Annotated in this window: 31 protein-coding genes, 6 rRNA genes and 2 riboswitches (1 of these 39 running past the window's edge); of the genes, 6 read left to right on the top strand and 31 right to left on the bottom strand. The window is 42.6% G+C overall.

Annotation, left to right across the window (positions count from 1 at the left end; all coding sequences use genetic code 11):
• Positions 1-4: 4 nt before the first annotated feature.
• The 21 genes from rrf (ABC374_RS27220) to ABC374_RS27320 form a co-directional block, all read right to left on the bottom strand.
• Positions 5-120, bottom strand: a 5S ribosomal RNA gene (gene rrf, locus ABC374_RS27220).
• A 74-nt stretch (positions 121-194) separates the two neighbouring features.
• Positions 195-3,127: ribosomal RNA gene (locus ABC374_RS27225) — 23S ribosomal RNA — on the bottom strand.
• A gap of 176 nt (positions 3,128-3,303) precedes the next feature.
• Positions 3,304-4,854 (bottom strand): 16S ribosomal RNA (locus ABC374_RS27230).
• Between the two features lie 516 nt (positions 4,855-5,370).
• Positions 5,371-5,486, bottom strand: a 5S ribosomal RNA gene (rrf, locus tag ABC374_RS27235).
• 64 nt (positions 5,487-5,550) lie between these two features.
• Positions 5,551-8,483, bottom strand: a 23S ribosomal RNA gene (locus ABC374_RS27240).
• Positions 8,484-8,658: 175 nt separating this feature from the next.
• Positions 8,659-10,209 (bottom strand): 16S ribosomal RNA (locus ABC374_RS27245).
• Together the 16S, 23S and 5S rRNA genes form the textbook arrangement of a ribosomal RNA operon.
• A 379-nt stretch (positions 10,210-10,588) precedes the next feature.
• Positions 10,589-12,658, bottom strand: a complete 2,070-nt coding sequence (gene ptsG, locus ABC374_RS27250; protein WP_413020501.1) for a glucose-specific PTS transporter subunit IIBC — start codon at positions 12,656-12,658, stop codon at positions 10,589-10,591.
• Between the two features lie 213 nt (positions 12,659-12,871).
• Positions 12,872-13,714, bottom strand: coding sequence for a glucose PTS transporter transcription antiterminator GlcT (glcT, locus tag ABC374_RS27255; RefSeq protein WP_413020502.1), 843 nt, complete (start codon positions 13,712-13,714; stop codon positions 12,872-12,874).
• Between the two features lie 152 nt (positions 13,715-13,866).
• Entirely contained in the window at positions 13,867-15,198 is a 1,332-nt protein-coding gene (locus tag ABC374_RS27260) for an NCS2 family permease (RefSeq protein WP_350301002.1), read from the bottom strand.
• 103 nt (positions 15,199-15,301) lie between these two features.
• Positions 15,302-15,403, bottom strand: a riboswitch (purine riboswitch).
• 225 nt (positions 15,404-15,628) lie between these two features.
• Positions 15,629-17,185: a glutamine-hydrolyzing GMP synthase gene (guaA, locus tag ABC374_RS27265; RefSeq protein WP_034306157.1), complete on the bottom strand. Its 1,557-nt coding sequence runs from the start codon at positions 17,183-17,185 to the stop codon at positions 15,629-15,631.
• A 142-nt stretch (positions 17,186-17,327) separates the two neighbouring features.
• Positions 17,328-17,429, bottom strand: a riboswitch (purine riboswitch).
• Between the two features lie 36 nt (positions 17,430-17,465).
• Positions 17,466-19,670 (bottom strand): DUF4129 domain-containing transglutaminase family protein, encoded by a 2,205-nt coding sequence (locus ABC374_RS27270; RefSeq protein ID WP_413020504.1) that lies wholly within the window; start codon positions 19,668-19,670, stop codon positions 17,466-17,468.
• A complete protein-coding gene (locus tag ABC374_RS27275) occupies positions 19,667-20,827 on the bottom strand; it encodes a DUF58 domain-containing protein (protein ID WP_413020505.1) in 1,161 nt (386 codons plus the stop codon). The genes ABC374_RS27270 and ABC374_RS27275 overlap by 4 nt, the downstream gene beginning before the upstream one ends.
• A 32-nt stretch (positions 20,828-20,859) precedes the next feature.
• Positions 20,860-21,816: an AAA family ATPase gene (locus ABC374_RS27280; RefSeq protein ID WP_413020506.1), complete on the bottom strand. Its 957-nt coding sequence runs from the start codon at positions 21,814-21,816 to the stop codon at positions 20,860-20,862.
• Positions 21,817-22,838: 1,022 nt separating this feature from the next.
• Positions 22,839-23,321 carry a type VII secretion protein EssA gene (gene essA / locus ABC374_RS27285; RefSeq protein ID WP_350300998.1) on the bottom strand — a complete coding sequence of 161 codons (483 nt, stop codon included), beginning with the start codon at positions 23,319-23,321 and terminating at the stop codon, positions 22,839-22,841.
• Positions 23,308-25,071 carry a hypothetical protein gene (locus ABC374_RS27290; RefSeq protein WP_413020507.1) on the bottom strand — a complete coding sequence of 588 codons (1,764 nt, stop codon included), beginning with the start codon at positions 25,069-25,071 and terminating at the stop codon, positions 23,308-23,310. Before ABC374_RS27290 ends, essA begins: the two co-directional genes overlap by 14 nt.
• An 88-nt stretch (positions 25,072-25,159) precedes the next feature.
• Positions 25,160-26,236: a type VII secretion protein EsaA gene (gene esaA, locus ABC374_RS27295; RefSeq protein WP_413020508.1), complete on the bottom strand. Its 1,077-nt coding sequence runs from the start codon at positions 26,234-26,236 to the stop codon at positions 25,160-25,162.
• Positions 26,229-30,710: a type VII secretion protein EssC gene (gene essC, locus ABC374_RS27300; protein WP_413020509.1), complete on the bottom strand. Its 4,482-nt coding sequence runs from the start codon at positions 30,708-30,710 to the stop codon at positions 26,229-26,231. The genes esaA and essC overlap by 8 nt, the downstream gene beginning before the upstream one ends.
• Positions 30,711-30,740: 30 nt before the next feature.
• The gene (gene essB, locus ABC374_RS27305) at positions 30,741-32,060 is read right to left on the bottom strand and encodes a type VII secretion protein EssB (protein WP_413020510.1); all 1,320 of its coding nucleotides are present in this window, start codon (positions 32,058-32,060) and stop codon (positions 30,741-30,743) included.
• 71 nt (positions 32,061-32,131) lie between these two features.
• Entirely contained in the window at positions 32,132-32,371 is a 240-nt protein-coding gene (gene yukD, locus ABC374_RS27310) for an ESX secretion system protein YukD (protein WP_053537134.1), read from the bottom strand.
• Positions 32,372-32,466: 95 nt separating this feature from the next.
• Positions 32,467-32,757, bottom strand: coding sequence for a WXG100 family type VII secretion target (locus ABC374_RS27315; RefSeq protein WP_034306171.1), 291 nt, complete (start codon positions 32,755-32,757; stop codon positions 32,467-32,469).
• 438 nt (positions 32,758-33,195) lie between these two features.
• Positions 33,196-34,110, bottom strand: a complete 915-nt coding sequence (locus ABC374_RS27320; protein ID WP_350302767.1) for a nucleoside hydrolase — start codon at positions 34,108-34,110, stop codon at positions 33,196-33,198.
• A gap of 366 nt (positions 34,111-34,476) precedes the next feature.
• Between ABC374_RS27320 and ABC374_RS27325 the strand changes: the two genes are divergently transcribed.
• The gene (locus tag ABC374_RS27325; RefSeq protein WP_101225656.1) at positions 34,477-34,659 is read left to right on the top strand and encodes a hypothetical protein; all 183 of its coding nucleotides are present in this window, start codon (positions 34,477-34,479) and stop codon (positions 34,657-34,659) included.
• Positions 34,660-34,718: 59 nt separating this feature from the next.
• On the opposite strand, the gene ABC374_RS27330 is transcribed toward ABC374_RS27325, so the two are convergent.
• The 4 genes from ABC374_RS27330 to ABC374_RS27345 all read right to left on the bottom strand — a co-directional run bounded on the left by ABC374_RS27330 (position 34,719) and on the right by ABC374_RS27345 (position 40,242).
• Positions 34,719-36,446, bottom strand: coding sequence for a glycine betaine ABC transporter substrate-binding protein (locus tag ABC374_RS27330; protein WP_413020511.1), 1,728 nt, complete (start codon positions 36,444-36,446; stop codon positions 34,719-34,721).
• A gap of 4 nt (positions 36,447-36,450) precedes the next feature.
• On the bottom strand, positions 36,451-37,656 hold the full coding sequence (locus ABC374_RS27335; RefSeq protein ID WP_350300988.1) for a quaternary amine ABC transporter ATP-binding protein: 1,206 nt from the start codon (positions 37,654-37,656) through the stop codon (positions 36,451-36,453).
• 1,156 nt (positions 37,657-38,812) lie between these two features.
• Positions 38,813-39,208: a sporulation protein gene (locus ABC374_RS27340; RefSeq protein WP_413020513.1), complete on the bottom strand. Its 396-nt coding sequence runs from the start codon at positions 39,206-39,208 to the stop codon at positions 38,813-38,815.
• A 62-nt stretch (positions 39,209-39,270) separates the two neighbouring features.
• Positions 39,271-40,242: a sporulation protein gene (locus ABC374_RS27345; protein WP_413020514.1), complete on the bottom strand. Its 972-nt coding sequence runs from the start codon at positions 40,240-40,242 to the stop codon at positions 39,271-39,273.
• Between the two features lie 721 nt (positions 40,243-40,963).
• Between ABC374_RS27345 and accD the strand changes: the two genes are divergently transcribed.
• Both accD and ABC374_RS27355 read left to right on the top strand, forming a co-directional pair.
• Complete coding sequence (gene accD / locus ABC374_RS27350; protein ID WP_350300985.1) at positions 40,964-41,821, top strand: acetyl-CoA carboxylase, carboxyltransferase subunit beta; 858 nt, start codon at positions 40,964-40,966, stop codon at positions 41,819-41,821.
• A complete protein-coding gene (locus ABC374_RS27355; protein ID WP_413020516.1) occupies positions 41,818-42,771 on the top strand; it encodes an acetyl-CoA carboxylase carboxyltransferase subunit alpha in 954 nt (317 codons plus the stop codon). The genes accD and ABC374_RS27355 overlap by 4 nt, the downstream gene beginning before the upstream one ends.
• A 678-nt stretch (positions 42,772-43,449) precedes the next feature.
• On the opposite strand, the gene ABC374_RS27360 is transcribed toward ABC374_RS27355, so the two are convergent.
• From ABC374_RS27360 to pbp4b, 4 genes are all read right to left on the bottom strand, one after another.
• Entirely contained in the window at positions 43,450-44,847 is a 1,398-nt protein-coding gene (locus tag ABC374_RS27360) for an amino acid permease (protein WP_413020593.1), read from the bottom strand.
• A gap of 324 nt (positions 44,848-45,171) precedes the next feature.
• Positions 45,172-46,689 carry a histidine ammonia-lyase gene (gene hutH, locus ABC374_RS27365; protein WP_350300983.1) on the bottom strand — a complete coding sequence of 506 codons (1,518 nt, stop codon included), beginning with the start codon at positions 46,687-46,689 and terminating at the stop codon, positions 45,172-45,174.
• A 114-nt stretch (positions 46,690-46,803) separates the two neighbouring features.
• The gene (gene hutP, locus ABC374_RS27370) at positions 46,804-47,253 is read right to left on the bottom strand and encodes a histidine utilization transcription antiterminator HutP (protein WP_413020518.1); all 450 of its coding nucleotides are present in this window, start codon (positions 47,251-47,253) and stop codon (positions 46,804-46,806) included.
• Positions 47,254-47,620: 367 nt separating this feature from the next.
• Positions 47,621-48,994: a penicillin binding protein PBP4B gene (gene pbp4b / locus ABC374_RS27375; RefSeq protein WP_413020595.1), complete on the bottom strand. Its 1,374-nt coding sequence runs from the start codon at positions 48,992-48,994 to the stop codon at positions 47,621-47,623.
• A 652-nt stretch (positions 48,995-49,646) separates the two neighbouring features.
• Here pbp4b and ABC374_RS27380 point away from each other — a divergent pair.
• The 3 genes from ABC374_RS27380 to ABC374_RS27390 are packed head-to-tail and all read left to right on the top strand — an operon-like array spanning position 49,647 to position 53,546.
• Positions 49,647-51,215 (top strand): spore germination protein, encoded by a 1,569-nt coding sequence (locus tag ABC374_RS27380; protein ID WP_413020597.1) that lies wholly within the window; start codon positions 49,647-49,649, stop codon positions 51,213-51,215.
• 26 nt (positions 51,216-51,241) lie between these two features.
• The gene (locus ABC374_RS27385) at positions 51,242-52,348 is read left to right on the top strand and encodes a spore germination protein (RefSeq protein WP_413020519.1); all 1,107 of its coding nucleotides are present in this window, start codon (positions 51,242-51,244) and stop codon (positions 52,346-52,348) included.
• Positions 52,332-53,546, top strand: a complete 1,215-nt coding sequence (locus ABC374_RS27390) for a Ger(x)C family spore germination protein (protein WP_413020520.1) — start codon at positions 52,332-52,334, stop codon at positions 53,544-53,546. The genes ABC374_RS27385 and ABC374_RS27390 overlap by 17 nt, the downstream gene beginning before the upstream one ends.
• A gap of 302 nt (positions 53,547-53,848) precedes the next feature.
• Here the strand turns inward: ABC374_RS27390 and ABC374_RS27395 are convergent, their stop codons facing one another.
• The gene (locus tag ABC374_RS27395; RefSeq protein ID WP_413020521.1) at positions 53,849-57,034 is read right to left on the bottom strand and encodes a biotin/lipoyl-containing protein; all 3,186 of its coding nucleotides are present in this window, start codon (positions 57,032-57,034) and stop codon (positions 53,849-53,851) included.
• Positions 57,035-57,071: 37 nt separating this feature from the next.
• Positions 57,072-57,671 carry the 3' portion of a coiled-coil domain-containing protein gene (locus tag ABC374_RS27400; RefSeq protein WP_413020522.1) on the bottom strand. Its footprint extends 93 nt past the window's final position, so the window shows 600 of its 693 coding nt (coding positions 94-693); its start codon lies off the right edge, out of view; its stop codon occupies positions 57,072-57,074.

The following is a 57,671-nucleotide window of genomic DNA, read 5'->3' on the forward strand; positions in this document are numbered from 1 at the left end:
AATGGCTTGGCGGCGTCCTACTCTCACAGGGGGAAACCCCCAACTACCATCGGCGCTGAAGAGCTTAACTGCCGTGTTCGGAATGGGAACGGGTGTGACCTCTTCGCCATCATCGCCAGACCATATACATTTATGAGGAACGTTCGTTCCTTCAAAACTAGATAATAAGAAGGTATTTCATTTTTTAAAAAGCGTTGGTTAAGTCCTCGATCTATTAGTATCAGTCAGCTCCACATGTCACCATGCTTCCACCTCTGACCTATCAACCTGATCATCTTTCAGGGATCTTACTAGCTTGCGCCATGGGAAATCTCATCTTGAGGGGGGCTTCATGCTTAGATGCTTTCAGCACTTATCCCGTCCGCACGTAGCTACCCAGCTATGCCTTTGGCAAGACAACTGGTACACCAGCGGTGCGTCCATCCCGGTCCTCTCGTACTAAGGACAGCTCCTCTCAAATTTCCTGCGCCCGCGACGGATAGGGACCGAACTGTCTCACGACGTTCTGAACCCAGCTCGCGTACCGCTTTAATGGGCGAACAGCCCAACCCTTGGGACCGACTACAGCCCCAGGATGCGATGAGCCGACATCGAGGTGCCAAACCTCCCCGTCGATGTGGACTCTTGGGGGAGATAAGCCTGTTATCCCCGGGGTAGCTTTTATCCGTTGAGCGATGGCCCTTCCATGCGGAACCACCGGATCACTAAGCCCGACTTTCGTCCCTGCTCGACTTGTAGGTCTCGCAGTCAAGCTCCCTTGTGCCTTTACACTCTACGAATGATTTCCAACCATTCTGAGGGAACCTTTGGGCGCCTCCGTTACTCTTTAGGAGGCGACCGCCCCAGTCAAACTGCCCACCTGACACTGTCTCCCACCCCGATAAGGGGCGCGGGTTAGAATTTCAATACAGCCAGGGTAGTATCCCACCAACGCCTCCACCGAAGCTGGCGCTCCGGCTTCTCAGGCTCCTACCTATCCTGTACAAGCTGTACCAAAATTCAATATCAGGCTGCAGTAAAGCTCCACGGGGTCTTTCCGTCCTGTCGCGGGTAACCTGCATCTTCACAGGTACTATAATTTCACCGAGTCTCTCGTTGAGACAGTGCCCAGATCGTTACACCTTTCGTGCGGGTCGGAACTTACCCGACAAGGAATTTCGCTACCTTAGGACCGTTATAGTTACGGCCGCCGTTTACTGGGGCTTCGGTTCAAAGCTTCGCTTGCGCTAACCTCTCCCCTTAACCTTCCAGCACCGGGCAGGTGTCAGCCCCTATACTTCGCCTTGCGGCTTCGCAGAGACCTGTGTTTTTGCTAAACAGTCGCCTGGGCCTATTCACTGCGGCTTTTCTGGGCTATTCACCCTAAAAAGCACCCCTTCTCCCGAAGTTACGGGGTCATTTTGCCGAGTTCCTTAACGAGAGTTCTCTCGCACACCTTAGGATTCTCTCCTCGCCTACCTGTGTCGGTTTGCGGTACGGGCACCTTACATCTCACTAGAGGCTTTTCTTGGCAGCGTGGAATCAGGAACTTCGGTACTATATTTCCCTCGCCATCACAGCTCCGCCTTAATGGAAACGGGATTTGCCTCGTTTCCGGCCTAACTGCTTGGACGCGCATATCCAACAGCGCGCTTACCCTATCCTTCTGCGTCCCCCCATCGTTCAAACGATGTATAGGTGGTACAGGAATATCAACCTGTTGTCCATCGCCTACGCCTTTCGGCCTCGGCTTAGGTCCCGACTAACCCTGAGCGGACGAGCCTTCCTCAGGAAACCTTAGGCATTCGGTGGAAGGGATTCTCACCCTTCTTTCGCTACTCATACCGGCATTCTCACTTCTAAGCGCTCCACCAGTCCTTCCGGTCTGACTTCAACGCCCTTAGAACGCTCTCCTACCATCGACACCATACGGTGTCAATCCACAGCTTCGGTGATACGTTTAGCCCCGGTACATTTTCGGCGCGGAGTCACTCGACCAGTGAGCTATTACGCACTCTTTAAATGGTGGCTGCTTCTAAGCCAACATCCTGGTTGTCTAAGCAACTCCACATCCTTTTCCACTTAACGTATACTTTGGGACCTTAGCTGGTGGTCTGGGCTGTTTCCCTTTCGACTACGGATCTTATCACTCGCAGTCTGACTCCCAAGAATAAGTATTTGGCATTCGGAGTTTGACTGAATTCGGTAACCCGTTGGGGGCCCCTAGTCCAATCAGTGCTCTACCTCCAATACTCTCATCTTGAGGCTAGCCCTAAAGCTATTTCGGAGAGAACCAGCTATCTCCAGGTTCGATTGGAATTTCTCCGCTACCCACACCTCATCCCCGCACTTTTCAACGTGCGTGGGTTCGGGCCTCCATTCAGTGTTACCTGAACTTCACCCTGGACATGGGTAGATCACCTGGTTTCGGGTCTACGACCTCATACTCATTCGCCCTATTCAGACTCGCTTTCGCTGCGGCTCCGTCTTATCAACTTAACCTCGCATGAAATCGTAACTCGCCGGTTCATTCTACAAAAGGCACGCCATTACCCATTAACGGGCTTTGACTACTTGTAGGCACACGGTTTCAGGATCTATTTCACTCCCCTTCCGGGGTGCTTTTCACCTTTCCCTCACGGTACTGGTTCACTATCGGTCACTAGGGAGTATTTAGCCTTGGGAGATGGTCCTCCCTGCTTCCGACGGGATTTCTCGTGTCCCGCCGTACTCAGGATCCACTCAGGAGGGAACGAAGTTTCAACTACAGGGTTTTTACCTTCTTCGACGGATCTTTCCAGATCGCTTCATTTACCCCGTTCCTTTGTAACTCCATGTTGAGTGTCCTACAACCCCAAGAGGCAAGCCTCTTGGTTTGGGCTAATTCCGTTTCGCTCGCCGCTACTCAGGAAATCGCGTTTGCTTTCTCTTCCTCCGGGTACTTAGATGTTTCAGTTCCCCGGGTCTGCCTTCAGTACCCTATGTATTCAGGTAAAGATACTGTTCCATTACGAACAGTGGGTTTCCCCATTCGGAAATCTCCGGATCAAAGCTTACTTACAGCTCCCCGAAGCATATCGGTGTTAGTCCCGTCCTTCATCGGCTCCTAGTGCCAAGGCATCCACCGTGCGCCCTTTCTAACTTAACCGTTAAAAAAGATCTTACAGATGCTTTGAAAAAAATTAATTGCCTTCTATCTATTATCTAGTTTTCAAGGAACAAAGCAGAAAGAATCCATCACATCGTGATGACTGTCTTTCCTATTTGAATGAATTACTCATTCAAAACTGAACAAAACAAAAGCGCTCTCGTAATTATCCTTAGAAAGGAGGTGATCCAGCCGCACCTTCCGATACGGCTACCTTGTTACGACTTCACCCCAATCATCTGTCCCACCTTAGGCGGCTGGCTCCATGAAGGTTACCTCACCGACTTCGGGTGTTACAAACTCTCGTGGTGTGACGGGCGGTGTGTACAAGGCCCGGGAACGTATTCACCGCGGCATGCTGATCCGCGATTACTAGCGATTCCGGCTTCATGCAGGCGAGTTGCAGCCTGCAATCCGAACTGAGAATGGCTTTATGGGATTCGCTTACCTTCGCAGGTTTGCAGCCCTTTGTACCATCCATTGTAGCACGTGTGTAGCCCAGGTCATAAGGGGCATGATGATTTGACGTCATCCCCACCTTCCTCCGGTTTGTCACCGGCAGTCACCTTAGAGTGCCCAACTGAATGCTGGCAACTAAGATCAAGGGTTGCGCTCGTTGCGGGACTTAACCCAACATCTCACGACACGAGCTGACGACAACCATGCACCACCTGTCACTCTGTCCCCCGAAGGGGAAAGCCCTATCTCTAGGGTTGTCAGAGGATGTCAAGACCTGGTAAGGTTCTTCGCGTTGCTTCGAATTAAACCACATGCTCCACCGCTTGTGCGGGCCCCCGTCAATTCCTTTGAGTTTCAGCCTTGCGGCCGTACTCCCCAGGCGGAGTGCTTAATGCGTTAGCTGCAGCACTAAAGGGCGGAAACCCTCTAACACTTAGCACTCATCGTTTACGGCGTGGACTACCAGGGTATCTAATCCTGTTTGCTCCCCACGCTTTCGCGCCTCAGTGTCAGTTACAGACCAGAAAGTCGCCTTCGCCACTGGTGTTCCTCCAAATCTCTACGCATTTCACCGCTACACTTGGAATTCCACTTTCCTCTTCTGCACTCAAGTTCCCCAGTTTCCAATGACCCTCCACGGTTGAGCCGTGGGCTTTCACATCAGACTTAAGGAACCACCTGCGCGCGCTTTACGCCCAATAATTCCGGACAACGCTTGCCACCTACGTATTACCGCGGCTGCTGGCACGTAGTTAGCCGTGGCTTTCTGGTTAGGTACCGTCAAGGCACCAGCAGTTACTCTGGTACTTGTTCTTCCCTAACAACAGAACTTTACGACCCGAAGGCCTTCTTCGTTCACGCGGCGTTGCTCCGTCAGACTTTCGTCCATTGCGGAAGATTCCCTACTGCTGCCTCCCGTAGGAGTCTGGGCCGTGTCTCAGTCCCAGTGTGGCCGATCACCCTCTCAGGTCGGCTACGCATCGTCGCCTTGGTGAGCCATTACCTCACCAACTAGCTAATGCGCCGCGGGCCCATCTATAAGTGACAGCGTAAACCGTCTTTCCATCTTCTCTCATGCGAGAAAAGAACGTATCCGGTATTAGCTCCGGTTTCCCGAAGTTATCCCAGTCTTATAGGCAGGTTGCCCACGTGTTACTCACCCGTCCGCCGCTAATCTCAGGGAGCAAGCTCCCATCGATTCGCTCGACTTGCATGTATTAGGCACGCCGCCAGCGTTCGTCCTGAGCCAGGATCAAACTCTCCGAAGAAATGTTTGACTTGCTCATTTGCTTTTTTGATAGTGTGTGCTCACTTAAAATTTAACGTTGGCGCTTTGTTTTGTTCAGTTTTCAAAGAGCAATTTCACAATCGTTCTTGCGAACGGCTGTTTATTCATCATAACATCTTATTGATTAGTTGTCAACTTCTACGAAGTTTTTAACTTATTTTATATCGCTGTGTTTTTCAGCGACCATTTCATCTTATCATTTTCATAGTAAGAAGTCAATAGTTATTATTTCTTTCAGCAATTAGCCAAAAGCGATGAAGTTTTTCGTTTGTTTTAATTGGTGCTTATTTATATTAATCCTTTCCCACCATAAAGTCAACACATTTCACAATAAATATTTCCTTTTCTCAAAATTAGATCAAGATTGGTTTCAAGGTCTGTTTTGCTAGTTGGACAGATATGAAAGTATCCTGAAAAATACTTAAAAGTATTTATCTTTTTTCATCACCTTATGAACACAAAAAAAGACCAGCCGGATGGCTGATCTTTTGAAATGGCTTGGCGGCGTCCTACTCTCACAGGGGGAAACCCCCAACTACCATCGGCGCTGAAGAGCTTAACTGCCGTGTTCGGAATGGGAACGGGTGTGACCTCTTCGCTATCGCCACCAAACATATGAGGAACGTTGTTCCTTCAAAACTAGATAATAAGAAGGTATTTCATTTTTTTAAAAGCGTTGGTTAAGTCCTCGATCTATTAGTATCAGTCAGCTCCACATGTCACCATGCTTCCACCTCTGACCTATCAACCTGATCATCTTTCAGGGATCTTACTAGCTTGCGCCATGGGAAATCTCATCTTGAGGGGGGCTTCATGCTTAGATGCTTTCAGCACTTATCCCGTCCGCACGTAGCTACCCAGCTATGCCTTTGGCAAGACAACTGGTACACCAGCGGTGCGTCCATCCCGGTCCTCTCGTACTAAGGACAGCTCCTCTCAAATTTCCTGCGCCCGCGACGGATAGGGACCGAACTGTCTCACGACGTTCTGAACCCAGCTCGCGTACCGCTTTAATGGGCGAACAGCCCAACCCTTGGGACCGACTACAGCCCCAGGATGCGATGAGCCGACATCGAGGTGCCAAACCTCCCCGTCGATGTGGACTCTTGGGGGAGATAAGCCTGTTATCCCCGGGGTAGCTTTTATCCGTTGAGCGATGGCCCTTCCATGCGGAACCACCGGATCACTAAGCCCGACTTTCGTCCCTGCTCGACTTGTAGGTCTCGCAGTCAAGCTCCCTTGTGCCTTTACACTCTACGAATGATTTCCAACCATTCTGAGGGAACCTTTGGGCGCCTCCGTTACTCTTTAGGAGGCGACCGCCCCAGTCAAACTGCCCACCTGACACTGTCTCCCACCCCGATAAGGGGCGCGGGTTAGAATTTCAATACAGCCAGGGTAGTATCCCACCAACGCCTCCACCGAAGCTGGCGCTCCGGCTTCTCAGGCTCCTACCTATCCTGTACAAGCTGTACCAAAATTCAATATCAGGCTGCAGTAAAGCTCCACGGGGTCTTTCCGTCCTGTCGCGGGTAACCTGCATCTTCACAGGTACTATAATTTCACCGAGTCTCTCGTTGAGACAGTGCCCAGATCGTTACACCTTTCGTGCGGGTCGGAACTTACCCGACAAGGAATTTCGCTACCTTAGGACCGTTATAGTTACGGCCGCCGTTTACTGGGGCTTCGGTTCAAAGCTTCGCTTGCGCTAACCTCTCCCCTTAACCTTCCAGCACCGGGCAGGTGTCAGCCCCTATACTTCGCCTTGCGGCTTCGCAGAGACCTGTGTTTTTGCTAAACAGTCGCCTGGGCCTATTCACTGCGGCTTTTCTGGGCTATTCACCCTAAAAAGCACCCCTTCTCCCGAAGTTACGGGGTCATTTTGCCGAGTTCCTTAACGAGAGTTCTCTCGCACACCTTAGGATTCTCTCCTCGCCTACCTGTGTCGGTTTGCGGTACGGGCACCTTACATCTCACTAGAGGCTTTTCTTGGCAGCGTGGAATCAGGAACTTCGGTACTATATTTCCCTCGCCATCACAGCTCCGCCTTAATGGAAACGGGATTTGCCTCGTTTCCGGCCTAACTGCTTGGACGCGCATATCCAACAGCGCGCTTACCCTATCCTTCTGCGTCCCCCCATCGTTCAAACGATGTATAGGTGGTACAGGAATATCAACCTGTTGTCCATCGCCTACGCCTTTCGGCCTCGGCTTAGGTCCCGACTAACCCTGAGCGGACGAGCCTTCCTCAGGAAACCTTAGGCATTCGGTGGAAGGGATTCTCACCCTTCTTTCGCTACTCATACCGGCATTCTCACTTCTAAGCGCTCCACCAGTCCTTCCGGTCTGACTTCAACGCCCTTAGAACGCTCTCCTACCATCGACACCATACGGTGTCAATCCACAGCTTCGGTGATACGTTTAGCCCCGGTACATTTTCGGCGCGGAGTCACTCGACCAGTGAGCTATTACGCACTCTTTAAATGGTGGCTGCTTCTAAGCCAACATCCTGGTTGTCTAAGCAACTCCACATCCTTTTCCACTTAACGTATACTTTGGGACCTTAGCTGGTGGTCTGGGCTGTTTCCCTTTCGACTACGGATCTTATCACTCGCAGTCTGACTCCCAAGAATAAGTATTTGGCATTCGGAGTTTGACTGAATTCGGTAACCCGTTGGGGGCCCCTAGTCCAATCAGTGCTCTACCTCCAATACTCTCATCTTGAGGCTAGCCCTAAAGCTATTTCGGAGAGAACCAGCTATCTCCAGGTTCGATTGGAATTTCTCCGCTACCCACACCTCATCCCCGCACTTTTCAACGTGCGTGGGTTCGGGCCTCCATTCAGTGTTACCTGAACTTCACCCTGGACATGGGTAGATCACCTGGTTTCGGGTCTACGACCTCATACTCATTCGCCCTATTCAGACTCGCTTTCGCTGCGGCTCCGTCTTATCAACTTAACCTCGCATGAAATCGTAACTCGCCGGTTCATTCTACAAAAGGCACGCCATTACCCATTAACGGGCTTTGACTACTTGTAGGCACACGGTTTCAGGATCTATTTCACTCCCCTTCCGGGGTGCTTTTCACCTTTCCCTCACGGTACTGGTTCACTATCGGTCACTAGGGAGTATTTAGCCTTGGGAGATGGTCCTCCCTGCTTCCGACGGGATTTCTCGTGTCCCGCCGTACTCAGGATCCACTCAGGAGGGAACGAAGTTTCAACTACAGGGTTTTTACCTTCTTCGACGGATCTTTCCAGATCGCTTCATTTACCCCGTTCCTTTGTAACTCCATGTTGAGTGTCCTACAACCCCAAGAGGCAAGCCTCTTGGTTTGGGCTAATTCCGTTTCGCTCGCCGCTACTCAGGAAATCGCGTTTGCTTTCTCTTCCTCCGGGTACTTAGATGTTTCAGTTCCCCGGGTCTGCCTTCAGTACCCTATGTATTCAGGTAAAGATACTGTTCCATTACGAACAGTGGGTTTCCCCATTCGGAAATCTCCGGATCAAAGCTTACTTACAGCTCCCCGAAGCATATCGGTGTTAGTCCCGTCCTTCATCGGCTCCTAGTGCCAAGGCATCCACCGTGCGCCCTTTCTAACTTAACCGTTAAAAAGATCTTACAGATGCTTTGAAAAAAATTAATTGCCTTCTATCTATTATCTAGTTTTCAAGGAACAAAGCAGAAAGAATCCATCACATCGTGATGACTGTCCTTCCTATTTGAATGAATTACTCATTCAAAACTGAACAAAACAAAAGCGCTCTCGTAATTATCCTTAGAAAGGAGGTGATCCAGCCGCACCTTCCGATACGGCTACCTTGTTACGACTTCACCCCAATCATCTGTCCCACCTTAGGCGGCTGGCTCCATGAAGGTTACCTCACCGACTTCGGGTGTTACAAACTCTCGTGGTGTGACGGGCGGTGTGTACAAGGCCCGGGAACGTATTCACCGCGGCATGCTGATCCGCGATTACTAGCGATTCCGGCTTCATGCAGGCGAGTTGCAGCCTGCAATCCGAACTGAGAATGGCTTTATGGGATTCGCTTACCTTCGCAGGTTTGCAGCCCTTTGTACCATCCATTGTAGCACGTGTGTAGCCCAGGTCATAAGGGGCATGATGATTTGACGTCATCCCCACCTTCCTCCGGTTTGTCACCGGCAGTCACCTTAGAGTGCCCAACTGAATGCTGGCAACTAAGATCAAGGGTTGCGCTCGTTGCGGGACTTAACCCAACATCTCACGACACGAGCTGACGACAACCATGCACCACCTGTCACTCTGTCCCCCGAAGGGGAAAGCCCTATCTCTAGGGTTGTCAGAGGATGTCAAGACCTGGTAAGGTTCTTCGCGTTGCTTCGAATTAAACCACATGCTCCACCGCTTGTGCGGGCCCCCGTCAATTCCTTTGAGTTTCAGCCTTGCGGCCGTACTCCCCAGGCGGAGTGCTTAATGCGTTAGCTGCAGCACTAAAGGGCGGAAACCCTCTAACACTTAGCACTCATCGTTTACGGCGTGGACTACCAGGGTATCTAATCCTGTTTGCTCCCCACGCTTTCGCGCCTCAGTGTCAGTTACAGACCAGAAAGTCGCCTTCGCCACTGGTGTTCCTCCAAATCTCTACGCATTTCACCGCTACACTTGGAATTCCACTTTCCTCTTCTGCACTCAAGTTCCCCAGTTTCCAATGACCCTCCACGGTTGAGCCGTGGGCTTTCACATCAGACTTAAGGAACCACCTGCGCGCGCTTTACGCCCAATAATTCCGGACAACGCTTGCCACCTACGTATTACCGCGGCTGCTGGCACGTAGTTAGCCGTGGCTTTCTGGTTAGGTACCGTCAAGGTACCAGCAGTTACTCTGGTACTTGTTCTTCCCTAACAACAGAACTTTACGACCCGAAGGCCTTCTTCGTTCACGCGGCGTTGCTCCGTCAGACTTTCGTCCATTGCGGAAGATTCCCTACTGCTGCCTCCCGTAGGAGTCTGGGCCGTGTCTCAGTCCCAGTGTGGCCGATCACCCTCTCAGGTCGGCTACGCATCGTCGCCTTGGTGAGCCATTACCTCACCAACTAGCTAATGCGCCGCGGGCCCATCTATAAGTGACAGCGTAAACCGTCTTTCCATCTTCTCTCATGCGAGAAAAGAACATATCCGGTATTAGCTCCGGTTTCCCGAAGTTATCCCAGTCTTATAGGCAGGTTGCCCACGTGTTACTCACCCGTCCGCCGCTAATCTCAGGGAGCAAGCTCCCATCGATTCGCTCGACTTGCATGTATTAGGCACGCCGCCAGCGTTCGTCCTGAGCCAGGATCAAACTCTCCGAAGAAATGTTTGACTTGCTCATTTGCTTTTTTAATAGTGTGTGCTCACTTAAAATTTAACGTTGGCGCTTTGTTTTGTTCAGTTTTCAAAGAGCAATATTTCTCATCGTTTTTTTAGCGACTTAATTAGTCTAACACCTTACAAACATAAAGTCAACAACAAATTATCATTTACTTGTTTTTCTTTTGTCTCAAGCGGTGTATTTAATATATTATCACTTGCATTTAGATAAGTCAATGCAATCTTTTAAATTCCCTTCATTTTTTTATAAGCCAACTTCTTCTATATAATACACACTTTCTTTCTATAAGAAGCCGAACCCTGCCATTGAATTATCAAAACAGGAGGGCAGCTGATTATAGCCACCCTCCTGTTATTAATGATTATTTATTGATGGAGATTACGTCCGCTTCTTCTCTATCTACATTTCCTGCCTTTTCGATCTTCACACTTTCACCTTCGGAAAGGTTAGTAAAGACGATTGGCGTAATGATAGAGCTGGCATTGTTTTTGACATACTCTATATCAACTTTGAGCAACGGCTGTCCGCTTGTCACTTTATCTCCTTGAGAGACTAGTGCTTCGAAACCTTTGCCCTCTAACTTAACTGTATCGATCCCGACATGTATCAAGATTTCACGACCAGCTTCGGAAACGATACCTATTGCATGTTTAGTCGGGAATAGGTTAACGATCGTACCGTCTACAGGAGAAACAACCAACCCTTCCTCAGGTACGATGGCAAATCCATCCCCCATCATTTTTTCAGCAAAAACAGCATCAGGCACTTCCGTGATCGGTTTTATTTCCCCTTTAATAGGAGAAACAAAGCGCTCGGAAACTTCATCCGTCCGTAAAGGTTTCGGGATGACATCCTCGATTTGCTTTTCTACACCCTCTTCAGGAGATGCTTCTACTTTACGAGGCCTTTTTCCATCGATGATATCTTTCATTTGCCCCTTGATCGTTTCTGAACGAGGTCCGAAGATTGCCTGGATGTTATTGCCCACTTCCAGAACTCCAGCGGCACCAAGTTTCTTAAGCCTATTTTTATCAACGTTACCGATGTCATTGACTGATACACGAAGACGGGTAATGCAAGCATCCAGGTGAGAAATATTTTCTTTTCCGCCCATGGCATCCAAGATATCCCCTGGCAGACTTCCAGCTGTATTTGCAGATCCGCCCTCTTCCTCATCCTCTTCCACTTCACGGCCAGGAGTTTTAAGGTTAAACTTCCTTATCGCAAATCGGAATCCAAAGTAATAGATAACCGCAAGGACCAAGCCAACCGGAATAACGATCCATGCATTGGTTTGCGGATTGATTAAACCAAACAGTACGTAATCGATCAAACCACCCGAGAACGTCATCCCGATTTTCACGTCCAGTAAATGCATGGTCATGAATGATAGACCTGCAAACAGACAGTGAATCCCGAAAAGTACCGGTGCAACAAATAAGAATGCAAATTCAAGTGGTTCAGTAATCCCAGTCAAGAATGATGTAAGTGCTGCAGAAGCCATCAATCCCCCAACTATTTTCTTTCTTTCCGGTCTTGCTTCATGATAAATGGCCAAAGCCGCAGCTGGTAACCCGAACATCATGAATGGATATTTACCAGTCATGAAGGTACCGGCCGTTAAATTCTGTACGCCATCTTTAATTTGTGCCATGAAGATGGCCTGGTCTCCTCTGACTGGCGTTCCCCCTCCTTGAGGGATATAGCTGCCAAATTCAAACCAGAATGGAGAATAGAAGATATGGTGCAATCCAAAAGGAATCAGCGCACGTTCTACAACCCCAAACACGAAAGCTCCAAGTGTCAGGTTAGCACCCAACATATTTTCGGAAAATGAATTTAACCCCGATTGAATCGTCGGCCAAATCAAAATCATGAGCAACCCAAGAATAACTGCGCTTGCAGCTGTTACAATGGGTACAAAACGTTTACCTGCAAAGAATCCTAAATAAGAAGGCAGTTCAATTTCATAAAACTTATTATACATGACAGCAGCCATGACACCGACAATGATACCGCCGAACACACCTGTTCCCAACGTCGGTATTCCCAGAACATTGGTATACACCGCACTATTGTTCTCAATGTCGGCAGCGTCAATGCCAAGAACAGTTCCCATCGTTACATTCATAATCAAGAACCCGATAATCGCAGCCAGTCCGGCAACACCATCTCCGCCAGCTAACCCAATTGCGACCCCCACAGCAAACAACAAGGGAAGATTCCCAAAAATAATATTCCCGGCATTCTCCATTACCGATGCGACCATTTCCACTCCGCCACTCGCAAGAAACGGGGCGATATCCAACAAAGTTTCGTTTTGCAATGCATTACCAAACGCAAGCAAAATTCCGGCCGCTGGTAAAATGGCTACAGGAAGCATCAAAGCTTTTCCGATTTTTTGCAAAACACCAAACAACTTCTTAAACATAGGTTTTCCTCCTCTTTACTGTTATTCCATGCTAATAAAACGGTTACATTTACGATGGTATTCATCTTCCCACGCATCAGAATTCAAATACAAAAAAGGCATAAGCAAAGATAGGATTGAAATGAAAATTCAGGTATATAATACCCTCTTTCATGACAATCATTCTCCTCACTTATGCCTGATCGAATCAGTAACACGTAAGTTAATGTATGTTTATTTAATTTTCTTTTGTAATCGTTGGATATGCATCGTTAGATAGACAGCTTCCGCATCACAAACCGGTCTGCCTAATTTCTGCTGCATAATCTTTATTAGCTTCCAAGAGATATTGTAACACAAAGGATATTCTTCTTTCAATAGCATTGCTATTTTTTCGGGTTCCTCTACTTTTTCGCCAGCCAACACCCTGTCTATCATGAATCTTAAATGACGGACCAAACGTGAATAATCAATGCTATCCTTATTAATTTGTGCGTTGAGCTGTTCTTCAACAACTTGGATAAGCTGATAGATTAACTGCGAATGCTGATTGACTTCCGATAAGTCTTTATTTGATATTGCGCTATGAATATGAAGCGTAATAAAACCGATTTCCCCTTGGGGCAGGCCTATGCCTGTCTTATCTTGAATTAATTCTACTACATCGACAGCAATATCATGTTCAAAAGGATAAAGGGTTATCGTTTCTTTCAAGAATGGGTTTTTAATAGTCATTCCTTGTGAAACACGCTGAAGGGCGAACAATAAATGATCAGTTAAACCGACATGTATATGTTCATTGAGTTTTCCAGTTACTCGGTCGTTAATGAGATGAATGGATTCTATAATGGCAGCTTGAAGATTTTGATCGATCTGCGGCAAAAGTTTTTTGTAACTTTCCTGTTCCTTGACATTTTTCAGGACAAACGTCTTCTCCGCAAGTTCCGGACTTAACTCTTCGCCTTTCTTTCGGTTGAAGCCTAAGCCCTTTCCAATAGAAACGACTTCTCCATACGACGGATGCGTGGCAATCACCACATTATTGTTCAAAACCTTTTCAACGATAAAACCATTCATTTTTCTCCCTCTTTTTTTCTCAAAGTCATCCCTATGCCCCATACAGGATAAAGTGCTTAGTACTTAGTCCTTTTACTATACACGATATGAGCTTTCTCTTACAACATGAAAGAAGAGCCCCGAAATCAGGACTCTCCTTACTTATTGCATTATTACTTCAAGAAAATGAAATATAGCAGGAAAACGACTCCAAGACCCCACATGATTGGGTGAACCTCTTTAGCTCTCCCTTTCATTGACATGGTGATCGGATAGAAGATGAATCCGCAAGCTATACCTGTCGCAATTGAATATGTCATAGGCATCATGATAACCGTAAAGAAGGCCGGAACCGCAATTTCGAACTTTTGCCAGTCAATATTTTTAAGTGATGATGCCATTAATACTCCGACTATAACCAATGCCGGCGCAGTCACCGCAGATGTCACCACCGATAGAAGCGGGAAGAAGAATAGGGATAGGACAAAAAGCAATCCTGTCACTACAGCCGCAAAACCACTTCGAGCACCAGCGGCAACACCTGATGTAGACTCTACATAAGATGTCGTCGTGGATGTACCAAGAATTGCACCAGAAACGATGGATAATGAATCAGCAAGTAATCCTTTTCCCACTCTAGGAAGAACATTATCCTTCATCAAACCAGCTTGTTGCGCGACAGCCACCAACGTACCGGCTGTATCAAAGAACGCTACGAACAAGAAGGTCAGTATCACGATTAACATTTGACCAGTGAAGAGATCACCGGGATTTCCAAAGGCATCGAACGCAACCCCGAATGTAGGCGCTATGCTAGGAACGGCACCGATTATTTTCTCCGGCACCGGAACTTGTCCAAAGATCATCCCTGCAATGGCTGTAATGACCATCCCTATGAACACGCCGCTTTTGACACCTCTCGTCATCAAAATGACGGTTACGACAATCCCGAACACAGCCAATAATGTATTACCTGATGTCAAGTCTCCCAGTCCAACAAGAACGCTGTCATCATTCGTGATGATTCCAGCATTCTGAAACCCTACAAAAGTAATGAATAAACCGATACCGGCACCAACTGCGTATTTCAATTCGACTGGAATTGCATTAATGATTTTCTCACGTATTCCCGATAGGGAAAGCAAAACGAAGATAATACCTGAAATCAAAACTCCTGTTAAAGCAGTCTGCCAAGGGATTCCAAAACCAAGTACAACGGTAAAAGCGAAGAAAGCATTCAAACCCATACCTGGAGCAAGCGAGATTGGATACCTGGCTATGAGTCCCATCAATATCGAGCCGATTGCGGCAGACAAGGCGGTCGCTGCAAAAACCGCTCCGTAGTCCATTCTCAATTCATCCGGATAGTCCTCGATGCTTTGTAAAGTCAGCATCACAGGGTTAACAACCAGGATATATGCCATTGAAAGGAACGTAGTCAGTCCACCAAGTATTTCACGGCGATAATTAGTTCCCAGCTCGTTAAACCGAAAATAATTTTTCATTATGAGTCTCCCCTATCATAAAATCGTGCCAACAGAAAATGCCCCATTCGCTTACGAACAGGGCTTGACTGCGGTCATGTAAAGAAGTGGCGGTTTATCCAACTCGCCAATCCTTCCACATCGTAGTCAAGCCGTTCACGGCAGCTTGGTAGAAACTTTTGGGCCATATCCCCAATATTATACGACAATTATGTTTTTTTATTATTATAGGTATAGTGTATCAGTCACTAAAATAATCGTCAATATATCAAACGAATATTTTTTATGTAATTTTAGGCAATGTTCGCTTTTCGCTATATATTCATTACTTATTATGGCTATATCTTCGCCAACATACGTGAAATGTAAGTAATCTACATATTCAAATATTATTTTGACCAAAAAAATCAGTGAAGGATATTTCCTTCACTGATTGGATGATTTTAATCTTCTATTCCCACTCGATCGTTGCAGGTGGCTTAGACGTAATATCATAAACTACGCGGTTTACATGGTTTACTTCATTAACGATTCTCGTTGAGATGATTTCAAGTACATCCCAAGGGATTCTTGCCCAATCGGAAGTCATTCCGTCAATGGATGTAACCGCACGGATCCCGATAGTATAATCATACGTACGCGCGTCGCCCATTACCCCTACGCTTCGAATGTTAGGAAGCACCGTGAAGTACTGCCAAATTTCACGTTCCAAACCATTCTTTCTAATTTCTTCACGTAAGATATGGTCAGATTCACGAACGATTTCAAGTTTTTCATCTGAAATTTCACCTAATACACGAATACCTAAACCTGGACCCGGGAATGGTTGACGCCAAACGATTTCATCCGGAATGCCCATTTCACTACCAAGTGCACGCACTTCATCCTTGAACAGGGTGTTCAAAGGCTCGATCAATTTAAATTGCATATCTTCCGGCAGACCGCCAACGTTGTGATGCGATTTAATTGTTTGTGCAGTGGCCGTACCACTTTCAATAATGTCTGTGTAAAGTGTACCCTGTGCAAGGAAATCAATTCCTTCAAGCTTCGTTGCTTCGTCATCGAATACGTAGATGAACTCGTTACCGATGATTTTCCGTTTTTGTTCCGGATCTGAAACGCCAGCAAGTTTCGATAGGAAACGTTCTTTTGCATCGACCTTGATTACGTTCATATTGAAACCTTCCCTGAATGTTTCCATTACACCTTCGGCTTCCCCTTTACGAAGTAATCCATGATCAACGAAAATACATGTCAGCTGATCGCCAATCGCTTTATGGATCAATACAGCAACAACGGATGAATCCACCCCGCCGCTCAATGCGCATAACACTTTTTTATCTCCGACCGTTTGGCGGATTTTCTCCATCTCTATTTCAATGAAGTTCTCCATTGACCAGTCACCTTTGCAGCCACAAACGCCGAATACGAAATTTTTCAAAATGTCATTACCGTATACGGAATGACGGACTTCAGGATGGAATTGCACGGCATACAATTTACGTGACTCGTCACTCATAGCAGAAATTGGGCAAGACGGGTTCGTCCCATCAATTTGGAAACCTTCAGGCGTTTCCACAACTAAATCACCATGGCTCATCCAGACGATCTGTTCTTTCGGCAGGTCACTGAATAACTTAGACTCATTTTGGATGGCAAGTGTCGCTTTTCCGTATTCCCGGTTTTTCGCTGGTTCCACCTTACCGCCAAAATGTTTAGTCATAAGCTGCATGCCATAACAAATACCGAAAATCGGAAGGCCCATTTCGAATATGCGTTCATCACAACCAAATGCATTTGCATCATAAACACTATTCGGACCCCCTGAGAAAATGATTCCCGTTGGGTTCATTTTCTCGATTTCTTCTACAGTAATTGTATGAGGATGAAGCTCACTGTACACACCAAATTCGCGGATACGACGAGTGATCAATTGATTATATTGGCTTCCGAAATCAAGTACTACGATCATTTCCTGGTTTTTTTGCAATTCTGTTTTCCCCGGCACAAACGTCACCTCTATCAATGTAATTCACTCATAAAATCGAGTGATAATTTCTTATAAAAAATATTATCATAAAAAAAGAAAAACTAAAAATCCACCCTCAAAAATACAGAAAAAGTATAGACGAAGGCAGATTTTCAGCTTTCTTGTTAAAATCCGCCTTCATAGTCAAATCATTTACGGTGATTCGGTAGAAACTTTCGATCCATATTATCGAGGATATATGAAGGATATATTAGTTTAAGTTAGTTTTTGTTATTGTATCAATATAATAAAAACCTGGTCAAGAGCTAGTTTTTCTCATTAAGCTTTCCCAACCTTTTTGAAAGTGCTTCCATTCGCCATCTTCCACGTCTCCACGATATATCATTAACTCGTATCCAGCCGTCAATTCACTCATCTCATCCGTATCGTACACTGCATCCACATAGGCGGCGTACTCCCTTAGGGTTTGCCCCTCCGGACGAACTAAACCAGCTCGTTTTAATTGTTTCAATAAAATTAAATAGGCTGTCGAGAAATGAGCACCGGTTTTCCTTCTATAACGAAGAATCTGCAGATGAGGAATCCATCTCCTTCTGAAGAAATAACCAATAGAAGCGAGAATCAATGCACCTGACAATGAGATGGCAGTCCATTTTAAGAACCCATCCATGTTCCTGATACCAGTTTTCTCGGATGATTGAGTTTCCCTATCGGGTGTATCCTGGCGTTCCCTGGTCTCTTTCTTTGTTTGCTCTTCATTATTTGGAGTTTCTTCAGGCTTCTTGATCGCTTCCTGTTTCAATTCCGAATCGTAAAATTCAACTTCCCCATTGAAACCCTTTGTCGGCTCGAAGGGAACCCAGCCTATCCCTGAAAAATATACCTCGACCCAGGAATGTGCATTATTATTGGTCACCTTATAAACGGATTCGCCATCAAGGATTGATTTTTCCCCTTCCGTGTAGCCCTTTACCCACCTGGCAGGTATATTGGCGGCACGGAGTAAAACGACCATTGCACTTGAAAAATTATCACAATACCCTATCTGTGTCTCGAATAAAAATTGATCGACATAATCTTGGTTGCTCTCAGGATACGGAATATCGTCCTTAGAATAAATGAATTCATGCCCGTCAAAATAATCCTCAATGGCTTTTGCCTTATCGTACCAATTCTTTTCATTCCTTGTAAGCTGGGATGCCAATTCATATATCCGGTTTGGCATTCCCTCTGGAAGCTGCGTGTTCTTTTCCATTAATAAATCCATTGAATCGTCAGGTTCCGTTACTTTCCTTAACTCAGCTATATCAAAACTCGGCATATCATAGACCAGCTCATACTCTTTCATGGACAGTCGTTCGCCATTATCCTTTTCAGAAATTACTTTGTCCATACCCTCATAATATTTGAAATCCATCCCGTTTTTGCCCTCAATCTTTTTTAAATACCCGGACTGCGGATGAAGGATATGGGAATATGATTCCGTCATGGACACTTTTGCCGTCATTTCTTCTGTCGTCACCACTTCAGGAACGTCGTAAATATCTAAAGATGCAATGTCCTGCCCGTTGGAAAAAGTGTGAAAGTCCGTTTCCAGTATGGAAACCCACCCTTTACCGGTATAAATATCCTTGTTCTCGACTTTCCAGTAATGTCCTGCAGGAGCATTATTATAAAAAACGATGGAACCATCCGGCTCTATCGATCCGCCAAGATCCGAATCGTCTTCATCATATCCGACACTTTTACGCTTCGAACCACCGTCTTCTTTCCCCGCTTTATCAGAATAAGAGGTAATATAAGGCACTGGGTCAGGCCACTGCGGAGAGAGCTTTGGGGCAGTGAAACCGACAAGGACACTCACCAATATCATACCGGTCAGCATTAAGATCCACTTATTGACGGAAGCCATCGAAAACTTGATCCGCTCCTGTATCGTAAGTCGCAGCAGGGACAGCAGGCCTAGCATCAAGAACCCGATGATGATGATTCTAATCATTGCCTTATCCCCCACATAGGGAGTGAATGTGTCAAGTACAGATATAAAAATCACCGTTAACATAAAAAAGAAAAAAATGCTTTGCCTTACCATCACCCAGTAATGAATCAAATACGTTACAAGCCACAGAAGGACAAAAAATAGAAACGTTCGAAATGGATTTGTGATCAACTCCCAATTACCATCATATATAAAACCAAGATTGGCCGTAAAATCCGCTAGGAATCCTTCTTTCAGCCATGATAATTGAAATAAAGCGCCCTTTGAATGGAGGAACTGTAATGAAATCATTATATAAGCACTAATGAGAATAAACCGGATTGACCAATGTATGCGGAAATAATGCAGTAGCAGGGAATAGAGCAAAAATACGATAAAAATGATGATATTACCTGTATCTGTGAGTTTATCGACAGGCCTCAACCATTCAGTAATCAACAACAGACCAAATACATACATGAGTACGTGCATGAAGCTTTCCAACTTTTCGGTGGTGACATTCATTTCGCCATCACCTCTGATCTGTCAGACTTAAGTTGGCCATGTTCAAAAAAGCTAACCTTTATCCCCCTCGAAACAGCTGCAGAGCTTGACAGCCTTTCCTCATCAGTAAGATCCGCCTGTTTCTTCATACATAACATTAATCCCTGTTTAGGCCGGAAAGCACTCAATATGTCCACCTTTTCTAAGGTTAAGTCTGAAACGATGAATATCACAACAGCATTTGCCGGAAGAATTCCCTTCCTGGCATTTTCGTTCAAATCGTTTGCCACTCTCGGCTCTTCTTTAACAAGTCGGTTAAAAATCTTTCGTTTCTGGTTATTGCCCGCTGCTGCCGGTATGATTAACCTCGATCTCCTGCTCACATACCCAATTTCCATGCCTTTCTTTAACAGGGCGTGTGCAATGGAAGCAGCCATTTCAATGGATTCTTCGAATAAATCCGACGGCTTTTCATCAAGCATGATGAATATATCCCGGTTTTTCTGCACTTCGAATTCCTTCGTCATGATTTCACTCGTTCTAGCCGTCGCCTTCCAGTTAATCCATGACAGCTGATCGCCTGGCTGATATTCCCTTACCCCTGAGACAACTGAATGTTCCCGTTGTGTTTTCTTTGTAGAAACCACTGCCCCCTGATTGAACACTCGATCAAGATCACTGTAGGCAAGCTCATGATAACGAGGAAAAACAGTTATTTTCAAAGGTGAACTATATATCGATTCTTTTTCGACTAGCCCGAAAAAATCCCCAATCCAAAAGCGGATCGATTGAAACGAATGCTCTCCGCGCTGCAAATTTCCCAAGGTATATGACATGCTGAAGGTACGCTTGAATCCCGGAAAGATAATTATTTTCCTTTGGAATCCCCTATCTTCCATCTTCTGAGGCAATTCCTCCTCTACCACCATGAATAATAGGGGCAGCCGATTTTTACGGGTAAACGTCAATGCTATCTCAACAGATTCGCCGGCCTGGCATTCCCTTTTATTGACCTTTCTCTCAACGGTAAAATCATGCAGCGGATAAAACAGCAGAATCAAAGCGTACACAGAAAACGGCAAAAATGAATAAAAAATGAACCAACTGACAAAACCGCCTTGAAACATGGCATAGCAAAAGGAAACGGTCATGAGTAATACAAGTCCGATCACACTCATATTTCCTCTTAAAATGTTGATGAATTTGCGCATTAGGTCACAGCCCGCTTCACTGGCACTTGTGTTGTCGCGACAATTTCATGTATCACCATTCCAGCATCGAAGCCCTCATAATTCGCTTCAGGTTTCAAAATAAGCCGGTGGGAAAATACGAATGGAACTAAATATTGAACATCGTCCGGCAGGACATAGTCCCTGCCCTGGATCAGCGCGTAAGCCTGGGCTGCCTTCATCAATGCTATCGATCCACGCGGGCTCACCCCTAAATAGACCCCTTCATGCGAACGTGTTTGATTCGCCAATTCAACAATGTATCGTTTTATTGTGTCATCCACTATCACCGCTTTTACCTCAGCCTGTAATTCTATCAATTCATTCAAGGTGATGGCGGATTCCAGCTCCTCAAGCGGTGCCGTGTATTGAACTCTATGAAGAACCTCTATCTCTTCTTCCACACCGGGATAGCCCATTTTCATTTTTAATAGGAATCTATCCAATTGAGCCTCCGGAAGCGGATATGTTCCCTCGTACTCGATCGGATTTTGCGTCGCCATTACGAAGAACGGCTTCTCCAATCCTCTTGTGACACCATCAATCGTCACACTTGCCTCTTCCATGGCTTCAAGCAATGCAGACTGAGTTTTCGGCGAGGTCCGGTTAATTTCATCGGCTAAAATAATATGTCCCATTATCGGACCTGGCCTAAAAATGAATTCTTGTTCCTTAGGATTGAAGATCGAAACACCGGTAACATCAGAAGGAAGTAAATCAGGTGTAAATTGAATTCGCTTAAAGCTTGCACCTATTGATTTTGCCAGTGCCCTTACCATGACTGTCTTTCCGACGCCCGGAACATCCTCCAATAAGACATGTCCGCCAGAAAGGAGTGCCACGATGCTTAGTTCCGCTATATCCCGTTTTCCGATAATCACCTTTTCGATATTCCTTAGAACCATTTCCAGTTTTTGATTGACCTGCTTATAAATCATTCTCTACCTCCCGGGATTCACATTATCACTATTTCATACCTTCTCTATATCACTTATTTTACATTAAGCTCCAATTAAACCTTACATTGTAAGTTTACTAGATAATCGGTAAACCATAAACGAATTTGTATTAAAAATATTAATGCTGCTTAATGAAATAGGAATGTTAAACTGTTGCTAAGTGAATATGAACCAACGATGACGTCCATTTGTTGAATGAAAATGTCATGTCACGCTGTTGAACTCGCAGCAAAGACTGTTTATCCTGACTTGTTCAATTAACCGATAGGATGTGCCAATAAATCGGCGCATCGCAGTTTACAGACAAAAGGGGTTCGGAATTAAAAAATTCCGAACCCCTTTTGAAATTATTTTGGCAGTTAAGAGAATTGGGCTCTACGATCGACTATGTTAAGCCATTTTTGGTCCTTGCCATATTGAAAGCGAAAATAAGTAGCGTCTTTATCGACAATATTTTAAGTCCCCTAATAGTATTCCAACGAATACCATGCTTAATCGTTTCTTTGCGTTTTGGATATTTAGGTTTTACATCTTGATGTTTACGCAGATGATGTGCTTCTGACACATATGGTCGCCAGTCCTCAGGTATATGGTTTCTATATGTTATAACAAGAGGAAGGTACGAGACTCCTGAGGGACCCGCAGGCGCAAGCCGAGGAGGCTCCCGGACCGCCCGCGGAAAGCGAGTTTCTTGAGCGGAAATCAACGTCCAAATTGTACAAGCCATAAAAAAACGGCAGGCAAACTCCAATTATCCACCTTTTCATAATTTCCCTCTCCGGTCTTTAGGGCAAGTCACGCCCCTCTGATCTGTATATTCTTTTTCTGTTTATGCTAAAATGAATGCAATCCACTCATAAGATATAAGAGGTACTGATCATGTATAAAAAATTCTTCATTTTGATCTTCGCAGCCGCCCTTCTTTTAGGGCTTATTAAAACCGTTATGGATATGTAGCAAAAAAGCCCGATTCCTGACTTATGCCAGGAATCGGGCTTTTTTCATTTTCGTTTAACCTCTCCATTCAGTTTCCCCATTTTCGGGATAAGGATAAAAAACAAACAAACGACCAAAAGTGCCAAAACGATGCCAAGCAATATCGTCAGGTCAAAATTAAGGGAAGGCTCTGTTTCTTCTTTGCTTCTCGTTCGAACGTCGACCTCCGAGAATAATCCAAGCTGATCCGCTTTTGAAGCGATGGTATTATTTTGATTCCCCGTTACCGGAGACAGAAACAATGAGTCCTCCACCGAGTCAATGACATCATATTTCCCTCTTTCAAAAGTGAGGTCCTTTTGTTCTTCAGGCAGTTTCCGCTTCTGATCCAACAATCCTTCTTCATGGAAATACTCAGTTTGAATATCAATATCGTTTTCTTGATATTCATTGGGCTCCACCATGGGTTCATCTTCCGCCCCGCCATGAGGTGCATGGCTAAAAAACAGGATGAGCAAGACAGGCATTACGTATTTATTCCACTTCATGGGCCATTGCTCTTCTTTCTGTAAGACGCTTCACTATATATGGAATGATCGTTGCAATAAGCGTCAGCACAATCAAGATGATACTAGCCGGAATGAATGCCGACTGATTTCCGAATTGAATGGACATATATACATCTGCAACCGGGTGGTCTACATTGAAATTAGGCATGATTAAATCCAATAATGGAATGGTAAAGAAACTGATCAAACCAATCACCAGGATAGCACCGACAAACGGCCCAATCGAGAAGGCAAGCCGGGTAAACGCTGAACAGAAGAATAAAAGCAGGACGGTGAAAACGGTCCATTTAATCTCCTGCATATCTCCCAGTGGATAGATCTTCAAACCATACATGCTGATGATTAAACCTACGATCAGATTCAATAAGGCAAACAAGGCCGCATGGACCATCATTGGAATGGTTTCATAATGATGCAGGAAGAAACCGATCAATAACCCAGATATGAGTATGATCACCAACATGACGATCGGCGGGATATTAACCTTTTCCTGATGCAGGACTTCCCCGCTGATTTGTACGGGATTTGCTAAATATTCGTACACATACCCGTTCTCCTGATCATCGACTAGAGTGTTATTCAAGACACTATAGACGTCCGTCTTTATTTTTACGGTCGAGTCTACATTTTGGGACCAATTATCATTAAGCTGATCGGCCCTTTCCTGTACTGACCCCACTTTCGCTTGCAGGTCTGCTGTATCCTTCGTGACAGTGTCCTGCCGTTCCGCTACAGAATTGACAAGCTCGGAAATGAAGCCGACAGTTGTTGCCGTATTGTCTTGAAGTGATACAAACATTTCTCCATCAAGGTTAACTGGCTGTTCGGCCTCCATTTCAGGAACTTCCATATGATCTGACAAATTGGCAGACACTTCTTGGGCCTTGCCGGTAATTGCCGCTAATTCAGCTAAAGTAGCTTTCTGCCCCGTTTCAACGTTAGCATCATATTCTTTCATATAACCAATAATGGAATCTGAGAACATTCCGAAGTTCTCATTGACTCCTGCTAAACTGGCTTTAACGAGTTTCGCTTCTTCATCTACGTTTCCGGAAACCCCATTTTTCAAGTTTTCCAATTCTTTTATATTGGCTGCAAATACCTTATCTACATTTGCTTCCGTGACTCTTTCAGCCAATTCACCATAAGAAGAGAGTGAACCATAATAGGCAAGGAGGGTAGTTGAATCCCGATTCGTGATAGGATTTTCAAAGGCCTTCACCAGCACCGCTCGCCTTTCTCCCCCCACCTTTTCAAGAAGTGATTGTTCGAGAGTCTTGATTTCTGCAATGGCCTCGTCGATTGTCATGCTTTGGATATCCTGTAATTTTTGAATATCTTCCTGTGACTTTTTCCATTGGTCACCTAAATCCTTATAATTCGTGCCGAGTTCATTATAATCAGCTTGTAATTGCGTAAACTGCGTCAGCAGATCATTATATGAATCTACCAGTGTATTAAACTCCGTGATCACTTGGTTATAATTTCCCGTTCTGCCGTTTACCGTTCCGCTGAGATTATTGATTTCCGCTTGGAGTTCCGCTGTAAGGATGTTGATTTGTTCAGCAGCTCCTTCACTTCCTTCTGCCGGCACCAAACTTTCAAGTGCCGTGTTAATCCCAGTGATTTGATCCAGCAATACCTGCAGTGACAGTTCATCAATCGGATCCTTCTTTTCAGGTGCGGCAACCGATTCACCTTTTCCCGTTTCCGTTTCAATATCTTCCATAGGCTTCGTTCCTTCACCAATAACCTCCCCATCACCAGAGCTGCTTGCAAGATTCCCTCTTTGCGCAAGCAAGGTAGACTGAAGGTTATCAAGAACCAGCCTCTTCCGATTGTTTCAATTGTTCAATCGAGCTTTGTTGATCTTGAGTGATTTTCGTAATTTGTTCTACTTGTTTATCCTTCATGCTTGTTGAAAATTGTTCCAATTCATTACTGCTGGAATCGAGCTTCTGCTGCATGATTCCAACATTCTCACTAATGCCTTGATCATTAAGACTGTATTTCGTATTCATCCCTTGCTGAATCTCAGGTATTGTTTGGTTGCCCTCATTCAGCACCTTGTCATATGATTGTACACTCTCCTTGACAAGCTGCTGATTTTGGGCAGAGGTTTTCTCAAAAAGGATACTTTGAGCTTTTTGATATTCCTCAAAAGAAACTACATCTTTCACAAAGGAAGCCATTTGAGTCTTCGTGTTCCCTATTTCATCCATTGTTTCATTACTTGTTTTGCCAGCATCCTTCGTCTCGGCAAAAACTCCTTCAAGCATGTCCTTATGCTGCTTGATTTCGCCGGCAAGGCTTTCCGAGCTTGGAGTATAAAACTCATACATCGTGTTTTGAAAAGCGATTTCTTTAGCAAGGACATTATCGAACTTCTTACGGATGTCCTCGACTGATTGGGAAACATAGCTCCAATACTGTGTTGAAATATGCTTATTCATTTTGCTCTTTGTCTTCTCTAATTCCTTTTGTACCTTTTCCATGTTCTCTGCATTCAAACTAGGTTGTACCTTGTACTTAATCCCCGCCTTGATAGGCTGTTCATCATCGAATGTATAAATATTCTCTGAGAAATCGGATGGAAAATATATGACTGCATCATACTTTTCATTTGCAAGTCCACTTTCCGCCGTACTCCTATTTACCACAAACCACTCATATTCAGAATCCTTGTCCAGTGTAGTAACAAGCTCTGAGCCCATATAAATGGGATTATTGTTAAATTCAGTGCCATTATCTTCATTAACAATGGCGATTTCACGAGAAGCCGTTTCTGTCTTTTTCATTGGATTTTGACCAATATAAGAAAAAAACAGGATTGGCAGCGCTAAGATCACCAGTATTTTACCGATTAACAGCATCGGTTTTATTTTTTCAGACACTCTCTTGCACTCTCCTTCTTTCTTCACTTAGTGGAATTTGGATTTTACTCTCCTGGCCATTCAACACAAAGTATCCGTAACCCGGCTGTATTTCTTCTTCTTTTCTTGAATAAGAGAGGGTATACAAGCTTTGGTCCGATTTTTTAATAAGCAAAACAGCTTGTCTGACTTGTTTCAATTCGGTTGTCAACGAATCATATCCCTTGGTGAAGTCGTTGGCATTTCCAGCGACAATCAGACTAAACCCGAGATGGCTGTATTGTTTCATCAAACCGCTGATCCTATCCTGAATCCTGCCGTCGATCGTTTGTTGGAGCCTTGAGATGCTATCTATGACAAACATGATCGTTGGGAATTCCAGTTGCTTCATCGGTTTCATTTCCAATGCCGCTAGATAACTTCGTTCACGTTCTTCAAATATTCCAGTGATATGATCGAGCCATTCGGTTATCTGATCTTTTGTCTCCAAATAGCGCACCTTTTCCTCTAAGGCATAAGAAGATAGGCCACGATCCACTCCGTCAAATAAACCAATTTCCCCTATTGTCTGTGTAAGCAACGATTCCAGCAGCACTTTAAGGACATTCGTTTTCCCTTTACGTGACTGTCCTACGACAAGCAGGAATGGATTGGAATTCAACTCCAACAAAACAGGTGTAACGCTTTCCTCTGAAAGACCGATTGGAATGGAATCCTTCTTAATGGCTTGTGAGAAGTAACTCTTGAAGCTGCTGGAATCAAGACGTGCCGGTAACATCCGAATCGCCGGCGGCTTGGCCATTTCCTTATATTTAACCTTATGATCCGCCACGGCCTGTTTCATTTCTTCCAAAACGGCTATATCATCCGCTCCATCGGCTGGAAGATAAACCTGCGTGAGATAGGTTTGGTCCTTCTTCACTAACGCCCTTCCCGGAACAGGTTCATTTTCATAAGGGGTTCTTCCCAAAACCGAATATTGTTCCGAACTGTCCATTAAGTAATGGACGACCTTCGTCTTAAGACTATTCATTAACGGCTGGCGAATCGCATTGATTCTCGTTGCCGTTAAAATCATGAATATTCCAAGTGATTGTCCATCACGTGCAAACTGAACGAATTGCGCTTCCTGGTCCTGCATCTCATCCTTCACTAAGTCAAAATTGTCTACCACGATATAAATAATCGGCATTTTATCTTCCACTAATGCATTATAAAGCTTTATGTTACTAAGCTCCTTTTCTGAAAAAAGCTGCTTACGCCTTTCCATTTCCGCCTTCATGAATAACATGAATTTTTCGATTTTCCTTAGCTCATCGAACCTAAAGTATTCCCCAGTATGAGGCAGCTGGCGCATTGGCAGTAAAGCGCTATTCCCGAAATCGAAAATATAATAATGCAATTCTTCAGGACTGAATTGATCTGCAAAACTAAAGAGAAGTGTCAATACGGTGGTTGACTTGCCGTACCCGGAAGAACCAAAAACACCAACATTCCCATCTTCAATCCAGTTATAGACATAATTTGTCTGGCTCTGCAATTCGGGCTCATCCTTCATTCCCAGGTGGATTTGATTCCTCGTCAGGCTTCTTTCAGCATTTCTCGATAAGCGATCTGAAAGAGGAGGCAGCCATGGGCTTGCCAACTTCTTAATCTCCATTTCTTCCTGTGTCGCCACAATTCGGTCCGCCACGGCTTCAATTTCACTAATCTTTTCTTTCCTCTTATTAGTGGTTTGTTCCGTTACATTTGAGATTTGAACAAGTCCAAGGTCCGTGACTAGTGCCACTTCATCCTCAGATCCAACCGTATCCTCTAAATATGGTGCACCGCTCCACGCAGACTGGAACAATTCATAAACCTCGTTATTTCCTACCTGCAAATATCCCCGTCCGGTGACAGTAATATTTGCCGCATCGCTATTTTTAAGAATTTCCTTACTATCATTGGCATCTTGCACTTTCAAGGAAATTTTAAAGCGGGCATTGCTCCAAATCTGGTTATCAATAACACCGCCCGGCTTTTGTGTAGCAAGAATTAAATGAACTCCCAAGCTCCGTCCAATTCGCGCCGTACTCACTAATTCGCGGATAAAATCAGGTTCTTCGTTTTTAAGTTCCGCAAACTCATCTGATATCAAAAATAAATGCGGTAACGGTTCATCCGCTTTGCCTTCTTTGTATAAATCCGTGTAATCGTTGATATGATTGACTTCGTATCGATCAAACATGCGCTGGCGTTTCTTCAATTCGCTATTGATGGAGGCTAGTGCCCTGGCACTGAAGTTCTTGCTCCCCTCAATATTCGTAATGACTCCCAGCAGATGCGGAATCTGCCTGAATGGCTGTGCCATTCCCCCGCCTTTATAATCAATGAGCAAAAAGGCAACTTCATGTGGATGATAATGAACGGCTAATGAAAGGATGTAGGTTTGCAGTAATTCACTTTTTCCCGATCCTGTCGTTCCAGCAACCAAACCATGGGGGCCATGCGCCTTTTCATGCAAATTCAATTCAACCCTATCCGTTTTCCCTTTCAATCCAATGGGAACAGCCAAGGATTTGGAAGACTGATTGGTCCGCCAGTTTTGGCTGATAGGCAGATCTTCCACTTCACGAGCTTTCAATAATTCCAGGAATGATACCGTTTCTGGTATGGAATTGTTCATGCCTTTTTGATGATCAAGTGAACGCAGCGTACGTGCAAAACGCTCATTCCCTTCTTTTGAATGTGCATCAAGTGTAAATGGAGTATGAACGGCCTTCGTTTGCTGGATGAGAATCTCACCCTCAAAATCATTGATATACTTCACTAGTGTATGGACATTTTCCGTCAAACTCTCTTTTGCATCCGCTGCAAAAATCGTCGAGATGCCTAAATCGTCTGTTTTACCTTCTAAATATTCCAATATGACATGCTCCGCAATTAAATTACGATCCGTGACAATAAAGACAAAGTGGGGAGTGAATCTCACCTTCCCTTTGTTCTCATCCAAATCTCTTTCCCTCAATAGCTGATAAATCGAGGTCAGCAGTTGGTCACGTGACTGCTCATTATATATAAAGCCTTTTGCATAGGCATGCGGCAATTGAAAATGAGGGAGCCATTTCATCCATTCCCATTCCTGGTAATCCTTTTCCGGAAAAATGGCCACAAAGCGAACATCATGATAACTATGAAAAAAGGCCAGTTGCCCAATCAGTTGCTGCAGCTCCCGTTTAACAATCGATTCCTTTCCGACCAGGCCCATCGATCCGCTTGATAAATCGATCGATAACGGAAGATCATCCAGGTTTTTGTATACATCCACAAGTTCCTGCGACTGCTCAAGTAAATCATCTATATCCCGATTGGACATATCACTGCTATTTACCGACACCTGATAACTTGATGGTATGGTCGCCGTTCCGATTTTAAAATGCAGAGCATCTTCACTTTCCAAAGTTCGCTCCCATATACGGTCGCTAATACTGTCAGTCAGCAGCTTCATCCTTTCAAAGGAAGGGTAATGATAGAACAGCACATTCTTTTGTTTTTCAGACAGCTCTTGCAGTTCTTCCCTCTTCTGCTCTAAATACCTTGTATATACACGTTGACGTTTTTCTTCTCTGAGTTTTTGCTTCTTTTTGTCTTTAAAGTATTGTACCGTCGAGGTAACTAAAGTCGTTGTGAACATAACAATCGATATGATGATGAAAATGCCCCGAGGCTGAATGACCGTGATGACCCCCATGACGATTAGCATCATTAAAGGCGGCATAAGGATCAGCCATAACCCTCTATTATTATCTTCCGATTCTTGGCTCGGAAAAGATATCGTCACTTTCTCATCCGGCAATTCGTAGATCATCCTTGGTGTCCGGCGAAATTGTGGATAGTTTTTTTTCATTTCAGAGATTGGCTTCTTCATTTTAGCTAAAGATGTTTCATAGCTCTCGGCACTATGAATCATCAATAAGTCGCCTTCAATCAACCTCAGCACCATATTCGGCCAGCAAATCAGATCACCATTTTGAATGGGAACAGCTTTCGTTACTCTTTCACCATTCAGGAATATCCCGCAGTTTTCCTTTGGCATGAGTAGCCACTGCCCTTTATGGAGCACAAAGGAAACCCCATTGCCGGAAACGGGTCCTTCTTTACGGATAGTCGCTCCCGCCTTGGCCGATAAAGTGATTTCTTTCAAGTTGCCTATATAATAGAGGCTTTCTTCCAATTCCCCAGCCGTATAAAAAATCTCGACCTTTTCTTCTCCTTCATGAAAGGTGAAGCTCTGGAATGGCTGTATATCACCAAGCTTCATGTCCTCTCTAAACACCTCATATCCATCAAGTCCTTCAGGTTTATTCAGCTTGATAGGACCATGTTCAAAGGGAATGGAATATATGGTGATCGTATCCTGCTTTGATGGCCCAATCGTAATTGGACCGTTATGATTATCCTTGATCGTAAAGGATTGGTAGTTTCCCTTAGAATAAATCCATAATAAACTCATTAAATCTCACCTCCGCAAAAGGCTCATTGCTCACTCTTTGCTTTTCTCTTTTTCTTCAGATGATTTATTGGAGGAATCCTTACTTTCCGCTTCCTCTTTTACAGCAGGCTTTGCTTCCGTTTCGCCTTTGTCCTCTAAAGTAGACTCTGTTGAAGGCTGGTTCTCATCTTGCTGTTCCTCCAATTGCTTTTTCAATTCCTTTAGTTCATTTTCATATTGGGATAGCTCCGTATCGACTTCTTTAATTTGCGTTTCCTTTTCTTCCCCGGAAAGGTTATCGTCCAACTTAATCTGTTCTTTCAGATTTACGAGTCCATACATAATCAATTCACGATCCTCCATGATTCTCGCCAAATCGATCGCGTCTTCACTCATGCCCCTGCCTATATAAATCCAATATAAGAGATACTGGCTATCAGTCTGCAAAGTGATTGCATTTTCTACATTCTTCTTCCTGACATCACCCAACGGTTCATAAGCGACGTAGGACTTCGCAAGTTCATATTGAACGACATAAGGCATATTTTTCGGATCGTAGTTCTCCAACCGGTCAATGACTTCACTGTATTTTTGATTTAAAAAGCTTTCACCGCTTTCTACATATGCATCCTGCTTAGGTTGGGAGAAGAATAGTGTGTAAATCGTAAACAATAGCAGCGGCACTAGAACGATCACCGTACCCCAAAGTGTATAACGGCCCGTTTTCCATTTCTTTTCAGGGATATGCACAAATGCTTTTTCTTCCTTCTCTAAAGCATCTATCCGATTTTGAATGACCGTGGAAAGCTCATCCCAAGTCCCCGCTGCCAATATGCTTTGTGATTCGCTCGATAGTTTCAGGGTTTTATGGTAAAGCAGATACTCTTCGAATGCATACTGCCCATCCACAAGCGCTGAAATCGTTGCCTTCGTTTCTTTAAACAGCTCATCCTGATTATGCTCATAAGGAGGCAAACTGTCTTTTACGCCATAATGCAGGAAATATGGGGTCAAGCTTGAATCAAAAACGATATTTTCCGGACAAACGACAAGTTGCAGGCGACTCAATTCATGATTCCTGATTTTCTTCAAGATTTGATAAGACGATAACCATCTACTCAATGGATTTTTATCTTTAGCTTTGGAAAAAACAAAAAAAGAGGCTGGTGGATTTACTCTGATCTGCACCTCGTCCTCTGTCACTTCTATATGTTTCTGGAGAGCATCATCCGCTTCATGAATAAGCTGTAATTCCAGTGGGTCTTGCATCGATAATTTTGCCCGTTGGAAAACGAACAAATGCCCATTATCATCCTTCATCATTGCAGCTTCTGTTTTTTTCTCCAGATATGAGGATTTTTTCTCATCCATTTTATGTAACTCCTTTACCCCTGCTAAAGGGCTTTAGACTTTTTTCCTATAAAGAGTCCACACTTAATCCATTAGAGGATCTCTAGGCGGTCCCCCGTCGTAATTCCGCTATCAAGCAGGGTTTCATAACCTGAACATACGAACTCTTTATTCTGGACCCGCACCCAATAGCCTTCTTTAGGTGCACTGGCAATATCCTTTACCTGCCATATGATTTCCACAACCTTTTTGATGGAGCGGTAATTCGACACTTGCAAATCAAATACTTCCCCTGTATACCTGTTTAAATCAATCGTTAGTTGAATATATATGGAAACCACCTCTTTAAAGCAAAAAAGCACCACGATCTTCATAAAGAGTCGCGGCGCTTTTTCCTAGAAATTTCTTTATCTCATTGACCTAATGATTATCCGCGAATTTGACTAGCAATCTGATTATCTGTGTCTTCAAGGATTTGAGCTGATTTATTCAATTGTTGAGAAACTTCATTCAACAAGCGAGCCATATCCATGAATGAAGGCTTTAATTCTTCGTACTGGCCTACGAAAGCCTCACTGGAAGAACCTTCCCAAATACCAGTTAAATGATCTCTCATTCTATCTAAACGACCAATCATATCCGTTACTTGTTGGCTCTCATTATCATATTGTCTGGCTACATCTTTCAGTTCTGAAGGTGTTACGCGAATTTGTGACATAGAAAAAACTCCTCCTTTTATCTTATATAGTACATTTTAATAGAACCATACATTTTCTGCCATATAAATAACCACAAAGTCGAAAAATGGTAAATTATAATTATGCAAAAAACCCTAAATATGGCATTACGAAAGTCTATGTACCTGTTTTTTTCATATTTCCAAACCCATTTTTTAAATATTTTTTAACATTTTACTTATTTATGGTAAAAAAAGTTCCTTATACCCAATATTTCAGAACCACAACCCAATAATATGGTTTTCATCATAATAATAGTGACTTTAGACTTTCCTTTTAATCAAACGTTTGATTAAAGCTTGAATGCCACTATAATAATTCGGCCTGACTCCGATCTATTTATTCAACAGAAACAGGCCATCTCTTCCCAAAGGTTTTGGGAAAAGAGACAGCCTTAATAATTAATACATAATTCAATATCATATAACCCGTTCCAAGAAATGTTTCACAAACCGAGCACCTTCCACATTCGTACAGACGCGGATTCTTGGTTCGCCATCCTTTTGACCGATTGTCCTGCCTGTTTCTTCACCCTCGGTCACCACCTTGACGTTCATCCATTCTGCACTCACAAAACTTGAATCAATCGCTACCCCGACTGCAAGCGGATCATGAAGGGCGCAACCGCCCAAACCTGGATGAGAGTTTTCATATGCTTTCATATAATAATCGGTCATTTCCGCTAAAAATTCGGCGCTTTCCTTACCAGTGGCACGCCAATCATCAAGCTTCGATTTCAGCAGATATGTTTGCAGCGTCACATCAAGCCCCACTAGGGTGATTGGCAGTCCTGAAGTCAATACCTGATGTGCTGCTTCAGGATCTGATATTATGTTCGCTTCAGCATAAGGGGTTACATTTCCTGGTACGTTTACGGCACCGCCCATAATAACGACGTCTTTTACTAAGGACATGGTCATTGGGGCTTTTTTAATCGCCAATGCGATGTTAGTCAGTGGTCCAACTGCAATAATCGTGATTTCATGCGGTCGGCTTTGCACTTGATCGATAATGAAATCTACTGCATTTCCTTGTGCTGCATTGATGGTTGGTTCAAACCGAAGGGTATTTCCTAACCCGTCTTCCCCATGTACATGCTTGGGATACCTCTTCTTCCTTCCGCGCACCAAAGTTTGGTCAGCACCTTCAAAAACCGGAATGCGCCTATTTAATTTCTCCAAAACGGCAAGCGTATTGCGGGTTGATTCAACAACGGGCACGTTACCAAAGCAAGTGGTAAATCCGAGCACTTCCAATTCAGGGGAATTTAAAGCATATGCCATCGCCATGGCATCATCAATCCCAGTATCTACATCAAATATGATCGGTTTCAATATTTCCACACCTTCCAAAACACTTTTTGAGAGCCTTTTTAACAAATTCAATGCCTCTCTTTTCTCTTTCATATGTATAAAGAATCACTGTTTCCAACTGAATTTTAACATTCAACGATAGGCACTTCCACAGAAAGTTAGGAATAATCATAATTCGCAAACAAATGACAATGCCAGCTGGTTCTTGTTTCTACCAGTAAAAATAGTTGACCGCCCATAAATATCAATGATATAAAAAGTGAAAAGAAGAAGTTGTATCTTAGTAGTGAACTAATTCCTTTTCAACTTGTTCGATGCAATTAAGTCTACTCAAAAGGCAGTTATGAATACATGCGTTACGAATATGATATCCAAGGTGGAAAAAGGATGAAAATGTTTAAATTGATTGAAGATGATCCTTCTGCGTATAAAAAAGGAACAAAATTCTTTTTAATATCACATTCAGAATTCATTGGCGTGAAAAGCTATGTATTACTGGCTGAAGATTTGAAAGGAAAGATCGAAGTAACGGAAGAGGAATTGAGGAATAAATTCGTTTCCATCCATTGATCCCCAACGGCCTATTTAAAAAACGAGGGAATTTCATTTTTGAAATCCCCTCGTTTTTCTTATTTTAAGTCTTCAATCGAATCAATATCGACGTAATCCGGTACGACCAGACCAAGCTTTGTTCCTTTTAAGTTTGGTCCAAGGTCAACCATTTCATCTTTGTACTTATTATAGTATTCAAGATGTGTTCCCGGAAGCCATGCAGCCACCATGGCGTCCGCACTTCCGTTTGCTACGCCAGCAAACATCGGCCCCACTTCAACCTGACTTAATGTTACATCATAGCCATTCTGCTCCAGCACTTTGCTAATCACATTGGTACTGGCAATTTCAGTGTCCCAGGCAACATAAACCAGTTTGATCTTTTCACCATTTCCTGATTGTGCACCTTGGGTCCATTTGGACACTTTGTCCTGATTTTTCTTTATCCATTCTTCTGCTGCTTCTGAAGGAGACATCCCATCAGCAACCTTGACCATTACATCTTCCATATCTTTTGTTTCCCAGTAGAATTGATCAAGAATTTTATAGGCACCAGGCGCATCCTGTTCAAGTCCTTTTCTGGCAATGGAATTGATGTTTTCAGCCTTGCCGAAGGATCCATTCGGATCTTCGAGATATTTCAAGTCATATGTCGAGAACATCCAATGCGGTGACCATCCAGTAACGACGATCGGTTCTTTTTTATCAATTGCTTTTTTCAATTCTGCAACCATCGCTGCCGATGACCCTTCAACCACATTCCAGTCATCCAGCTTATAATCATCTATAGCCGTTTTAGTCAACTTCATTATTCCTGCTCCAGGTTCAATTCCGATGATTTCATAATTGGCTTTGGCAGCAAGACTGTTTTGATCCCCGTCCACTGCTTTTTCTTTTGTAAAAGTACTGAATAGTGCAGTACCCACAACAAGTAAAGCCAAAATCGTAAAAATGATTTTCCTGCTAACGATATGCTCGTAAGCTGGCTTACGAAGGTTTTGCGTGATACGATCGAGTATGATTGCAATGATTACGATGGATAATCCTGCTTCAAATCCTTGCCCCACATTAATTTGGCTGACAGCCCTGTAGACATCCGCCCCAAGTCCGGGTGCTCCAACCAATGAGGCTGTAACAACCATGGATAATGCCAGCATGATGCTTTGGTTAACTCCCGCCATAATCGTTGGAGTAGCCAATGGTATTTGTACCTTGAATAACTTTTGGCTGCTGGTTGAACCAAATGCATCAGATGCCTCTATCAAATCATTAGGCACTTCCTGAATCCCAAGATTGGTCATTCGGATTGTCGGTGCGATCGCGAAAATGAATGACGCGATGATTCCAGGCACTACCCCTATTCCAAAGAATAAAATCGAAGGAATCAAATAAACGAAGGCAGGCATCGTTTGCATGAAATCCAAGATTGGGGTTACGATATTGCGCACGGTTTTATTTTGGGCACACCATATTCCGATCGGTATCCCAATCAATATGGTGAGGAATCCTGACAAAATAACGATCGCCAGTGTTTGGATGCTTGATTCCCAATAACCAAGATTATCAATCAATAGTAAGCTGATTAATGTAAATAATCCCAATGTCCATTTGCTTGTATAGGTAACCAGAAGGGTCAGGACGATGATTAAAATGATCGAAGGTCCTGCACTCATTACATCGACCAAGATATTCAATAAACCCTCAATCACATTCGTTATAAATGTAAATAATCCAGCAAATACAATGGTAATCCAATCCACTAAAGAATCGACCCATGCTCCTAGTGGGATTTTCGGCATATTCATTGAATTATTCACTCTCCATTTCATTCAAGGAATCTTTATTTCCGGCCAAAGCACCGATAACGGCACCGCGAAGAAGAATTCCTTTAATTCTGTTCTGATCATCGATGACTGAAATTGGTAAGCTTGAAGTCGCCATCACATCCATGAGGTTTCCAAGTAATTCATCCTCTTTTACAGTTGGGATATCGGTTGTCATCACTTCAGAGATCGATTGGTTATTACTCATTGCCTGACGTGCCTGTTCAGCAGTCACGGCCCCCAATAACTTCTGCTTCCTATCCACAACGAAAATGCTGGAATACCCTTGTTTGCGCATGATTTCCAAGGCAACCCTCGGGCCTCTGTCCACCGCAATCTTCTCTGGGCGTATCATCACATGAGACGCTGTCAATACTTTTGATAGATCAACATCTTCCACAAACTTCTCGACGAATTCATTGGCCGGATTCATCATGATTTGTTCAGGGGTACCCAATTGAATTACACTTCCATCTTTCATAAGGGCAATTCTATCCCCGATTCTTAATGCTTCATCAAGATCATGGGTAATGAAAATGATCGTTTTTTTGTACTGATCTTGGATTTGAATCAGTTCATCCTGCATATCCTTACGAATCAATGGATCAAGGGCACTGAAGGCTTCATCCATCAGTAGGATATCCGTATCACTGGCGAGTGCCCGGGCTAACCCAACCCTTTGCTGCATACCGCCGCTAAGCTGTGATGGCATCTGATTTTCGTAGCCTTTCAATCCAACGGCCTCAAGAGCCTTCATCGCATTTTCATGACGTTTTGCCGGATCCATTTTTTTAATTTCGAGCCCGAATTCAGCGTTTTCCAATATCGTTTTATGCGGAAATAAAGCAAAGTTCTGAAAGACCATGCTTATTTTCTTTTGTCTGACTTCCCTTAACCGGGCCGCGTTCATCTTCACGATATCTTCATCATCAATTAAGATTTCACCCAAAGTGGGATCGATCAAACGATTGAACATGCGGATCAAAGTGGATTTCCCGCTTCCTGATAGGCCCATGATGACAAAAATCTCGCCGGGATAAATCTCGAAATTAACATTATTCACTCCGACCGTTTGTCCCGTTTCCTTCAAGATTTCTTTTTTCGTTTTGCCTTGCTTCAATAAGTCTGTTGCTGCTTTTGGAGATTTGCCAAAAATTTTCGAGACATTTCTGACTTCTACATTCGGCTTCATCAAGTCACCTCATTCTAATAGTTGCCCATATGATATTCAGTTTTGCTGAATTCCCCCGTTTTATGCGAGTGATGATTATTAATGCACAAGTATCTTGAAATAACCGAAATTCTACCCTAATGCTTTTTCTTCAAAAAAAGCGGAAGTGACACTTATTCAGTGCACAGGGCATAACGTGCATAGAAAAATAATCTATATTTATTATTCCCAAGAAGTACTTCTTTACTTGGATTATATTATGTGTGATAAATTGAGCATTTCAAGTAGGAAAAAAGAGGTGCAATCACAACTGAGGAAACAAGCAGGCACAACATATACCAACTGTAATATAAACGATTTCCACTTAGAGTTTTGTCCAGATGGACTTACGACTACCCTCTAATGTATTTCATTTCCTTAACCAGGTGGAATGATACTTGCATTGCAGTATAACACCAAAACGCATAGAAATATGATTATGGGATTCCCAATGTGTCTAATTTGAGCTTGCAGGGAAAAGAGGTGCAATACAACTGAGGAAACTAACAGGCACAGCATATACCAACTGAAATATAATGGTTTTTTTTTTAGAGTTTGGTCCAGTCCCAGCACACGGAATGAACCTGTATCCCTAAAGTACTTCATTACCTTAACAAAGAATGAATATAAATTCAAATGATGTGGGGCGGAATTGTTGTGTATATACGTTAAGATAGTGCACTTTATGAAAGTGGCACCACCCCTCTAAAAACATTGATTTATCAACGGTTAAAGCAAAACCGGGACATCGAAACATATTTTCGGACAAACGATTTATCATTTTTTTTAAATGGGAAATAATCTTACAATCGAATACTCTTCGAGGACAAAACCAGAAGTACAAAAAAAAACGATATATGGCTACTTTAGTTAGTGGATTGCCTTCTTTCAATTAATCCGTTCACAGAGCTTCTTTGGCTGTACAAGCTTTCAATGCTGCTAAAGATATTCAATAAAAGAAATACAGTCCATCACTAACATGTATGTATTTGAAAGTACTTTAGGTTTTGTAAAGAAATATAAAATAGAGATTTCCTGTTAACTTGGAGATTATGTGGCTAATCAAACAATTTATGAGTACATTCTTTTTTTCAACTTCACCCCTGGTGAAGTTGTTGCCGTTATAATCCTAAGGAACTTAGATTTGGTCTACTATTTGAATTATGTCCTGGTCCTCGCTTATTACTCCTTTATCAAAAAACAACCTCGTGTTAAATCGGTAGGATATGTGCTCTGATGACAGGGCAGCGGAAATCGGCAACTGGAATGAAAATGGAATAAGGATTTCCTGCTTCTCCTCTATAAATTTTGTTGTCAGTATGGTTGTGGTGTCAAAGATCCGTTGCACATTATTCACCTTGTCTAGCTGCACTAAGTCACACTCCAACCGTTTTATTTTTTGCTCACAGATTCCTCCTATTATGTAGTATTCACCTGTTATCCGTTCTCCCAGTCCATACATTACCTTAGGCAATTTAAGGTCGATTACAGCTTTTCCTACTCCTAATTGTGACAGATATCTTCTCAACAACAAGTTGTTTTCCCTCCTGGAATTTTACTACAACACTTAAAAATGATTAATGTTTGGTATTTAAGTTACTCGTCCCCATCACCGAAAAAACCACCAAAATCTTCAAACTGTTCATCCACATCAAACATTTCTTCTTCTACGCCGAGGGCATCAGTAGCCCCTTCAAACATTTCATCCATATCCAAACCATCTATCATTTCGCTAAGCAGCATTCCACCCAATACTCCTGCGGCTAATCCTCCAACCATGCCCCCAACACCACTGAATTTATTTCCTGTATGTGAATATTGATCACGGTAAGAAAATGGACGCGTGAACAATTGAGGCTGTTCCACAACCTCTGAAATTTGCTCTTGTAAAAAATGGGTAAGCTCTTGATGTTCCTCTAACTGTCTATGATCAATAACAATTTCCCGTTTGGCTTCAATTTCTTGATGCCCATTTCGACAATCGATTTCCATAAACACCTGCTCTACATCTTCTTTCGAAGAAACCCGTATCTCTAATTCATTGACCTGGCCGGCAAATTGAGCAGTAGGAAAGAATGAGAATTCCTGTCCATACGCATCCACTTTTCCTGAAGTAGGTTTTTCCCAAAAACCCAACTTACCAAGTGAGTTGAAAATGGCTTCTAGTTCCTTTGGAGCCTTAAGGACCAATGCATCTACATCAATGTGATCCAATCCACCTTGAATATCTAAGTGAGTATCGAAAAAGTAAGAAATCGAACCTCTTGTCAGAGGAAGATCTTGGGGGATTTTGTAAGTGAAATCAAAATGTTTCTCTTCCTTTTCCTTAATGGTAAACGGACCGCTTAAAGGTACAGATGACACTTTTTTCGTGACACTTTCCCCGTGTTTTGTCCTCACTTTAATCATGAAGCCAACTGCTAACTGGTTAATTTGTTGTTCCACTTCTCCGCCATGTAAAATTACTTCCCCTTTTAGTGTCTCACCAGCATAATAAGAACGGTTTTCGTAGCGTAAATCGACAGTTGCTGCACCTTTCCCTAACTTAGCCATAAACTTCTTAAACATTTGGTTCATTCCTCCTTTAATTTGCTTAGTCTGTTATGATAATTTCACTTTCGGTTGAACCCATCAGTTTATACGAATATATAGCTCTTAAAGTTTCATTCACCTTCCATTTTTCTAATATTGTCCTCTTGAATATTATGTGTTCCTAATCTGCCCCTTTAGATTAAAAAAACTATTAATCTTTATCTATTTACAATCTGATAAACCAATAAAATATTATCCAAGTAAGAATGAGCCCATTCAATTATATTAGTAATTGCATATTATGAGCTTACACCAACTAATGGAAGTATTAGCTTTATTAAATGACGCTTTGCTATTTGGTAAATCGTTCTTTCTAAGAATTGGAATAATGGTGAGCGATAAATAATGATTACGCTCATACACTTCAAACAACCGTTCTGTTAAAGCTAAGTAACCTTTATCCCCTTTATAGAAAGATAATAAGAAGTCTTTAATGTTTGTATACTCGGTTTGTATACAAGCCTTTGTAATTCCCGTCAATAAAATCGTAAGTTTCTGATTTTCCAGGTAAAAATGCATTCATACAGGAATAGATAATTTCATAATGAAGCACCCACCAAATAAAATCTTTATTCTCTAGAATGATTTCTGATTGTATAAAACTTTTTAAGAAAAGCTAAATATCACGCTCCATATTTTAAAGAATGGTGAGCGTAACTTGTAATACAGCGGCCTTACCACAGGAGGATTGATGAAGATGTATCCATTAAAAAGAGAAAAAATAGAATCGAACTCTTTTTTTGAAATAGACAAAAGCTTAACTCCCATCCCTTTTACTTGTAAATCATGTGGGGAAACCTATGATGAATCTCTTATGAAAATAGAATTGAATGTATGTCCGAAGTGCCAATATCACTACCCCGTTACAGCATATGACCGCATTTCAATGCTTACAGATAGTAGTTCTTTTTCGGAATTCAATAAACGTTTAATTTCCGTTGACCCGTTGAACTTCCCTGAATATAAAGATAAATTAATTTCTGATAAGAATAAGACTGCATTAAATGATGCGGTTATTACTGGGGAAGCTTCCATAGGTGGCTATCCGGTTGTGATTGGTGTCATGGATTCTCGTTTCCGTATGGGAAGCATGGGATCAGCAGTCGGTGAAAAAATCACAAGAGCCATTGAGGAATCATTAAAAACACGAAAACCATTTATATTGTTTTCAGCAAGCGGCGGAGCTCGCATGCAAGAAGGAATTCTTAGTCTCATGCAGATGGCAAAAACAAGTGTTGCTTTAGAACAACTAAACTACGAAAAAATTCTTTTCGTATCCGTTTTAACCAATCCTACAACGGGTGGAGTTTCTGCTAGTTTCGCTTCATTAGGTGATATCAATATTGCCGAACCACAAGCTTTAATTGGCTTTGCAGGAAGACGCATAATAGAACAGACTATAAGAGAAGAACTTCCAGAGAATTTTCAAACCTCTGAATTTTTATTGGAACATGGGCAACTGGATATGGTTGTAAATAGGAGTGAATTAAAACAATCATTAACAACCATTTTAAAAATCCATCATCTCAATTTCAGGGAGTGTTTTAAACGATGAATTTGCAAGAATTAAAACAACTGGAAAATCAAATTGCTGAACTGAAAGAGGTGTCTACAAAGCATAATCTTGACCTTAACGAAGTATTAAAAAATCTTGAGCAAAAAGTCAATGAAATCAAAATTCATCTTAATGAGAATATGGAAGTTTGGGATAAAATTCAATTATCTAGAATTCAACAACGCCCTACTACTTTAGATTTTATCCACCATATTTTTGATGACTTCATTGAACTTCATGGTGACAGACTTTATGGGGAAGACCCTGCATTAGTTTCAGGGATAGCTACCTTCGAAGGAATGCCTATAACTGTTTTAGGAAATCAAAAAGGTCAAAATACAAAAGACAATATCTATCGTCGTTTTGGCATGTCGCAACCTGAAGGCTACAGAAAAGCCCTAAGAATTATGCAACAAGCCAATAAGTTCAATCGCCCCATCGTAACATTTATTAACACGCCAGGAGCCTTCCCAGGTCGTGAAGCCGAAGAACGTGGACAATCTCAAGCTATCGCCCATAATCTTCGTGAAATGGCTAGTTTTGGAGTACCTATCATCTGCTTTGTAGTTGGTGAAGGTGGGAGTGGTGGTGCGTTGGCACTAGGGATTGGCAATCGAATCTACATGCTAGAAAACACATTTTATTCGGTTATTTCACCTGAAGGAGCAGCAGCAGTGTTATGGAAGGATGCCACACAAGCAAAACGAGCAGCTGAAGTATTGAAAATTACGGCTAAGGACTTGATGGAGCTAGGGGTGATTGATGAGATCATCAAAGAACCTGTTGGAGGAGCACATATTGACATCCCACTTCAATCGCAATTTATCAAAGAAACATTACGAAAAGCATTACAAGAACTTGGTCAATTAGATAAAGGCATTCTACGCCAACAACGTTTTGATAAGTTCCGCAAAATTGGTGAGTATATGGAGGAAAGGACATTTAAATAAGTTGATGAACAATTATTTTCCAACATGTTCATAGACCATTTCATATAGACGATAGACTCAACAATACCTTCATATATTTTGTAAGACATAATATATTATCAATGTCTTTCCTCCCCAATTACCCTGAATCATTATATATCCTTTTGTTACATTATTCATGGCCATGCCAAGTAACCCTCCAAACCCTTTTGGAAGGGCTTATCTCTGTTTTACAAAACCGTTAATTAATCTATATCTAGGTAAGTCTCTTTCCTATTAAACAAAGCATAAATTCAATGAACCTCTCCAACTTCATCGAACGACTTCACGCTTTAATTCTACTGTATATGTTTTAAATGTTTGTCCCTTTTCCGCCATAAAAAAATCCCCTCCAGGTAGATTATTAAGGACATTTTGTCACTCTACTTGTAGGGGGATAATGGGATACTACCAGTTCTTAAAAAAGGAATATCCCTAAAATGAAATTGATATAGTTTGTATTGATTCAATCATCTCCAACTGTTACTACGGCTTAATCGACTGGAACAGATGATCATTTTTTCATCACTTCAAATTATTGTTTATTTTGTTTCTTGGCGGTAAGGAACCTTGTCATTTAAAGGCTGCTAACTTTCTTAACATAGAAAGTTGTATTTATTAATAATTAATCCAAATAAATTATTAAAAGAAGCCTTATGTCTATTTTGCATTCCTATGTTCATCAAAATCAATTTTGCAATCCTTTAGCGGAATTACTTTTGTTTTCTTAATGAACTTATATCCAAGCCACATTACCAGAAAGAATGGGATGCCAAGATAGGCAGCGAACACACTGGCCCAGTTAATTTCAGCGCCGATAAAGGCCTGATAGTTTTGCGCCGATAAAACGAAAAAACAAAGAGCAAAGGAAAATATCGGTCCGAAAGGAAACCACTTTGACTTATAGGGAAGATCGTCGAGTGAATACCCTTGAGCAATATAAGCTTTTCTAAACCGGTAATGGCTCGCCGCTATACCTAGCCAAAATATAAATCCAGTGACTCCAACCGCATTCATTAGCCAAATATAAATAACTCCATCACCGAAAACGGAAGCAAAAAAGGCCAGCATCCCTACAAGTGAAGTGATAACCAGTCCCCAAATGGGAACGCCGCGCTTGTTAAGCTTCCCGAAAATACGCGGTGCCAGCCCGTCTTTTGCCATCGAGTACAACATTCGGCTTGTCACGTAAAGACTAGAATTACCAGCGGATAATACGGCTGTCAAAATGATGGCATTCATCACGGAAGCAGCGAATGCCAGTCCCACTTTTTCAAACACCATCGTAAACGGGCTAACCATGATCGTGTGCCCCTGCAGGTTGCCATTCGTATAGGGAACGATCAATCCGATAACAAGTATGGCCAGGATGTAAAAGAGGAAGATTCTCCAAAAAATGCTGCGAACTGCACGAGGTACATTTTTTGCCGGGTCTTCACTTTCACCGGCTGCAACACCGACTATTTCTGTACCTTGAAAAGAAAATCCAGCAGCAATGAAAATACCCAATGTTGCCAAAAAACCACCGGCAAACGGAGCGTCACCAACTGTGAAGTTTTTAAAACCAACCGCCTCACCGTTCATAATTCCGAATATCATCAATATTCCGACAACGATAAAAATGATGATGGTTGCCACTTTAATGAGGGAAAACCAATATTCCCCTTCGCCATACCCTTTAACGGATACGTAATTCAATAAGAATATCAAAACTAAAAACAAAGAACTCCATAAAAAAGACGAGCTGTCAGGAAACCAAAACTTCATGACCATCGTTGCGGCAGATAGTTCCGCGGCAAGTGTCATCGCCCAAGTGAACCAATAGTTCCAACCAAGCGCAAACCCTAATGCCGGATCGATGAAACGCGAAGCATAGGTACTGAAAGCTCCGCTGACTGGCATGAATGATGCCAGTTCCCCGAGGCTTGTCATAATAAAATAAACCATTATACCAATTACGGCGTAAGCGACCAAAGCACCGCCAGGCCCTGCAGAGTGGATGGCCGGCCCGCTTCCGAGAAACAGCCCAGTCCCGATTGCACCGCCTAGCGATATCATCGTAAGGTGGCGCGCTTTCAGCTTCCTTTGTAAAGTATTTGACGGCTGGTTTTTTTCATTTATGACAGGTGGTTGCAATTGCCGATTTTCCAAATTAGATTCCCCTCCAAAAATGCATTTTTAATCTAGCACGAATAGGTAAAGCCGATCATTCCATCAATGGTCACTTCCTGCATTTATTACTATTTCAAGGTCATTTTCTTTAATGCCGAGACCTTTTTGGATTTCTGGGATCTATGTAGCATTTAAATAACGATGTTAGGCTTAAAACCCAGTTCAAAGGGCTATAAGCCTAACATTCATTCGGATATTCCGCACTTCATATTATGTTGTAGGTAAACTCCTATGAATAAATGAATTCCAATCGATTTGATGTAACCAGCTTGCCGTTGCTTCAATATCTTTAGAAAAGATACGATCTTGTGTAATGCTTGGAATGAGCTTTCTGGCTTCCGTATACAACTCTTTTGTAAACGGAGCCATCTTTTCTGTTCCGCGGTATTCCACCGCCTGCAAGGCACAAATGAGCTCAATCGCCAAAACGCGGCGTACGTTCTGAATGATTTGATGCGCGTGTCGGGACCCAATCGTTCCCATGCTTACATGATCTTCCTGGTTCGCTGAAGATGGAATGGAATCAACACTTGCAGGATGTGCGAGTGTTTTATTCTCAGAAACTAGTGAAGCGGCACAATATTGCATGATCATCGCTCCCGACTGCAAGCCAGGTGACGGACTTAAGAATGGCGGTAAATCATTCAGCTGAGGATTGACGAGTCGCTCAATGCGGCGCTCTGAAATGTTCGCAAGCTCGGCAACAGCGATTTTCATGAAGTCCATCGCAAATGCAATCGGCTGGCCATGGAAGTTCCCCCCTGAAATAACCTTTTCCCCATCGTCAAAAATAAGCGGATTATCCGTCGCAGCATTCATTTCGATTTCCAGTTTTTCTTTTACATAATCAAGTGTTTGCCATGATGCCCCATGCACTTGCGGAATGCAGCGGAGCGAATAAGCATCCTGTACCCGCAGTTCTCCTTGTTTGGTGATGAGCTGGCTGCCGTTGATCATGCGACGAATCCGTTCCGCGACCTCTGTTTGCTGGCGGTAGCCTCGTGCTAGATGAACATCGGCATCAAAGGCATCTTCTATGCCGCGTAAACCTTCTAACGTCAGTGAAGCGATCGCTTCAGTTTGATGTGCCAGCTGTTCGGCTTCAATGTAATTTACGAGGCCCATCCCAGTCATGGCCTGTGTTCCGTTAATTAATGCCAGACCTTCTTTTGCTTTAAGTGTCAGAGGAAGAATGCCTTCTTTCGATAAAGCTGCGATGGCCTCCATTCGCTCTCCTTTATAAAACACTTCCCCTTCTCCCATCAATACTAGCGCCAAATGCGAAAGCGGCGCCAAGTCCCCACTTGCCCCAAGAGAACCTTGCTGAGGGATGACCGGGTGGATATGGGCATTCAAAAGATCGATCAAACGTTCAATGACGATAGGACGGACGCCGGAAAAACCTTTTAATAGCGCATTGGCACGGAGAAGGACCATAGCTCTCGAAACGACCTCAGGAAACGGCTCCCCGACTCCGCAAGCATGGGAATGAATCAAATTCCACTGTAGCTGCTCTGCGTCCTCTGCATCAATCAATACATCGCTGAATTTCCCAAAACCTGTTGTGATGCCATAGATGACTTTCTTTTGCTTCACAATATTTTCAACCGCTTCCCGGCTCTTTTCCACTTTCTTGACACTCTCGGCAGAAGCCGTGACAAATGCCTCCCCATACAATACTTTTTTCGCTTCTTCAATCGTTAAAGTTTGGCCCGTTAACATAATCATTTCATGCACCCCTATTCTTTTTTTAAACAAACAAAAGGAGGCCGTATTGACAGACTTATCCAGTCTTTCAATACAGCCCCCTATTTCACTAAATAACTATAGGCTTTTAATTATTTAAATGTGGTTAATTCCCAAGCCAACGGCTTCATGTTCAAATCCCCGTACCGGTGCTCCAATCGTTCCATACACGGCTACAGCAATCCATTCACCTTCGTCCCCGTTTTTAAACGGCCTGCCCCGAACGATGGCAAACCGAAGGCCCGCAGTCCTCAAAAAACCGCCAAGCTCAACTTGGCCGCGTGTCACTCCTTGGAGTGCTTCGATGATCGCATGATACAGCGCATGCATTTCACGATACATATCGGGATTGACTAATCCAAGCCTTTTCGCTGATGTCTCAATGGCCGCAACTATTTTCTGCAGCTCCATTGAACCGACTTTACCTTTTCCATAAAGCCAATCCATCCGCTTAAGGTCATTCGTCAATATGACTTCTTCCTCTTCGTTCGCAAACGCGTACATGATTGCATGGCGCCCGATTCTTCTGTCGAATTCCTTTGTCATGCAGGTACCTCTTTTACAATTTTCTAAATACACTAATAACTAAATATCATTGTAAGCGGATACAAGCTGTTCGGTCAATATATTTTTTAAAATAGTTCTTTTAGGGGATGATTCATCACTCCCGAAAGCCGGTTTCTGCCCGTACAGTTCTCATCAATATTCTTTGAAAACTGCAAAAAAAGCCCATCCTCATAAACGTCCTGAAAATGGGCTTTTTTTCTGAAATTTTTCTGTACTTCACCAAAATATTAAATGTTGATTGGAGATAAAAGAAATCCAGACATCCTGCCATAATGATAACAAGAAAAAAGTCCTACCAACATGAACAAATGGGAGGACTTAAACTTTTTGGGAAATATACATTCATTCATTCATTCGTTTCCAATGCTTCATAAATAGCAGTTACAACACTTCCATAGCTTCCTGTTTTGAAGAGGTCGCCAAAAAACTGATTGGAATTGGCTACAGGGTTAACGAGCGGAGAGTGCTTTTTATTTGTTAGTAACACAATCCCTAAATCCATCTCCGGATCAATGATCGTGACTGTCCCGGTCCATCCAGTATGGCCGTAGGCACCGTCACTCGCATGAGGACTGAACATCCACTCCATGCTAGCATCGCCATTTCGTCTCCACCCAAGTCCATATGTAGGATTCATCTCGGAAGGTGCGACGAATTCATCGATGGTTTCTTGATCAAACAACATATGTTTACCGTATCCCCCGCCATTCAGCATCACCTGCAGAAGGACAGCCATATCTTCCGTATTGGAGAAAAGACCGGCATGCCCTGAAACGCCTCCCATCGAATAAAAGGCTTTTTCATCATGCACTTCCCCTTGAAGTGTGTATGTGCGAATGTTAGGGAAGTCTATCACGCCATCCCGGGTGTTGCCAAGCAATTCAGTTGCGGCAAAATCCTTTGGCTTAAAGCCCTTTTGAAGAGGATTGAACTTTGTATTTTTCAAACCAAGCGGCTTGTACAATTCATTTTCAACATAGGCATCAAGCTGCTGACCCGTTATTTCTTCAACAATGGCGCCAAGCAGCATATAATCGACATCACTGTAGACATTCTGTGTTCCAGGTACATATGTGAGAGGTGTTTTGGAAATGAACTCGATGGTTTTATCCCGCTCCTGGGAATAAAGTTCTTTCGAAACCTTTGGATTATGGTATTGCGGATCGGGTCTAAACCCTGCTGTATGATGAAGAACATCAATAATCCTCAGATTGTCCTTTCCTTTGATTACATCCTCCTCCGTGTCTTTGAATTCAGGAATGTATTGCTGGACTCTTGCCTGGATATTCAGCTTGCCTTCGCTGACTAGTTTCTGAATGGCAAAATTAGTTGCATACATCTTCGTGTTTGAAGCAAGGTCAAATAATGTGCCGCTTTCCATTTTCTGAAACTTCTTAAGAGGTGTATATTCATTAAACTTCTGTTTGTACCCGTAGCTTTCATTTTTAACGATTTTTCCGTCCTTAATGACAATCAGGGCAGCACCGGGGAAACCGGCTGCCACTTCCATTTCAATAAGCTGATCCACCTTTTCCAGCTTTTCAGACGAAAAGCCCGCTTCTTCCGGTTTTTTTGCTTTCTTTAATATTGGATACTGGCTGGCAGTTTCCTTACTCAAAGCAGCTTCATGATTAGGATTTTCATTAGCAAAAGACACGGATGGTGCTAGTAAGGAAAGTGCCAGAATTGAACTAATTGTGCAGCTTGTCCATATATTCATCATTTTCCACCCCTTTGAAATCACTTTAGAAAATAAAGAGCAACTTTACCGAAAGATAATAATCTCATTCATTCCGTTCCTTTTTCACCAGGCTTCACAATCCGATAAAGCACTAATCGTGTATGTTCCGGGTTGCGATTGGGTTATATTATTCTTAAGTTGATAAATGTGGATATTTCCCAAAATAGGATGGTATTTACAAATAATTCTCAATTTTCAGTATATGTCATTTCGATCATCATTTCAATTTGATATTGATATTTTTAAAATTATATTTCAAATCGTGAGCATAAGTCATCCCCAGTTCAAAGAAGAAAAACCAATGTTTATTAAAGTTCACTATAATCAATGAGTCAATCGGATAAGTCGAGTTTCTCCTCTACTATGCGAAGTATAAATTGATGGCAAATATAGCTAATGGCTTTTTAACTTCATTGCATAAGAAACATAGAAGATATTAATACTATTTGAGAAATAAAGGAATTTCAGCTGCTATCTGAGACAAGTATAGGGTGATGAAAATGTGGAAAACGATTGTTTCCTACCTTCCAGAATGGCAGGTTTTTATACAGGCTTTCATTGTGTTTGTTATTCCGTATCTAATCAGCAAATTGTTTAATTTGCTTCGCACCTCAAAGGATGAGTGATGATGATGAAAGAGTGGATATCAAAGATTGGTAAAAAAGGAAAAAGGAACGAAAAAGACAAACAAGAAGCATATCCCCCCCAAGATCCAACACATCAGTTTACAGATAATCTTAATTTTAATCTTGAATGTGTTAAGCAAGAAATTGGCCATAATTGGGATGTGCATTTTCGGGAATTTAATCTAGGGCGAACCGGTATACGGTCAGTTATCATTTTTGTGGATGGACTATCGGATAAAGATCTCATTGATCAGCATATCATGCCATCATTGATGGTTGATTTTTCAGCAGAATATAAACAGAACCTTCCCTACCTCAAGGGAAGCATTTCAAAAGAATTCATAAAAAATGAAGTGTTATCCATTAGTGAAATAGAAGCTGTCCGTTCCATTAAAGAGTTAGCATCTAAAGTACTAACAGGTTCTACCGCCCTTTTAATTGATGGATCATTGGATGCGCTGATCCTAGGAACTGCAAAACATAAAACAAGGGCGATCGAGGAACCGGTATCAGAGGCATTAGTCAGAGGTCCACGGGTCGGTTTCACTGAATCATTGAGTGATAATACATCCTTTTTAAGGTGCAGTGGTGAAATTGAGAATTTATCGTTAGTAAAATTCCAAGTAGGAAAGCGTTCAAAAAAAGATTTGGTTGTCGCTTACATAAAAGATATTGTTGATCCCGAATTGGTGCAAGAGGTGGAAAATCGAATTAAGAAAATTGATATTGATAGTGTGCCGGAATCAGGTTATGTAGAGCAACTTATCGAAGATAATTACCTTAGTCCTTTTCCGCAGGTACAGAATACAGAGCGTCCTGATCGGGTGATCGCTGCTTTGATGGAAGGTCGAGTGGCCATCTTGTTAGATGGGACGCCATTCGCTTTGATCGTTCCGGTTACATTGAGCATGATGTTGCAATCACCGGAAGATTATTATGAAAGGTGGATTCCTGGCACATTCATTCGTATGCTTCGTTACCTCGCAGCTATTCTGGCTCTTTTTACACCGTCTTTGTATATAGCTTTCATCTCATTTCATTCTGGGTTGATTCCGACCAAACTGGCCATCTCCATTATCGGAACCAGGTCCGGGGTTCCGTTTCCGGCACTTATCGAAGCATTATTCATGGAAATAGCCATCGAAATTTTGAGGGAAGCAGGACTGCGATTGCCTAAGCCAATCGGTCCCGCAATGGGAATTGTCGGCGGTTTAATCATTGGGGAAGCTGCTGTACAGGCAGGGATCGTTAGCCCTGTTTTGGTCATTGTAGTAGCCTTAACCGCCATTTCATCATTTTCCATTCCGCACTATAGTATTGGGATTACATTACGGATTCTGCGTTTTCCAGCTATGATTTGTGCTGCTACATTTGGATTATACGGGGTCATTCTCTTTTTTCTTTTAATGGTCAGTCATTTAGTGAAATTAAAAAGCTTTGGTGTGCCTTACTTGAGTCCAGCCGTTCCTTATCGCTTAAGTGAGTGGAAAGACCTGATAGTGCGAATGCCACTTATGATGATGAAACGCCGTCCAAAGATGTTGCATACAAAAAACCCCATACGTAAAGGATAACCTATCGGTGAAAGGGTGGTTAAATAATGATTCTCAGCCCGAAAGACAAAATTACAACTCCACAAGCAGCTGTCATTGTCATCAACTTCATACTCGGCACAGGATTACTCACCCTACCCAGATCATCTACGGAAAAGGTACAAACACCAGATGTATGGATAAGCGTTATTTTAGGCGGAGTCATCACAATAACCGCGGGGCTGATCATGGTCAAATTAAGCCAACAGTTTCCCGAAAAGACCTTCTATCAATACATCAATGCAATTGTAGGAAAATGGCTGGGTGGGTTACTAAGTTTAGTTGTAATATGTTACTTTCTTACAACTTCCAGTTTTCAGCTCCGTGCAATGGCGGAAGTAATAAGGTATTTACTTCTGGAGGGTACGCCTACTTGGGCAATTATCATGATTTTCATGTGGGTAGGTCTTTATCTCATCATCGGCGGCATTAACCCGATGGCCCGTCTTTTTGAAATTATTTTACCTTTGACAGTTATCCTTTTTTTGGTTGTTACCTTCATGAGCTTTAAAATATTCGAGATCGATAATCTGCGTCCGGTATTAGGAGAAGGAATCGTCCCTGTACTAAAAGGAGTAAAAACAACGGCTCTCGCTTTTTCAGGGCCTGAAATCATGCTACTGCTTATTCCATTTATGAATTCACCAAAAAAAGCAGTAAAAGCCCTGCTTGTTGGAGTATCCATTCCATTGATTTTTTACGTGATAACGGTCGTAATGGTTATCGGGGCATTATCTGTTGATGGAGTGGTCATGAGAACATGGCCGACACTTGATCTTATCCGAAGTTTTGAAGTCGCCGGGTTGATCTTTGAACGGTTTGAATCTTTATTGCTCGTTGTCTGGATCATGCAAATATTCGCCACATTTACGATCACATTTTTTGCAGCCGCTTTAGGGCTAGCTCAAATTACCAAAAAAAGCATTCACCCATTCATGTTTGGTTTGCTTCCGATTCTCTACATCCTTGCCATGATTCCGAAAAATATCAATGACCTATTTAAGCAAGGAGATTTCGTCGGCAATATCGCCATGTTTTTATTTGGTTTACTCCCCCTTCTACTGCTTATCATCTCAAGAATAAAGGGAGGGAAAAAATATGAAACAATCACATAGCAATACGCGCCCCCTCTACATTTCCCTCTCCGTTCTTTTGTTCTTATCCCTTACAGGATGTTGGAGCAGTCATGAAATTGAAGAGCAAAGTTTAGGTATAGGTTTGGCATTCGATAAGGCCAAGCAGTCCACCATCGAGAAAAAGTTAAACGAACAAGGGGGGGGTTATTCAAAAAGGAACCTGATTACTGCAACCTATCAATTTATCACTCCACAGGTAGCGAGTTCGACAACGAAACAATCCGGTCCACAACAAAAATCTTATGTTAATGTTTCTGAAACTGGAGACTCCTTTCATCAAATGGTTCGTGAATTATCATTGAGAAGTGAACAACCCGTAACCGCTCACCATATGAAAGTGGTTGTTATCGGTGAAAATCTTGCAAGATCGTATAAGTTGGAACAATTACTTGATCAAAATCTACGAGAAAGTGAGGTTAGACCAAGCTGCCTTGTGCTCATCAGTAAAGGAAGAGCAAGCAAAACACTGGAAACAAAGAAAGCAGGAGAAATTCCAGCGTTCCGTCTGGCTGGCATTGTAGAAAATGCATATCGAACAACGAGGATTTTGCCCCCCATGTCGCATATTAAAGTAGAAAGCAAGATCAAATCAGGGTCTAGTTTTCTGATGCAAAAAGTTCTATCAGCAGAAGGGCAAGTCAAATTTGCCGGAGCTGCCGTAATCGATGGAAAGACACACAAAATGACTGGTACTTTGAATGAGGAAGAACTGGAGGGCGTAACATGGATAACAGGTAAGGGAAAAGGCGGGGTAGTGAAAAGCTTTGATAAAGAAACCGGTCAGCTGATTGTATATGAAATAGAGACCATGAAAAGCAGTATCCTACCACGAGTTAAAGGAAACAACATATCTTTTGATGTAAACATTGAATCTGTGGGAAGACTGTCTGAAAACTGGGTAGTTTCAGGAGATACTTTTAAAAATGAATTTCTAAAAAAAGCAGAAAAATCATCTGAAAAAGAAGTGAAACGCTTGGTGGGGAATGTTTTAGAAAAAATGCAAAAAGAATACCAAGTGGACGTTGCTGGCTTCGGAAATCGATTGAGAATTGAGCACCCCAAAGTATGGAATAAGGTCAAAAAGGATTGGGACCAAACATTTAGTGAAGCTACAATCAATTACGATGTGAAATTAACTATTAATGATTATGGAACAACAGGAGGATCAAAGAAGTGAATCCTCAGAATGAACACTTAGAGCTTCCAGCATTGAATTGTTGGAAATGAAAACTATTTATACGTATACGATGAGCATGAAAAGACCTCCCACAGTAAACTGTGGGAGGCCTTCAACTTTAAAGTCACTCAAGGTCCTGCATAAAACCTTAACCGCTGCACCAAGCGAGGATCTTCTATTTATATACCACTCAAATGGACATAGCAGCTTTAATCTTGATATATTCAATTGAAGCAATCAAAGCCCATACAATTGAATGATCTGTTGTGTGTTTACGAATTTTTTTCGTTCAACATATCTTATTAGCTTAATTCCACTTTAGTAATTTCACATAAATAATCCCCACTTATAATCGAGCCTTCATCTGCAACAACATATTCGATGACAGTCGGGCTTATGGTTCGAATATAAACAAAAGCTGAATCATCTACATGGTCAATTCGAAGCTTTTTCCTCTGGGCCTGCTTAATATCAAGCTGGTTGGTACTAGCTTCCGGCAGGCTTGTGTAATAAATTTCAAAATCTTCTTCTGACGCATCAATGAAAAGATGCCATTTGTTATACTCTTCTTCTTGATCAATCATTGTTTTTAATTTTCCTTTTCTCCCGATGCCAAGAAAATACTTGAACTTTGATTCACCATTCACCATATCGCGGTCAATAACTTTTATACTTCCGCCTTTTCTGCTTTGTACAAGCCCAAAGGCAACGCCTGTTTTTCCTGTAGGGGAGGTTATTATATCTCGGTTAACCACTCTGTTTTTCTCTTCTTGCTTTAAATAAGCGCCTTCTGTCCCCAGTGGCGGGAGAATCTCAAAAAGATCATTAGACACTTCTCCCCAGTTTTGAGTGTTCTGCACTTCCCTTTCAATCCATTTATTAAATAGATTCATAACGACCGGGGATTTACTTGAATTACCCGCAAGCAGTATATTCACTTTATTAATTTTGCTGTGTTCTGACCGGGCAAAAGCGCGCCTTAATGACTCAAAGAAATTTTTAATTCCTTTGTCGATTCTTTCCTCAATCAGTTGTTCCATTTCATCTTGATCGATCAAAAGTTCCACATTGAGTTTTGCGTGGCCGGCTTTGTCAAACAAGTCTGCCCGGATCATGCCTTTTCCAAACTGTTCTTCATACCGTTCATGCCTTTCCCAAAGCGGCCTTAATTTTTCTACCAATTGTTTCGTATTTAAATACGATTCTTGTGACTGATTAATCAGTGTTTCACTTCCGGGAAATTTCACACATTCTGCTGGGAGAGTAAAAGGAATGTTTAGCTCACGCATTGTTCTTTGGTTGTTTTTAAACACTTGGAACGCCAAAAGCTCCAGCATGTTCTCACCACCTAAATACCGGTCCCCGCCCGCTGCAAAATGTTCGATGACATAATCATATCTGCTTTCTTTCAAGTCCGCTTCACGCCAAATTCCAAAGTCAAAATCTGTCGTTCCTCCACCAAAATCAAACACACCATAGTACGTTTTTTCATCCTCTTCCGGTTCAAACCCGTATTCCTGTAACGCACAAACGGCATAGGCTGCAGGTTCACTCGCCCCAGCGGTGACACGAAACTTTTTCATTAATTCTTCATCCTGCTGAATCGGCATAGGAAGCGTCTTTTTTAACCCACGTTCAAAACACTTTAGAATTTTTTCCCTTACCTCTTTTTCATACGTCACCGGGAAAGAAAGGGTGTAATCGAGGTAAATGCCATTGTTCTGGTTATTGATATACAAACCGAGGTAGTAGGCGTATAACTCGATTGGGTTGATTTCCTGATCGGTTAAGTCCAAAAAGGAACGCAGTACAACGGCATATCCCCTCTTGCCTTTCAATCGGAGTTCGTTTCTCTTTTCTCCAGCCCACTGCTTTAGATTATTCAATATGGAATAATAATGGTCACTCTTTCCATTCATCAAGTTGTTAAGAGCATTGTGGGAAACCGTCACATCCTGCCACCTTGTATCAGGTCTTCCTTCTTTTTCTTGATAAAGCTCCAGGAAATGTTCTAAATCGATAAACTCAATCACGGTTGGATTTTCATAATGCCAGTCTTGAACTTCCGTGTTAAGATAGCCAACCCCAATACGCATGGGAAGAGTAAAATCACTTTCTTCTTGATGGACGACAACTGTACTTTTCGTTCCAAAATCAATACCAACTATGCCGTCCTCCCTGATATCCATTTTAGGGTTTCTGGACATTATTTCTTCGTTCAGTTTTATCGTTAAAGGTTTTTCATCAGAGTGGACAGGCCATAGATCCCAATGTCCCCGGTTTGGATCTGTTAACATCTTTTCATCATATGAATCAATATCAGCTCTTACTTTTTCAGATTTTAAAAGCTTCTCATAAAACGTCTTGGAATCGATAGCGATCGATGGCAATTCTTTTAGAAAACTTTCATGATCTAAATCCTTTAATTGATACAATGCCAGCAAATAATCATACTCCTTCTGGCGTTCTGCACTTAATCCACCTGGTACTAATCGATTTTCCAGCCAGAGATGGAGAGCCATTCGGTCATTGATTTCAAAGGCATTTTCCCCATTTAAACGGAAAACGGGAACGAAAAATCCTTTTCCCAGCAAATTGTTTTTTTGATTTACTATATCGAAGCTTTGAATGTCGTACCCGTTGGATTTAAACGCTATCGATTTAGAAGAATTAGCCGTTTGATTGGCAAATATCCTTGAAATGGAAGGATTTTTACTCGCGGAGTAATCATCTAAAGCTAGTATTCTCTTATATACAGGGTGATCGGTTGTATTGAAACTTTTCGCAGCTTCTTCCCGTGTCATGACATCACCTTTAAAACCGGAAACGTCCAGATGCTTTTTGTAGTCAAAATCCTCTTCCATTAATTCATAGTATTTTCTATAAGGAAATAAAGCTGCGATGTTGTGATCATATATAATATTCCCGTTATTCATATAAACCCATCTGGAACGGAGCATCTTTTTAATGTCTTGAAAGAAGCTCGCTTCATCCCTGAAGAAGGTTTCTTCTGCACTCTGATATAAATGGCTGATTAAAGATCTCACTTCTTTATAAGTCATTGAAATGGCAGAGACCGGAACGGTTTGGGAATCAGGTGAGTATAGAACCTGCTCTTCGTTCTTATTCATTAAGTATATGGAACTGTCTATGTTGTTTTTTTCAGCTAAGCTTGTTGCGTTCTCAAGCGGCTCTTTATCTTCTATCGTTTCTTGTTTTTCAACTTCTTTTAATAATTCTTCTGAAATTGCTTCACCAGAATCCAAATAACATATCAGATCACCAATCTTGACTATAGTGTCCTCCGCTACATTCAATTCTTTAAGGGTACCTTCTTTTTCTGAAAAGAGGTCAAATTCGATGCCCTCACAGCTGAATTTGGCTAAGCTTTCGCCCACCGTAATATAATCGCCTGGCTGTTTATACCATTGCACAAGAAGGATTTTTTCAATGCCTTCTTCAATCTCTGGGATAATAATCGATGTCATTGTATTTCTCCTTTAATATAATTCTCTTTTTCGCCTGCTAGATTCTCACAACGGATTTTTTAATGGTTTTACCATTAATGCTTATATAACCCGGCAGCAGGATGTCCGTAATGTTCCCGGATATTTTGCTATTGAGGGCCCTTATGTACAAGTCTTCCCTGAAGACCTCATTCTTTTTCACTTCCTGTATTTTATATAAAGGGGTATCGTATGTTTTACCGTATTCTTGAAAGAAATAAAGAAAAAGGGCGAGCAAAATCTCTCTTTCCTGCTCCCGTCCTTCCATAATCTCGTTTTTAATAAAATCCCACAAAGATGAAATGTTTTCATATTGCACACCACAAACGATGAATTCCTGCACCGACCCGCCCTTGAATATTCCTTTCAACGAACTTTTAGTGGTTTCGGATAATTGTTGAACAGCTTCGTAAAGTTCTTCCGCTTCCCGATAGTCAGCTCTTCTCTTTTGCAATTCAGTAAAATAGGCTTCCATCTTCTCATTTAGATGGGTGATCTTTATTTGGTACTCCCTAATTTCCTCTTTCTTCGACTCAATCTCTTGTTGGAGTCTTGCTATTTCTTTATTTTTTTCTCTCAGCAGCTCCTTATATTCCCCCATTTGACTAAACGAGCCCGC

It is taken from the genome of Peribacillus phoenicis (assembly GCF_047238085.1).
Classification (GTDB): domain Bacteria; phylum Bacillota; class Bacilli; order Bacillales; family DSM-1321; genus Peribacillus.

What these genes read in the sequence shown, in the direction of transcription:
- ptsG (WP_413020501.1), bottom strand. Translation starts at nt 12,658, where the DNA reads ATGTTTAAGAAGTTGTTTGGTGTTTTGCAAAAAATCGGAAAAGCTTTG.
- glcT (WP_413020502.1), bottom strand. Translation starts at nt 13,714, where the DNA reads ATGAATGGTTTTATCGTTGAAAAGGTTTTGAACAATAATGTGGTGATT.
- ABC374_RS27260 (WP_350301002.1), bottom strand. Translation starts at nt 15,198, where the DNA reads ATGAAAAATTATTTTCGGTTTAACGAGCTGGGAACTAATTATCGCCGT.
- ABC374_RS27270 (WP_413020504.1), bottom strand. Translation starts at nt 19,670, where the DNA reads ATGAATGTCACCACCGAAAAGTTGGAAAGCTTCATGCACGTACTCATG.
- ABC374_RS27275 (WP_413020505.1), bottom strand. Translation starts at nt 20,827, where the DNA reads ATGAGTGTGATCGGACTTGTATTACTCATGACCGTTTCCTTTTGCTAT.
- ABC374_RS27280 (WP_413020506.1), bottom strand. Translation starts at nt 21,816, where the DNA reads ATGATTTATAAGCAGGTCAATCAAAAACTGGAAATGGTTCTAAGGAAT.
- essA (WP_350300998.1), bottom strand. Translation starts at nt 23,321, where the DNA reads ATGAAGTGGAATAAATACGTAATGCCTGTCTTGCTCATCCTGTTTTTT.
- ABC374_RS27290 (WP_413020507.1), bottom strand. Translation starts at nt 25,071, where the DNA reads ATGGAAGATATTGAAACGGAAACGGGAAAAGGTGAATCGGTTGCCGCA.
- essC (WP_413020509.1), bottom strand. Translation starts at nt 30,710, where the DNA reads ATGAGTTTATTATGGATTTATTCTAAGGGAAACTACCAATCCTTTACG.
- essB (WP_413020510.1), bottom strand. Translation starts at nt 32,060, where the DNA reads ATGGATGAGAAAAAATCCTCATATCTGGAGAAAAAAACAGAAGCTGCA.
- ABC374_RS27315 (WP_034306171.1), bottom strand. Translation starts at nt 32,757, where the DNA reads ATGTCACAAATTCGCGTAACACCTTCAGAACTGAAAGATGTAGCCAGA.
- ABC374_RS27325 (WP_101225656.1), top strand. Translation starts at nt 34,477, where the DNA reads ATGAAAATGTTTAAATTGATTGAAGATGATCCTTCTGCGTATAAAAAA.
- ABC374_RS27330 (WP_413020511.1), bottom strand. Translation starts at nt 36,446, where the DNA reads ATGAATATGCCGAAAATCCCACTAGGAGCATGGGTCGATTCTTTAGTG.
- ABC374_RS27335 (WP_350300988.1), bottom strand. Translation starts at nt 37,656, where the DNA reads ATGAAGCCGAATGTAGAAGTCAGAAATGTCTCGAAAATTTTTGGCAAA.
- ABC374_RS27345 (WP_413020514.1), bottom strand. Translation starts at nt 40,242, where the DNA reads ATGTTTAAGAAGTTTATGGCTAAGTTAGGGAAAGGTGCAGCAACTGTC.
- accD (WP_350300985.1), top strand. Translation starts at nt 40,964, where the DNA reads ATGTATCCATTAAAAAGAGAAAAAATAGAATCGAACTCTTTTTTTGAA.
- ABC374_RS27355 (WP_413020516.1), top strand. Translation starts at nt 41,818, where the DNA reads ATGAATTTGCAAGAATTAAAACAACTGGAAAATCAAATTGCTGAACTG.
- ABC374_RS27360 (WP_413020593.1), bottom strand. Translation starts at nt 44,847, where the DNA reads ATGATATCGCTAGGCGGTGCAATCGGGACTGGGCTGTTTCTCGGAAGC.
- hutH (WP_350300983.1), bottom strand. Translation starts at nt 46,689, where the DNA reads ATGATTATGTTAACGGGCCAAACTTTAACGATTGAAGAAGCGAAAAAA.
- hutP (WP_413020518.1), bottom strand. Translation starts at nt 47,253, where the DNA reads ATGACAAAGGAATTCGACAGAAGAATCGGGCGCCATGCAATCATGTAC.
- pbp4b (WP_413020595.1), bottom strand. Translation starts at nt 48,994, where the DNA reads ATGAATATATGGACAAGCTGCACAATTAGTTCAATTCTGGCACTTTCC.
- ABC374_RS27380 (WP_413020597.1), top strand. Translation starts at nt 49,647, where the DNA reads ATGAAAGAGTGGATATCAAAGATTGGTAAAAAAGGAAAAAGGAACGAA.
- ABC374_RS27385 (WP_413020519.1), top strand. Translation starts at nt 51,242, where the DNA reads ATGATTCTCAGCCCGAAAGACAAAATTACAACTCCACAAGCAGCTGTC.
- ABC374_RS27390 (WP_413020520.1), top strand. Translation starts at nt 52,332, where the DNA reads ATGAAACAATCACATAGCAATACGCGCCCCCTCTACATTTCCCTCTCC.
- ABC374_RS27395 (WP_413020521.1), bottom strand. Translation starts at nt 57,034, where the DNA reads ATGACATCGATTATTATCCCAGAGATTGAAGAAGGCATTGAAAAAATC.